This is a genomic window from Lapidilactobacillus wuchangensis, from assembly GCF_003946645.1.
GTDB lineage: Bacteria > Bacillota > Bacilli > Lactobacillales > Lactobacillaceae > Lapidilactobacillus > Lapidilactobacillus wuchangensis.
In genome coordinates this window covers 1-49,863 of sequence record NZ_RHOU01000014.1, presented here as the reverse complement: position 1 = coordinate 49,863, position 49,863 = coordinate 1, and the positions used below count along the sequence as shown (strand labels likewise).

Genomic DNA, 49,863 nt, shown 5'->3' with positions numbered 1-49,863 from the left:
TCACTCATTGAAGTACTTACTGATTCAGAGTCACTCAATGATGTACTTACTGATTCGGAATCACTTAATGATGTACTTGCTGACTCAGAGTCGCTTAATGATGTACTTACTGATTCAGAGTCACTTAATAACGTACTTGTCGACTCAGAATCACTTACTGATGTACTTGTCGATTCAGAATCTGATGTGGATTCGCTTAACGAATCAATGGTTGACGTCGATTGCGACTCACTAGTTGAAGTCGATTCACTCATTGATTCAGAAGTTTCCTGATCAATAACGTGAACATAGACAGTTTTAGAAACCACTTGGTTACTTGTTGGATCAGTTAAAGTGATAACAACTGGATAATCACCAACTTTTGACCAAGTAACATTAAGGGTGCTGATTACTGTGTTGCCAGCAATAGCAAGTGGATTCCCCTTGGCATCAGTTACGCTGTCCACATAATCCGATGGCGATACCAAATAATCATTAATTAAAGTTGTCGCGTCATGTGCGTTGATCTTCGGCAACAAATTCTCATCAGTTGTTTGGGCAATGTTTAAAGTCCCAGTCATGGTCATTAACATTGCAACAGTTGGTACGGCATTAGTATTCCAGAACGTTGAGCTTTGATTACTCTTAAGCTGATCAATTAAGTTCTGAGCACCAGCGGCTGTTAAATGATAAGTATATTTTCCAACCTTGATATCGTCCTGATCAACTGTCAGCCAACTCTTATCAATTTTAACTGTTGTGCCAGTAACACCAGTATTCCAACTTGGCACAAAATTAATGTCGTTTAATTGTTCACTGGCATTTTCACCATTATAAGTACCGTTTTGAGTGCCAAGGCTATTTGCGTAATTAAAATCGGCAACTTGGGCGTAAGTAAATGCCACCGCATTAGTTGTCGCTGCATTAGCAATGACAACCGGATTAGTAGAAGTTACACTCCAGCCAGCCGTTGGTGTTGGTGCTGTTACGGTAGCTTTTTGATTAACTAAGGTATTTACGGTCGTATTATTAGCGGCAGCCATGGTAGTGGTTGTAAAGGCAGTTGCATCCTTAGCAACAGCACTGGTATTCAACGTGATCGTTGCTAAGTTGACTTTATAACCATCAGTGAAGGCACGTCCCCGATAATGAGTATTGTTACCTAAAACCGCATCAGCTACTTCAGAAGAAGCATCAGCCTGATAATTATGACCATTATATGAACCAGCATCTTCAACATTAGGAATCAAGCCATTACTTGATTCATCGTAATGCTTTTTGGCCAAAGCTTTACCATCATTGAAGGCTTGCGAAGCAACTGCTAATTCTTCGGCATAGACTTGTTGATAAACATCTTGGGCAACCGTCGTTAAATAAGCAACGTTGGCTGCGCCATCCGCTGCAGTGGTCCCATTACCAGCAGTACCATTATTCTTGACAAACAGGCCAACATTATCATTGGCAGTCCCACCAGTAGTAACACTATTTATCTGTGCTGTCGTTAATGGATTAGTCGTAGTTGTTAAGTCGCCACTCATTTGATCATGTACTAAGTTATCCGCTAAAATCATAGCTTTATAAGCGGCATTAGTTAAACCGAGAGCCCGCCGAATACCAGCATAATCACTAACAGTATAAGTTGCTTTAGTGGCATGAGAATCAGCACTATTTGTATAAGTGTAGTTAGCTTGCTTGTCAGTAATATCTTTCATATAAGCCGTATAGCCTAAACCGGGATTCGTCTTATAATCAGCTAGGGCAGCCGTAATAGCATTATATTCAGCATTGTACATATCAAGAATAACCTGCTGAGCACCAACGCTATTACGAGTGTAGTTGGTTAATGCGTTAGATGAGTTATAGACATGAGTTGCACCAGTTAACACTTCAGCTGCTTCATCAGAAGTAATCAAATTATTTGCTAATAACTGATTAACAATTTGTGTCACATTAGTCTTTTGAGTGCCACCGAGTGAATCTCTAGCGGCCATCGACATGACGTTACCAATAATCTTCTGAGCCCAAGCATAACCAGCGGCTTGTGATTTGTCAGAAAGGTAATCACCAGAAGTAGCGGCAATATTACCTGGATTTGTATCTGAATAACCCTTAATAGAAGCATAAGGTGAGCTCGCAATCGGCGTGCCACCATATGTATCATCATCAGTACCATAGACATATCCTGTCTCCAGAATACCTTGAATTGCCTTGTTAAAGCCTGTGGACCAATTATCTTCAATGGCTGTTAAGGCGTTATCTTTGATTGCTTTATAAACACTCTGCAAGAAATCAGTCTTCAGCAAAGGCTGTAAACCAACAGCGTTTACTAAATTAGTGATATTCCCGTTTAAGGCAACGGCTTCACTTAATGTCTCAGGCACATAGTCAGTATCATTAATTGCCCCACCAATTGACCGAATATCGCCCAGTGCTTGATGGCCGATACCATTAATTAAGGTTGGTGCAATTAATTTAATATAAAAGTTAACGGCAGTAACTGTTTTAGTAACGCTGTCGTTGGCAATATTATCACTGGCGCCAGTATAACCTAAAACTTTACTAGAATAAGTTGGTGCGCTAAGAATTGAAGCTAACCATTGACTACCAGCAGTTCCTAAAACGTTCCCTGTACTCCAAACATCACCGGCAGTTAACTGAGTAGCATCATAAGTTTGTTGATTGATCAGGTTATTGGCCGTTGCAGGATCTTGGGCCTTGGCTTCAATCTGAGCCAACCAATCATTTAAACCACGAGCAAAGTCGCGAATATAGTCGGCGTAACCTTGGTTATAATCCTTTTGAGAATGGGTAACATCAGACGTAACAATCCCAAAAAGTCCATTTGTTTTGGTCGTTACTTGATACAAGCCATTTGCATCTAAGGCAGTTGTGGTTGTCGTATCAATAAGTGTCGAAGTTTTTCCAGCTTTTGCCAGGGTCCAATTACTGTCTTTCCATAATGGCTGGCCATAATTATCAGTTGCTTGTAGCGAGCTATTGCTGGCATATAAATTCAATAAGTCAGTTAACTTCTGGACATTGGTCGTAATCGTGCTGGTACCAAATAACTTGGTCATCGCGTCTAGGCCATTGACACTAATCAAAGACGTAATGCTATCCAAATCATTCATGGCCGCCGTCTTACCACTTTGGTAATCGCTAGCGTTAGTTGTGTACACACCTGGCGTTGACAATGGATTATCAGCTGCAACACTAGTCGTTTCAGCAACGGCAGCCATTGCAGCAACTCTAGCAGTAGGTTTAGCTGTCTGTTGTTGTGTTGTTAAATCAGCACTAGATGTTGATCCAGACTGACTAGCACTAGTGCTCTCGCTGCTAGCTTGGCTAGTACTCTGCGAAACACTAGTACTAGTTGCAGCACTAGCTGATTCACTTTGACTTTGAACAGCCAAAACGGATGCACTTTCAGATAAGCTTGTTTGTAAACTGGTTGATTCACTAGTTTGCTGTGAATCACTTGTGACTAAGCTATTTGATTGACTAATTGAGTCACTATTACTTACGGAAGTTGATTCACTGGCTGTGCTCACTTGCGAATCGGCTTGGGAAGTTGCGGGTATGGTACCCGTATCTTTGGTGGCCGCAACATCATCTTGTGTAACCTCTTTGGCAGCACCGGTTGTCGAGACAGAAGCCTTTACCGGGGCCGCGCCAATCATACCAATGCCAAATAGCCCACCGAAGGTTGTTATCCCTGCGACGAGCCATTGTTTACCTGCTTTATACATTTTAAAGTGCTTCTTGCTGTTTGCTTCATACAGCTCAGAAGCCCTGCGTTGATTTAAACCTCTCATATAAAAATCACCCCAATGATTTTTATGCATCAATGACATCCCCCCGGATAGTCTTGATGCATTATGCACGATATTATAATAGCACAACAATTTAAAAAAATGTATTAAATATTAAGAAAACAGTTAATAATTAAATATTGTATAAGTATATCGCTAATAGATTGGGTTATTATATACTCGCTAAATCGACTTTTCCTGAAAGAAACTAATAAAAATGTGAGTCTTTTGTTTGCTCTAATTGTGAATTCATCAATTTTAAAAACAAAAAAATAGTAGTTAGGATAACTCCTAACTACTAAAAATTACAATTATGCTATTAAAACAATTAATTTAAGCCAAAAATATTCGTTTTTACTCGATAATTTTCGCTTTATCAAGATTAATGTTTCTTAATGCCAATGAATTGTAAGCATTACGATCCATTTGAACTTCTTGGATGTATTTAATATCATCATTCAAAATTCCTAAAAGATTACCACGCACTTCATCCTGATCATCAAATGGCGGCTCTGATAGTCGCAAAATGTTGTGTGATTTCGTATAACGCAGTGCGGTCATTTCACCACCCATGTAGCAGACAGTCACTTCATCAAAAGGTGTCAATACTTCGGCGACCTGGCGAGCAACAAACTCGCTCAAATTGTCGTAGTGCTGCAGAATTTCCTGGGTTTCTGGATTCTCAATCGTAATGTAATTGATCACGTTATCGAAATAATAGTAACGAATCACCGGCTGACCAGCTAAGTTCAAAAATTGAAATTCTTGTGGCTTGCCTTCGTCGTAGAGCAACTTAGTAAATTGAAAGCCATCAGTTGAATACTCTTCAGCAAAATCGACACTACCATCAGGATTAAGATAATCAATTTCTTTTACCGCGCGATTTGTTTCAGGATACAATTTCATTTCGCCAATCGGTTCACCATAATATTCAAGCGTGATATAACCATCAGCATTAACCATAATATTAGTGCCTGTTGGGACTGGTGCCTGATTAAAATACAAATATTGCCCAGGATGATAAGTGCGCTTAGTAATATGATCGAACAGATTCATTGATTTCTGAATCCCCTCGTGTTGCATAATCCCAGCAAAGTTAGGTGCTGATCCGACTGACAAAAGATTCAGCTTGTCGGCTTGTAGGACCGCTTTTTCTTGTTGCCAAAAATCAGTATTGATATGGACGTTATTAACTAACTCATAATGCATTGATCAATTCACTCCAATCTGCGGCAATCACATGATCATGATAGCGCTGAATCGACTTTTGGGTGTTGGCTTGTAGTACACCATAGTCAGCAGCCAACAACCGCTTTAAGGCAAGATACAATTGTTGCACACTATAATCAGCATCATCACGTTTAAAATCTGCTAAAAAGCCATTTTGACCTTCGTGGATCAATTCTTGTGCACCAAAGCGAGCATTATAGGTCACCACCGGCAGCCCAGCGTTCAACGCTTCAATGTAGGTCAGGCCAAAGCCCTCCGAATAGGAGCCGGAAATAAAGGCATCATATTGCGGATATTCTTGCGTTAAATTAGCCGAATGCCCCTTTAAACTGATATAAGCGCCGGCTTGAGCCTCGCTAATTGTTTGTTTAATACGACTATCTTCACCACCAGCACCATAAATATCAAACTGTAGTTCAACACCATCGTCATCATGTAACTTAGCCAAGGCCTTGACGATGAGGTCGATATGCTTTTCAGCGGCTAAGCGTGAGGCAGTTATGAATTTAACTGGCCGACCAAGTGTCGCCTTTTTAACGATCTTGGGATGATCATCGACGCCGCCAACCGGAATCGTCACAAATTGTTGTTCGTGACCAGGAAAGTCAATCAACATATCCTGCCGTTGCAGTTCAGTTGCCACCACAACGCGATCAACCGACGCTAAATGCGTGAGTAAGTATTCATTGTAATTATTAAATAATGGATGCTGGGGATCACGCCGATTACTTAGTTGATCAGCATGAATCACATCGACCAGCTTCGCATTTGGTAAGCGCCGATTGAAAAGTGCGACTTCCGCATCAATTGAACGATCAATCAGATAAACATTTTTCTCCTGAAAGGCGGCATTAACGCGTTCGAAGAAATAACGCATTAATTGCATCCCATTTGGGAAAAACAAGTGCGCCCCTGCTGCTTGATCATACAAATGAACGTTACGAATAATTTCCTTACGGTGCTGATCATCATAAAAAGTGAATTTCACTTTGAGCTTGCCAGTATTCCGATCATAAATTTCCACATGATTAGTACTGACTAATAACACATTGCTCTGTTGATGTTTATTTTTATGTTTGACCAGATGATCAACAACATGCATGCCGCTATCAGTGTACGTATCACGTTTACGGTGGGTGTTGGTCGAATCAATAACTAGCTTCGTACTTGCCGGGAAGAATTTCTGAACGCCGTGGTGTAAATAATTCTCACCTAGGGTAAAGTACTCCCACATATTAATAACCTGATCATTCTTTAATCCCCAACGATCCATCGGCTTATGTAGATCGCGATTCAAGCGATAAAACAAATAGCGATATGGCATCCCTACCTGTTCCAGAACTTTAGCACGATAAAATTCAGCGTGTTCAACGCCGGAATTCCCCATGCCAATTGTGCCATCAATAAAAAATATCATGTTAATGACCTCCTAAATAATTTTGTATCGTGTCAATTAACCCCAATAATTTCACACGAGTCATGAATAAGACTTAATCAAAAATCCGATAACGGTTTTTATTCCAAAGCGAACGCACTTGATCCCCAACGTTACTACAAATCCCGACTAAAATCATTACCGAGCCAAGTAACGCCGAATAGTTCGCTGCTGGCGGATAATACAGTCCGATAATCAGCGGACCCACACCAATCAAGATGATAATCAAATTACCAACAAATGATAGCAAGTTAAAATGATGAACGATATAGCGCTCAGTTTCTTCACCAGGGTAAACGCCGACGATATAATCGCCACTTTCCTTTAAATCCTTGGCTAATTTCGTTGGCTGGATATTCATATATCCGAACGCATAACTCAGCAACAATAGAATCACACCATACGACAAAACACCTTGAGGCGTATTGCGCGAGAACCAGGTAGTCAGAAAATGCTGCCAAGCAGTCGTTGGTCCCAATGTGGGATTAATAAAGTATTGTGGTAGTTTAAATAAACTCCCTGAAAACATGAACGGCATCCCGCCGGCAGTTAACAATTTAATCGGCAAATATGAATCAGGATGACTGCCTTCAAGCATGGGCCGTTCCACTGGTATTCGTAATTCGGCGGCATTAATAATCACGATGAAAATTAAATAGACCAAGACAATGGCGGCGGCAATCTCTAATGACCGCGTGGTTAGTTTCACGCGAACGGCATCAGTTCCGCCAAACCCATTTTGAAGCGCATTAGGCACGCCACGAACAATTCCGGGAATGATCAAAGCCGTTGTGTTACCAATCCCACGGCTAGCATTTAAATCAGCTAACCAAGTCACGAAAATTGCGCCGGCAACCAGAATCAACAGTACCACCGGGAAAGCAATATTAATGGTGGTCCCCCACAGGTAGAATGGTTTGATCGCATCACGAATGTAATAGACCAATTGGAATGCCTGCACAATCGCCAAAACAATGGTAATTGAATACTTCCAAAAACTTAATTGATGCGGTGTTAAGCGTGAAACCTTCTCATCACCAATCACTTGAACTGCCTGCCAAATGATCATGCTACTCATAAACGGTCCTAATCCCACCGAAAAAAGCGTTGGCATTTGATAATTACTACCAGTCATATTGGCAAATAATTGCATAAAGGTAACATTGCCCAAAGCATCTTGGGCATCGGTCAAATCAATTCCCGGCAAAGGAATCGTCTGCCCTAAAGTGAAGACCGCCAGAATAAATGCTGTCCAACCCAAACCAGTTATTAATTCACGGTAACGATGCACTTAATCCCACCTGCCTTTCAAACTACTTGATCAACTCTATTTGGTTCTCACTACTAATTAACTGGTAGGCGCCTCTGAGTATCTCAACCATAAATCAGTTTATGGGTAAATAACCTCAATCGTGCCATTCTCGTTAAATTGAAACTGCGATAACAACAAATTGCGAACTGCCTGTTGCGCAAATAACTGTTTCATCTTTTCAAATGCAGCACGACCATCTTTTAAGTATTCAAGTAGCGGGTCATGTTGCGCCGTCCCTAAGTTGGCCGCAATCTGTTCTAGTTGCTTCAACATATCAACTTGTTCGATCCAAGCGTTATCAAGCGCCTTAAGCAAACACATCCGCTCAAAATAAATTTGTTGGTCGGCCATTTTGAGCTGAGCACATTGCTGCTGAAAGCGGTCGGTCATCAATTTCTTTAACAGTTGCTGCGTGGTCGCAACCGAAGTCGCCTGCCAATCAGTACTGAGAATATCTGTAACAATCGCTTGGTTATCAATATTATTTAGAATATAGTCTCCCAGCTGCGAACGAGTTACGTCGGCGCCAGTAGCGAAAGCATTCGCCGCTTTGTCAAACACACTATTTAATTCGCGGTCAACTGAAGGGGCAACCATAATCCGTTTCCGGGTGGCATAAATATTATCCCGTTGCACCCGCATTATTTCTGCGTATTGCAGCGTATGAAAGCGGGTTTCGCGATCACCTTTCTCCGCATGATGTTGGGCCTGATTAATCAGACGCTTAAACTTACGCCGGGTGATTGGCAAGTCTTCTGTTGACGCGGACTGACTGTGACGACGAAGTTTACGTCGATATTTCCGTAACCATTTAGGACCATTTTCCAATAATATCGGGTCTTCAACCGAAACAAAAAACACGCTTGCTCCAGGAGAACCTTGGCGGCCAGCACGACCACGTAATTGGTTATCAACCCGAACACTTTTCATTCTTTCCGTGCCTACAACTAATAGGCCACCTAGTTCAGGCACGCCTTTTCCCAGAGAAATGTCCGTTCCGCGACCAGCCATTGAAGTGGCCACTGTCACAGCATTCAACTGACCGGCATCTTTAACAATTAATGCTTCCTTCGCGGCACTATGAGCATTCAACAAGTTATGGGGAATCTGTTCGCGCAATAAAATTCGTGAAAAAAGGTCAGACAAGGAAACTGAGCCGGTTTCAATCAAGATTGGTCGACCTTTATCATGCTCCTGCTTGATTAAAGCAACGGCGCTGTCTAATTTAGCCTCAGTGGTTGTAAATAGCCGGTCAGGTTGATCAATTCGCAATGATGGTTTGTTAGTCGGAATCCGAACCACATCCAAGCGATACGTTTCTTGGAATTCGGCTGCATCAGTCATTGCCGTCCCGGTCATGCCACACAAATGGCTAAACATCCTAAATAAATTTTGGAACGTGATTGAAGCCATCGTTCGCGTTTGACTACTGATTTTAACATGCTCTTTTGCTTCCAGAGCCTGATGTAACCCAGCCTCCAAACGCATCCCTTTTAATTTGCGGCCGTTAGCCAAATCCAGTAATGAAACCCCATCTTCATCGACCATATAATCACGATCACGAATTAAAATCTGATGTGCGCGCAAAGCCAATAACAGATGACGATACAATTGGCGCTGAGGTTTAGTCAGCAAGCCAGTAATACCTAAATAATGTTCAATATCTGTAATCCCCGTGGGCGTGAACCAAACTTTCTTATGATCAGGACTTCTTTCAAAGTCGGTCTCCTCTTCCAATAATTGGACCACTTGATCAGCGAGACCAAACAAATTTGATTGTACTCGCGGTACGCCTGAAATAATTAATGGCATCGAAGCTGAGTCCAGCAACACAGCATCAACTTCATCAATCAAAGCAAAGCGAAAACCTTGTAAGAATTCTTCAGCCGCTGTTCCTGCCAAATTATCCATTAAATAATCGAAGCCCAAAGTCGAGTTGGTTGTGTAAACAATGTCAGCTTGATAAATCTTATGTAAGTCACGATCATCTGAGCTCTCACCATAAGCTGGCACGCCAGATTGCACGTTTAATCCTAGCCACTGATAGACTCGACCCATTTCATGGGCATCACGATCAGCCAAGTATTCATTAGCTGTCACTAGAAAATTACCCGGTCCAGTTAGACCATTTAAATACATGGGCATCGTGGCGGTTAAGGTCTTGCCTTCACCGGTTCGCATTTCGGCAACGTTACCGTCCTGCATGACTAACGCACCTAAGACTTGAACATCAAACGGAAACATCCCTAAAACGCGCTGATCCGCTTCGCGAACCACCGCAAATGCTGCAATTTTAATTGAATTAAGTGATTTCCCGGCCTGTAATTGTTCGCGAAACAACTTGGTCTGCGCTCTTAATTGTTCATCAGACATTGCCCGATATTTTGACGCCAAGGCATTAACAGCTCGAAGCTGACGTAAATATCGCTGGGGCACCCGTGAGCGTGAAAACAACATAGCAGCATCCCCCCAAGGACTCATTTGTTTTCCCCAATGTATTGATTTTCACGTGAAAACATAGCTATAATTATAACATCATGAAAAAAAATAAAAAAGATATGTTGGACCAAGACATTTCTTTTCGACTGCATCAGGAAAAGAAATATGTGACTGATCCTGAAGAAAAGAAAGAGTCGACTGGCAAAGCAACAAATATTATTATTTCAGTGGCAATTGCCGTCGTCGTTCTAATTGGCATTCTTTATCCACTTTTACGAATCCTTTAAACATTTGATCAGTTAAATCGCATCAGACAACTCGGGGGACTTGTTGATTTAACTGGTCTTTTTATTATCGTATCTTAAATTAATGGGGAGCATGATAACTATGAAGAAATGGATCACTGATATTATTCAACCGACAACACGAGACGCCACTCGCCAAGCTAAAGCTGATATTGCTCAGATTGCTAAAAAAATGGGTTATCAGATTAGTAATATTTTCCGCTATAACGATGCCGGTGAAAGCGACCAAGCCTTAAGCTCCCGCATTGACGGTATTACGGCGGCAATTGCACCAGGAGATCTCTTAGTTTACCAATACCCGTCACTTAATAGTGCTCGCTTTGAAACCCGCTTTATTGAATTAATGCATGTGCGCAATGTTAAAGTGATTTGTCTGATCCATGATGTCCTTACTTTGCGCAATCAGCCAGACACGGCCGTTTTTCTTGATGAGATTGCCTACTTTAACAGTTGTGACGTCCTGATTGTTCATAATCAACGAATGGCTGCCAAGCTACAGGAACTTGGGGTCACGACTAAAATGGTTTATCAGCAATTACTGGATTACCTTGATGACAATCATGATGACAGTCGTTACACTATTTCGCCAGCTAACTTTCAACGCGGCGCTGTGATTGCGGGGAATATCTTAAAATCCGACTATTTAAGTCAGTGGCACTATCAAACCCCAATTACTGTCTTTGGTGTCAGTGACGCGGCGACCACTGAAGAATTGCAAGCAAACCCACAAGTTAATTATTTAGGCAGCCGTCCACGTTGGGACTTAATTCAAGAACTACCACAAACATTTGGGTTGGCCTGGGACAGTAACACCCCAGAATTCCGTTATCGCGATTATACTCAGTACAATCATCCCCATAAGGTTTCGATGTATCTCGCCCATGGTTTACCAGTCATCGTTTGGCGGCAAGCCGCCGTGGCTGAGCTGATTGTTCAAAATCATTTAGGCATTGCCATTGATAATTTAGACCAATTGGATCATGTGCTCGCCGCACTCAGTGACCAACAAATCGCCACAATGTTAACGAACGTTAGTCACTTCGGCCAATTACTGCGTGACGGCTGGTTCACGCGTCAAGGGCTGCAAGCTGCCGAACAAGCCCTAATTTTTCCAGCGTTTAAACTTAATTAACCGCTGTCAACAACGTTGGATTTTTCAGTAGCATCCGCTTTTAAATCAATCAAAAATTAACAAGGAGCAATTTATGCCTGCTTATTTAATTCACCTCAACAATACCAGTGAACATGGCTATCCTGCTTGGGATATTGGTGCCGTTGGCAAGTGCCATCATGATCGCGAACTATTTGCCCAACAAATTGGGATTAATTTAATTAAAGGCTTTCGCTATCGCTGGGACGACGAACCTCACGATGTTTTAAGTGCCCGGCTAGATGGTCTACTGGGTGGCTTGAAAAAAGACGATTTGGTTTTCGTTCATTGGCCATTTTCAAGCTTTCAATCTCAGAACTGGTGTCAAATGTTGATTGATCGAATTCATCAATTTGGAGCCAGCCTGATTTTTATCATTGATGATATTGCTAGTTGGCGAGATCTTCCAGCCTTACCAGCGACTTTAACAGCCGCTGAATTAGCCAGCTATCGGCAAACAATGCCTTATACGCTAGAAATACACTTTTTGAGTCAGGCAGATGGCTTGATCGTCCACTCAGAAAATATGGCCACCAGACTGCAACAACAAGCTCAACTAACCAAGACACCACTGACACCTAACATTGCGATTTATGGTCCTAGTGGCTACGCCTGCGAATACTTCCAACCACGCCGCGAATTAGGCCAAGGTTTAGATTATGCTGGTGCTTTTCTGAAGGCCCAGTTTTTAAGTCAATTACCGGCTGATTTCAAAATTAATGCCTATGGTGACGATTCGGACCAACTCAAGTTGCGTGATCACGCCAATGTCACCTTGTATCCCCATGCTGATCCAGAAGCGATTGCCCAAGAACTTAAAGGTTCCTTTGGTTTGGTTTGGGATTCAACTAGTTATCCGCAAGTAACTGGACGATTAGGCGAATACGAGCAGTACAATACCCCGGCGAAATTTCCAATGTATTTAGCAGCCGACGAACCAGTTGTCATCTGGTCCAAATCCCCATTGGCCGCTTTTGTTGAAAAGAATGGTCTGGGCTTGACTATTGATACACTGGATCAGTTGCCCGGAAAAATTGCGGCCTTGAACAACCAGCAATACACAGAAATGCTCAACAACGTCCAACATATCAGTGGCCTAATTCGCAATGGTTATTATTTGAAAAAGGCCTATCTCGATGTTATCGGTATGATCAAGGATCACGCTTACCAGCCACAATAAATATCGAAAAATAATTCTTCCGTCCGCGATCGCAGCCTAATTTAGCAAATCCCAACGGACATGCAATAGCCTAACCAGGTTCCCATAGGACAATTGCGGCCACTTAACGACAACAGGCTGTGACATAAGTCTTTTCTTCAAAAACAAAATGAACATTAGCTGCTGAAACGTGTTCTCAAAAGGCAGCCGGTTCCGCTTAACGACAAAAACAACGAACAATTCGTCTGAGGAATTGTTCGTTGTTTTTCGTGTTTACTCACCGGCTAACCGCCTTTTGTCACACTCTGTTATATTAGTATTAGCTAGCAAGTAACCTTCAGTGCGCTAGCTTAATTATGATCAACGCCCCAAAAATTTATTTTCTGGACAGGTTCACCCATTAATGCATAAAAAATTGATCATCAGTTTAGCGATTCTAATTATTTGCCTAGGTGGCGGTTATTACTGGTACCACCATTTAACTAACGCTGCCCCATCAGATCACGCTACCATCGCCACTGGTCAACTTCGCGACACGACTTTCTCGTTAGTGGCTAGTGCCGAGAATTCGACTACGAATTATCATCGGCAGTACGCTTACATCGAAGATATTGGCGATGGTCGTGGCTACACCGCTGATATTATTGGCTTTACCACCGCGACTGGTGATTTACGGCAAGTGGTGCAACGTTATCAGAAGTTACGCCCAGGTAATTCGTTAACCGTTTTTCTCCCAGCTTTGAAAAAGGTACAGGGATCGGCTAGCCATCGGGGTTTGGGTCGGAAATTTGTAAAGGCTTGGCAACAGGCGGCCCAGGACAAGCGTTTCGTTCAAGCTCAAAATGATATCTTGAATCAACAATACTTGCAGCCCGCTTTAACCGCCGCAAAAACCGACGGGCTCGGACCTTTAGGGCAATACATTTACTACGACGCTTTAGTTGTCCATGGCCCAGGCTCAGACGCCAGTAGTTTCGGTGGGATTCGTCGGCAGGCAAAACAGCACGCCCGCACACCTAGCCAAGGTGGCTCCCAGACAACCTACTTAGAAACTTTCCTGAAGTGTCGGTCCAAAATCATGCGGCAAGAAACCGCCCATCAAGACTTATCCCGAATTAAAACTCAGCAACAATTTATTCGGCAAAAGAAATTCAATCTACAGCGGCCTTTGTCGTGGACAATGTACGGCGACCATTATCACTTAAAATAATCAAGGAGTTTCATTATGAAAACTTATCAAGTTTACCAAGTTGACGCCTTTACAACGACTCGTTTCACTGGTAATCCAGCTGGCGTTGTAACCGCCGCCGATGATTTAACGACTGCGCAAATGCAACAAATTGCCCGGGAACTGAACAATTCAGAGACGGCTTTTATTTGCCAACCTACTGATTCCAAGGCTGACTTACGACTGCGCTTTTTTACACCGACGGTTGAAGTGCCCTTCTGTGGTCATGCGACCATTGCCGCGCAGTATATCAACGCTCGTGAACACCACTTGACCACCCAGACTTTACAGCAACAAACGCAACTGGCTACTTTGCCAGTAATGGTTGACCACGAGTTGGACGACTATCGCATCACCATGACCTTAGGCGCAATCAAAGTTCAACCGCCACTGCCCCAAGCTAACCAAACTGAAATTCTGCTCGCTTTGGGCCTGACTACCGATCAATTAAATCCCGCTTGTCCGATTGCCATCGCCATTGCTGGTGCCGGTAAAGTCATGATTGGTGTTAAAGACCAGACGATTCTCAACCAACTGCAACCTGACCTGACTCAATTACGACAAATCAGCCAGAAAATTGGCGGTTTTGGCTACTATGTATTTACAATCACGCCTGAAACTGAGGTATTAATTCATGGCCGCATGTTTAATCCTGCAGCTGGCATTAACGAAGATCCTGTTACCGGCAATGCTAATGGGCCACTAGGTGCTTACCTCGTTCACTATCAGCTCGCCCCAACACTGGTTAATAATCACGAATTTACTTTTACTGCCAGCCAAGGTGAACAAATGCAGCGCCCAGGTTTTCTCCAAGTTCGCGTCCAACTAACCGCCGGCCAACCAACCCAAGTGCAAGTCACTGGTCAAGCCGTCGTTGCGTTCAAAACCACGATTGAGTTGTAATTAATCATTGCACTCTTCAACACCTAACTATTGACAAGCGGCCTGTCCACCGCCTACTATTAGAAGTAATTGATTGTTAACTACAATCTTATCTCATTCATCGCAATGAACTGCGATAAAAGGAAATTGGACATGTTATTATTTATTCTCATCGTTATCTACGCGCTATTAACCGAAACGGTTATTACTTTGCCATCATTGAAAAAGAACCTGAAAGTTAAGCATCTGAATTACTATATCATTGCTTATTTGGTTCTTGGCGCTATTTTAATTATTAGCACCTTCATTGCGCCACCAATGAAGCAGCACTATTTACCATTTATCGTAATCTTTTTTGTAATTGTTGGTGGTTTTGGCTTCTATCGCTATGAACGTTAGTCCCGCCATTTTAATATTTTAAACGCAAGCTCTGAACACCGTGATCACGTTATTCAGAGTTTTAATTTTGGCCAAATTACCTGTGCATTTAAAACAATCACGCTTTCAGGGCCATAATATCGGCAATTTAAAGTTACGCTGAAGCCACTCAACAGCTAGTACTACCTCCGCTGATATGATATGCTAGGAATATAAAGTTCAGCTAATCACTATATCATTAAGGCGGTGGGTCGATGTCGTCAAAAAAACGCCAAATCCTAGGTGTTAGTCTATTCATTTTCTTCAGTATCTTAGTGCTGGCCCAATTAATTGCTGCAATTCGGCAAACAAGTTCCCTGGAACAAGTCAACTGGTCCTTAGTTGGTCCGTTCATCGGTATGGCCTTGGTTATGCGACTATTTTCTTGGAAACATCCCTGGCAGCAGCATCAATTACTCCAACGACGGATAAGATCAATTGGCATCGTCCTCACCGAAATAATCTTCGTCAGCATTGCCATCACGGCAGTCCTGATGTTCTTGCAATCTTGGTTAACACCAACTTTAACCGACGCTAATTTTTATGAACCGCTCATGTATCATTTACTAGGCGCTTTCATCGTATTAGAAGTACTTTTTGATCCCCGCCTAAAATTTGGGCACCGCTGGTTAAAATAATCACGCCAGTCATCTTAATTGTGCAACTGCTGTTCAAAGCGGTTGCATTATTTTTTTACGCTAAAACTATTAAAATATGCTTTAGTGCTATACTGGTAATACGACAAATTTTAGAGGTGTGTTTTTGGCAAAATTAGCAGCTATTGCAGCATATAAAACGAAATTAGGTTACTCAAACAATACCGACCAAATCTTATTCGTTCAATCTAATGAATGGTCTGGTTGGGGCGCCATCGGTATTAGCGCCGCGGCTTTAGCAAACGCACTTTACTACTTAAGCTTTGAAGATAACGGGCTGCTGTTCATGCAAATTGATTTAACTTATCAATTCAAGGACGTTAACCAATTTATCCCCTACCACGAAATCTCTAGTTTAGTCATGAAAAAAGAGAAATTTCATTTATTAAATTCCAATGGTCATTCACCAATTGCTAATGCGCGCCTTTGCCTTGGTGATGCTGATAACAACATTATGGAATTCTCAGCTCAGAAATTCTTGGGCCTGCCGAATGCTGGTTGGGTGCACACCAATTACAAGCATGTTAAGGCGATGATCGACAACAATGAATTCCCAATTGCTAGTCATTAATCAGCTTAGTAAGTGCTGGACACCTGACAATCAATAAACGACCATCTTAAAATACCACTCAGTTCGCAGAGAATTGAGTGGTATTTTAAGACGCTGAAAAATTTACCAACCGGTTAAACAAGCTGGCCAGTAACTTGCATTAAATCAACTGATATTCCAAGGAAACATATTCTGAGGCGGCCTTGTTTGAGAAATATTCTCCCAAGTTTAGCACCCAAAGATCATCTTTAATTGCTAAGCCTTGTTTTTTTAAATAGGCTTGCATTTGGCTTAAGCCGGTTTCGATGCCGGTTAAATCATTGGTCGTAGTAATCGTCACGTAACTTCCGGCCGGCCGCGTTAAGGTGGTGACCGCCGTTTTTTTGGCGCTGGTTTTGGCCTTAATAATACAGAACACCGCCTCGGCATAACCTTCAGGCTGACAATCTGGTAGCTGGGTCAGAAATCCAGATGGCTGCTTATCAATTAATTTCAGCAAGCCAACTTTTTGATAAAAATCTTGATACAACCGACTAATTTCTTCATCAGTACAATTGACCGACTGCACTGAACGCCAAAAAGTTTGTTGCGGACGAGTGGCAATAATCGGTTGTTGAAGCGCTAAATCTGTGGCGCTCTGTGGTGCTTGGGCTCGTTTGACCAGCAGCTTCTTTAACGTGGTCAGATTTCTAACTTGATCATCAATTTCGGTTAAGGTTTGTTGCAACTGCTGGTCAAGATCGGCCTGCTGATCATGTTGCAGCAACGATTTAATCTCGGCCACACCTAAACCCAACTTGCGCAGGGCCAAAATAAAACTTAATTCATAAAGTTGGTCATAGTCATAATAGCGATAGCCATTTTCAGCGATTTTTTTCGGCTTGAACAAATTTGCTTCGTCATAAAATAATAAAGTTCGACGGGTAGTACCTGCTAGATCAGCAAACTTACGAATAGTTAACATTTTTTTAGCCTCTTCCTTGACCTGTACGTTACGGGACAGTTTACACTATATTTATCAGTTAAACAAACAGATTATTAATTGGAGGTCATTATTTATGAAAGCAGTTGTGATTAATCAACCAGGAGATTCAAGCGTCTTAAACATCGTCGAGCGGCCAATTCCCGTTCCTGATAAAACTCATTCAGTTATGAAGATTCATGCGTTTGGCGTTCACCGTTATGAAGTATTAACTCGTGCTGGTGGTTCACCAGATGTTAAATTCCCCCGCGTCATCGGTGTTGAAGCCGTTGGTGAAGTTTATGCCACTGATCCTGCTTCAGGTTTAAAAGTTGGTCAACGGGTCTTCACCATCAATGGCGGTTTTGGCCGCGCATTTGATGGTAGCGAACAAGAATATGCTTTGTTACCTAACGATCGGTTCTTCAGTGCTGATTATGATGGGGATTGGGTTAAATTTGCTCAATATCCAGAAACTTTCTACACAGCCTTTGGTTCTTTGAAAACTTTGAAGTTGCAAGCTGGTCAAGAATTATTAATCCGTGGCGGTACAACTTCAGTTGGTTTAGCCATGTTGAAATTGGCCAAAGCTGAAGGTTTGAAAGTCACAGCCACCACGCGGAAGCCAGAACGTTTACAACAATTATTAGATTTTGGTGCTGACCACGCTATTTTAGATACCAACAATGAATTACAAACTGATCATAATTATGATGGCATCGTTGATATGGTCGGAACAGTTTCTTTGAGCAATTCATTGCAGCATTTAAACGTTGGTGCCACTTGTTGTATGATGGGACTTTTGGCTGGCGAATGGGTCTTGAAGGAATTCTCACCGTTCGATTTAGTCGACAAGTATTTAACGACTTTTGGTTCCGATGATGTGGATCAAGATTTGGTTGACGAGATGTTCACTTTAATCAACGATCATCAGATTGAAATTCCGATCACCAAAGTTTTTCCATTATCTGAAATTGCGGCTGCTCAAGATTTTGTCATGCAAAATCCAAGCATGGGCGAAGTCATCGTCAGCAACGATTTGTAAGATTTGAATTTCAACTAGTTTTGAGCAGAATGGCGGACAACTCCGTTGCGGCCGGCGGGTTGTGGAACGCTGCCGACATTGATTTGAGCTTATTGCTGACGCAACAATCTCAAATACAAGTCTTCTTCTAACTGCTAAAGCAGCAAGAAGAATTTGGCGGCTGACAACCCGGCGGCCTCCACTGCGTTTTGAGTTAATTTAGCTCACTTTAGGTTTGACTGATATCAAGGCAATACTAGTGAGGCTGACGCCAATCGCCCAGCAACCACCTGTGAAAACTAACGGAATTGATCACCACTAATGGGAAAAACAAATTGCAATAAACTAATGAGCTCGTTTGACAACTTTTCTGGATAAAACCAGAGGCATGTCAAACGAGCTTTTTGATTTGTTATTCAGTTATCGTTGCAATTCAAATCAAGTTGATTAATTTCACTACACTTGCCTTAAGCACTAACAAAGATGACGTGCACCACCTCAACTCCAGACGGAATGGAGGGATCTTGTCGTCAGCCGCCAAATTATTGTTGGTGCTTTAGCACTTACAATAAGACCTGTATTGAAGACTTTTGAAAAAAGGCTTCAATCAGCGTCGGCCGCGTTCCACAACCAGCAAGCTCGCAATGGCGTCAGAACCAATTCTGTTTCAACACCATACTAAGATCTTTTCGGTTTTGATTTTGGATTGCCTCTCATCACTAGCGAAAAAACTAGACTAGCTTAGGAGCAAAAGCATTGTGTAACCAATTGCGATGTTATATCTTGACAGTTAATAACTAGTAATTGATAAGGGGGAACAATCATGACAACAAACTTTCCAAAAATTGCCTTAGGCGCCTGGGCTTGGGGCGATCACGATGATTACTTTGGCAATACAGCTAGCGAGGCTGATTTCAAACCGGTTTATGAAACAGCGCTCAGCAATAATTTGAATTTATGGGATACAGCTTATGCTTACAGTGCTGGCGCTTCCGAATTGATTCTGGGGAATTTGATGAAGGAAACACCGCGCGATCAGCTTTATATTTCAACTAAATTCACCCCACGGATGGCTGACGATCGGCCCAATCCTGTTGAAGACATGTTGATTGGCAGTCTTGAGCGTTTGAAAACCGATTACGTGGATTTGTATTGGATCCACAACGATACTGACGTTGAGAAATGGACGCCAATGTTAATTCCGCTCGTTAAAAGTGGCCGCGTTAAACGCGTAGGTGTGTCTAACCATACCCTTTCGGAAATTAAGCGGGTCCAAGAAATTTTGGCAGCTGTCGACATTAAATTAGCCGCTGTGCAAAATCATTATAGCCTGCTTGATCGTACTTCTGAACAAGCTGGTATTCTGGATTATTGCCAACAAAACGACATTACTTTTTACGCATATATGGTGCTTGAACAAGGGGCGCTAACTGGTAAATATAATGCCGCAAATCCATTCCCAGCTGGCAGCGCCCGGGCCAATAAATATAACGGCAAATTAGCTAGCCTATTCGATATCACTGAAAAATTAGCTGAGATTGGCCACAAACATCGTTTAAGTGCTGCACAAACAGCGATGGCTTGGGCAATGACTAAAGGGACGCGCCCAATCATTGGTGTGACTAAGCCTGAACAAGTCAGTGAAGTGGCCACGGTCGTCGATGAGACGCTGACGCCTGATGAAGTAACGGACCTAGAAGCAATTGCTGACCAAACTGATTTCAACACGGTGCGCGAATGGGAACCGGCCAATATGAGTAAGTAATTTAAAATCATTAACAGTATTAAATAACTCAAAAATAACCTGATTGCCAGTTTCTAACTGGTCAATCAGGTTATTCATTTTCAGGCATTGGCCTGTGCTCACTCATGGCGGGCCATTTTTTAAATTAAACATAATGAACGCCGATGATGCCAATGAACATCAAAACTAAACCTAGCACACGCCAAACTGTTAGTCGTTTGGTGCCTGACTGGAACCAGCCAAATTGATCAATCAAGGCGCTAAATAGTAACTGACCAAATAAAGCAATGATCACTACTTGCCCAGTTCCCAAACGCGGGACTAGCCAAGCACTGGTGGTGACATAAGCGGCCCCTAATAGCCCGCCTAACCAAATCCACCAATAGCTGCCACCAGCCTGAATTGCGCCACGAATTTTAGCAAGCGGCGTCCAAGTCATCACCACGATGATCAACAGCAAGCAAGTGCCAACCACGAAAGAAACTAACGCGGCATGTACCGATGAATTTAAAATTACGCCTAAATGACCATTAATTGCCGTTTGCATGGCTAATAAGGCCCCGGAAATAACCCCGAGACAACGCCATGGCCATAATTTTGTCGTCGTTAGTGCCAGCTCGCCGCGATGAAACAAGCCATTTGTCAGCAACATGCCAATCGTCACTGCGGCGAGGCCGATTATTTTCAACCAAGTTAATTGAATTTGTGGTGAATTAAATAACCCGAAGCGATCAATGATCACCCCAGTAATAATTTCACCAAAAATTGGTAGCACAGCGGTTTGAACGCTGCCTAATTTAGGGAATAATAATAAGTTACTGGTCAAGGCAATCACGCCCAGCAAGCCACCAAGCCAAACCCACCAAGGATAAATCACGATGACTTGTAAGGAAATAAATGGGTTGATCCCAGTTGCGAGGGTCACTATGAATAAGAAGACTGTTCCTAAGGCAAATGAAATGGCCGAGGCTAAATAAGGCGACCTGACAAACGTTCGTAATTTCGCATTGACGGCCGTTTGCATCGCCAAGCCGCAACCGATGAGAATTGGTATTAAAGATAGACCCGACACAATGATCACTCCTAGTCGCTATAAAATGGCGGTTAACTTCTGTATGACTGAGCTTAGCAGGTATAACTTGGTGGTAACAGCATTTAACATTGGCCAGAATTAATTTCTTGCCTAGACAAACTATTTGCCAATTAAATTGACTGCAACCATTTCTAGGACGTACGATGTGGCAGAACTGCGTGTTATAATGAAGGCTGATTAGGGGGAGACCAATGTCAATTTACGAACGATTTGTGGCAAATACGAAATTAAGGCGAATGATTGTCTTATTAACGTTAGTACTGATTCTCTGGCTGTCACGCAGCGTGATGAGTCTGATTCTACTAACTTTTATTTTTTCATTTCTAGTAACCCGCGCGATTAACTTCTTCCGCCGGTTTGGCCAGGTAAAGGCTTGGCTGATTGTCGCGCCGATTTATATTCTGATTGTGGTGGGCTTGCTGTACGTCATCATCCACTACATTCCCAGCATTGCTAAACAAACGGTGCACCTCTATGATCTAGTCGTCAAATTCTATAACAGTAAAGAATACGACAATAGCGCCACCATTCAGTGGGTGCTGAAACTAGTCAACGAAACGAATCTGAAAACACAATTGCAGTCAGGTATCACCACGATTTTGGAATACGCGGGCAGCATTACCGCAATGGGCGTGACTGTTCTGCTTTCACTGATTTTGAGTTTCTTCTTCACTGTTGGCATTGATGAATTAAAAGACTTTGGCAATACCTTCCTCACTTCACCATTTGGTTGGTTCTTCGCTGATTTGAAATTCTTTGCTGACAAATTTATCAATACTTTCGGGGTCGTTATTGAAGCCCAGATTTTTATTGCCATCGTCAATACTGTGATTACCACGATTACGTTGATTTTCCTTAAGATGCCTAACATCCCCGGTCTCTCAGCAATGGTCTTCTTACTGTCAATGATTCCCGTAGCGGGGGCGATTATTTCAGTCGTTCCTTTATCGATCGTGGCTTACACCGTTGATGGCTTCCGCGGGATTGCCACCATTGTGATCATGATTATTGTGATCCATGCGCTGGAAGCTTACGTGCTGAATCCGAAGTTCATGAGCAGCCGCACGAAATTACCGGTCTTCTTCACCTTCGTCGTTTTATTAGTCGGCGAGAAACTGTTCGGCACTTGGGGCTTGATCATCGGTATTCCCGTCTTCACCTTCTTGTTAGATATTATCGGTGTGAAAAAAATTGAGTCGGCACCTAAGCCGCCAGTGTCTGAACAGCAATCTGATAATTGACCAACAATTCCCTTAATTCGTCTGAACAAAAATCTTCATTTAATCAAGCAAAATAAACGCTGATTCACCAACCAAGTAGTGATACAATCGTTGGTCTATCAGCGTTTTTTAGTGCTGTCAAAAATTAAATTTTAAGAAAATCATAAATAAATATTATTAACTGTATTCGCTTTCAATTCATTATATAATCAAGCTGTCAAAAACTTATAAGCTGTCTGTTTGAATTGTTGCTAGGTTCATTGAAATTATTGGGGTAACTTCAATGACTTGATTATTGAGAGGGGAACATCATGAAATCAACTTACTACCAACCAAGGTCAACTAAGACCACTCGCCGTTATTTGCTGTGTTCAAGTGTGCTCGCCGTATTATTAACAGCACCACTAGTTGGCCACAGTCCTGTTCAGGCTGCAACCACGTCGTCTGCCACGAATACCAAGACGACGATGATCGCACCAACTGCTGATCAAGCCGTTACTTTTGCCGACGCCAATTTAGCTAAAGCCGTCCAAAAAAGTTTTGGCAACGCCGATCAGCCGGTTACCATGGCCATGATCAAGAATTATACTGGCAAGACGCTGACGATTACCACTGACAGCAACACGCCAATTACTTCTTTAGCTGGCTTAGAAGCGCTCCAGTATTTGCCGAGCACCACTTTAATTGATGCTTCGTTTTATTTCAGCTTGAGCTTTGGTCAAAACGGACTCACGCCACCTGACTTAACCCCTTTAAGCAATTTAAAATTTAAAAAGTTAAACTTGCTGACGCCTTACATTAGTCGGCTTGATTTAAGTCCGTTAATGAAAATCGACGCGACCAATATTGAATACCTAACTTTAGGGCCCGCCGAATCCGACTATCGCCAGGCTAATTGGTATGGCATGACTAATGCCCAACTAAAGGCGATTGCGCCTTGGCTGATTGCCATTGCTAACAACCATTTTGGCGATAATCATAATGCATCTAACTGGCAACAAATTGTTTTGCGCTATAATTGTTTAACTGATTTTAGCCCCTTAGCGCCGATCACTAATCGCAATAGTAATACGCAAATCCTGGCTTATGGCCAACTTTATTTGAACGACGATCCCGTTACCGCCACTGCTGGCGAACCAGTCACTTTTACCGCTGATGAAACTAAAGGCATTGATGGCGAAACGCTGTACCCCAAGAACCTTTACACGATTGCGGCCGGCAACACTTGGACGCCGGTGACCAGTCACGGTGATGGCTCGTTTACGATCGCTCAGCCCGGGGTGGCGACTATTAATGGCAAGCAATATATTCTTTATCGTCAATTAGGCTACCCGACCGCCGACTATACCGTCAAAAATTACCAAACTGACGGCGTTCCCGGTAATGTTAACCTGGAGCTGCTGACTGATGCCCTGGTTTACCGACGCGTGGTAGCACCGGCCAAAGAAACAACGATCACCGTCAATTATCTCGATGACACAACTGGTCAAACACTTCATCAGGAAGCTTTGGTTGGTAAGTCAGGGACAACCAGTGATTATCAAACCGCAGCGCTGATTCAGCAATATCTTGCTGCTGGTTACGAGTTAGTCAATGATGAATATCCAACGTCTGGTGCAACTTTTAGCGATGAAGATCAAACTTTTAACATTCATCTGAAACATCAACTGCAACCAATCACTGCGACTAAAAATGTGCAACAAACCATTCATTATCAATATCAAGATGGCCGTTTAGCCGCACCAACAGTTCAAGACCAGCTCACTTTTACGCGAACCGGTCAAAAAGATTTAGTCACTCAGACTAGTAGCTGGCAAGATTGGCAGGCAGTGACGGGCACCGAATTCACGGCCAAAATTTCACCACAAATCAAGGGCTACACCGCTGATCAACCAACGGTGGCCGCCGTGCCTAATTTAACCGCCGCCAGTGCTGACGTGACCACTGTGGTAACCTACCATGCTGATGCCGTTAAACCCACCGTGCCTAAGCCAACGCCCGACCCACAACCAGAGCCGGCGCAACCACTGCCCACACCAATTGCAACGCCAAACCACGTAAGCCCCGCAGCCGGCCAACAAGCCAAAATAGCCTTGCCTAAAACTGGCGAACGTACCACTACCCAATCATTAGCCAGTGTGCTAGGTGTGCTAATTTTAGCCACTCTTGGCCTCAGCGCTTTTTGGTGGCAGCGCAAGCGTAAGCAGTAGTTTTTCAGGGCAAATAAGAATTTTCCATAAAAATACCGAACGATTCGTCAAAGAATTGTTCGGTATTTTTGGCGAGAATTTCAGCCACGACTTAAAAAGTCTGCTATCGGTTTTAAGACCGAGTCAAAACTCGACCTTATACCCATTCACTTTTCCGTAAAAGTCATTTAAACTTTAAACTAATGAAACTAATCAAGTTAGATATTGTTGGCGAGTCGCTGCCAAAACCGACCGCAACATCAGCTAGCAACTAGCTTGATATAATACGATAACAAATGAATTGGGCGTGAGATCATGAAGAAAATTATTTTAGGGCTGCTGACTTTAGTCTTAGCAGTAGGTGTTTTTATTGGTGGGCAACGGTATTATCGGCAAACTTATCAAGGCGAACCAGCCTACGCGATCATTACCGAAGTCCCGGCAAAACAGCCGACCAAGAGTGATGATGGCCAAGTTCAAGCCGGACTTTACTCCTATGTTTACGATTTAGACTGGGTGCTCACTAATGGCAACCACCGCAAAGTCAGCTATGAACTTAGCAGTGAAAATCCGCGGCCCTTTGCAGTGGGTAAATATGTGAAGGCTGAGATCAGCGAGAAGCGCGTTATCAAAGGGCCCAGTCAAGTCGACGATACCCAAGTACCTACAGCCGTCAAACAAGCGCTACAATAATCAATGATTAGTGATCCATAGAGATTTTAAAGTGGGGAGGAATTTCATGTTAACTTTACAACCAATTACTGCTGCCGCCTTTCAAAGTTGGCAACAACAAGCCATTAAGGCTTATGCTCAAGACAAAGTCACGGCTGGTACTTGGCCAGCCGCAACGGCCCTAACTCAAGCCCAAGCTGAGTATCAGCGACTTTTGCCAGCTGGCCGCGAAACTACTGACGAATTAATCTGGACGATTTATCATGAGCAACAAGCTGTTGGCACGCTTTGGGTACACTGGGATCAAACGGCTCAGAGTTTCTTTATTTACGACATTATCATCCAACCGGAATTCCAAAATCAAGGTTTCGGCCAAGCCACCTTGCAAGCCTTAAACCAAGTCGCGGCCAAAAAGCAGGTTCAGCGAATTAGCCTGCACGTGTTCGCCAGCAATCAACGAGCCTACTACGTTTATCAAAAAATGGGCTTTGTGCCGACGGATATTTCGATGACCAAATATATCAAGCCAGCATCGGCAGACTAACCGCATTTTGCGAGCTAACTTTTTAACTTTGGTAAATCCTCTGGGGCCACAAAAAATTTGACCGTCCCCGTTTCTAAATCAACCTTCGCTTGAACTGGCACATCTGGTGGAAAAACCTTAGTTGGCGCAGGCACTAGACATAGTCCCTTCGTAAAACTGGTTTGCGTTTTGAAAATTTTCTCCATATTAACATCAGCTTTCTTAAATAACTTGATTCAACTGTAAGCATAGTTGATTCAAGCTATTTTTTGTGCTGCGCAAATGATTATTGCTGGATTTTTTTCAATAAATATTGATGATTTGATTGAAATTGAAGCTGATTTTTTTGCAAATTTCCGCTTGCGAGGATTTTTTTCGACGCGTATCATTGACTATTGATTAAAGTGTAGCCGGAGTGGCAGTGATCTATGTCCACTACTTCTCACAACTTATTCTGTTTAGGCAAACCATTTTTGGCGAGAGACCTCACAGAAACGGAGGTTTTCTCATGGATGAATTATTTGAAAAAGCACCAATTCCTAAAGTTTATATGCAACTAGCCTTGCCAGTAGTGCTGGGGATGGTGGCAGCGATGGTTTACAACTTAGCCGACACTTTCTTCGTGGCCCAAACTGGCAATGCTGATTTGGTTGCCGGGATTGCATTAGGCAGCCCCTTGTTTACGTTTATGTTAGCCATCGGCGATATTTTCGGTTTAGGTGGCAGCGCCGTGATTTCGCGGGTGTTAGGCAAACACGATTACGCCGAAAGTGCGCAAATCAGTAGTTTTTGTTTTTACATTGCGATTGGCTTGAGCCTAATTTTGACCGTTTTATTATTGGTCTTTGAAACGCCGATTCTCCATTTATTAGGTGCTACCAAAGCCACCCAGCCTTATTTAGCCGATTTTTACCGGATTTTAGTTCTGGGCTCAACTTTCATTATTGTTTCGCTGGTTCCTGGCAATATTATTCGAACTGAAGGCTTGGCCAAGCTGTCGATGATTGCCACCCTTAGTGGGACCGTGCTGACCATTATTCTCGATCCCATTTTTCTCTTTGTTTGCCATTGGGGCGCTAGTGGCGTGGCTTTTGCCAACGTGCTCGGCTATGTCGTCAACACGAGCTTACTGGTGATTTTCATGCGGCGAGCGAAGACCCTCTCCCTCGCGCCCAAAGTTGCCCACGTTTCCGGCACAACTTTCCGCGATATTATCGGCGTCGGCATCCCGGCATCGCTAACTAATTTGGCCCAAACTTTCGGAATGATGGTGCTGAATAGTTATTTGGCTGCTTATGGTGCGCAAGCTGTGGCCGCCATGGGGATTGTTCAGAAGATTTATTCAATTGTGATGATGGTCATGATCGGCTTTGCTTTTGGCGCCCAACCTTTAATCGGTTATAATTTCGGTGCTAAAAATTGGCCGCGTCTGAAAGCAATTTTACGTTATGATATGAAAATTGAAGCTGGCTATGCTTTTATTTGCGCCTTGATTTTAATCATTTTCGCACCACAATTGATCAAATTATTTATGGCTCAAAAGGCCATTGTGGCGATGGGCACCTTGATGTTGCGGGCCATGCTATTTACCACACCACTGGTCGGTTTGATTCTGGTGTTCACCACCGTTTTTCAATCCGTTGGTGCCTCAATGAGCGCCTTGGTCATGGCCCTGTCCCGGCAAGCGGTGATTTTTGCGATTGCCATTGTCGTCTTAGCCCAATTATTCGGCATGAACGGCATTATCTGGGCCCAAGCTGTTGCTGACGGTCTGACCTTCGTCATTGGCTGGTTGCTTTATCGCAAAGTGCGCCAGCAGGAAGTCTAGCTTTGAGGAAATTGTAAGAAATCAATCAGTATAATTGAATCGTTGAACAAAAAGCCAGTTGGAAAACCTCACATTAACTACGGAGGATTTGCCAACTGGCTTTCGTATTTGAATCAAGGTGAGTCTTGATTGAATGCAGTGCTATTCAGTAGCATCACTCAGCTCGAGAAACTGTTGTTTTAATTCCTGAACAAAATCTTCATCTAAAGGTTCCTGTTTCTGATAATCCGCACCATGAGCCGGTGAAATTGGTTGATATAACGTCGTCACGTCTGGAATCAAAGGCTGATTGTTGAACGACTTTTTACCACCAATAGGAACTTCACTCTCTATTGTGCCTAACGTTAAGGTCACAACCGTTTTCTTACGGCCAATAAATTGCGATTTATTGATACTAGTTCGTCCCGTGGATTCGCGACCAATTATTTTAACTAATGGATTACGTTTTAGAGCAATAATTGCGACTTCTGCTGCACTTGCAGTTCGTTTATCCATAATGACTAATACTTTTTTGTCCAGCCGTTTGTTAACAGGTACAACTGATTCCTTAAGATCAAGAACACCACCAGTAATCTGATCATTCGTTAGTTTCACCGACCAAGATTTTCCCTGATTATCAATTTCTTGCCAAAGACTGCCATTGGGTATTAACGCGGCTAACCCACCAATCATGTCAATGTCAATCCCACCGATATTATTGGCAAAATTAAGCACAATTACTGGTTGTTCACTGACCTGATCGACTGTTTGCTGTAAATCCTGTTGGTACTTTTTTCTTTTATCCGCATGTATTGAATAGAAAGCCGGCACATTAACAACTTTTATCCCTGATACTTTAGTAATCGTCGGGAATTGAATATTTTCTATTTCCTGAACTGATTTAACTGCATTGGAATGGGGATTGCCGACATATAACATCTGATTGAGTTCACGAACTGTCTTAATTTTGGCACCATAATCAGTTTTTCGAATAAGCTCCTGCCACTGTGCTTTATTCTCGATAATTCCGTGAGCGTCCATTTTTTTGATTGCCTGCGGAGCACCAATGCTGTTTGCCACCTCGGCTTGAGAGTCTGGCGAATGACTTGTTGTCTCGGCCGCCTTACAACCAGTTAAAAGAACCACTGTTAGAACTAGTAACATGACAGATAGAACCTTGCTGAACATGGCTAAAAGCGCTTGACGTTGATTTTGTTCAACCATTACAATTCATCTCCAACTGTGATCAAAACTAATTCACAACTGCTCGGCAATAAAATTTCGAAAAAACAGCTGACCATTAAGCTTCAAACCATGCTGCCAACATTTTAAATAGCTCATCGTTGCTTTCCATTGCTAAATTGGGCTGATTCAAAGAAAGATCGGCAATACTGACTTGATAATCAGGACTAACTGATTGATTATCATATAATTTCCCATCTACCGCTTTGACATATCCCACCGTTAAATTTAACCACCAAGCTTTCTGTTGGTTTTTATCGGGTAGGATTTTGCCTAAATTCAAAGATGTGAACCCAGCAGTGTTTGTCCCGAAGAACTTAACCTGAGGATTGTTTTTTAAAGCTAGGGCAGTTAATTCAGCGGCACTACCAGTTCGACCATTAATCAGAACTGCAATTTTACGTTTAGTAGAAATTTTAGTCGTTTTTAGTTGACTCTTTGCCATCAGTTTCGTACGAGTGGACTTAATACCGCCAGTTAATTGGCCATTGACTAATTTCAAGGGATAACTTTTCTTATTTTTATCAATTTCCCTAAAAATGATGCCATCTGGCACCAAACTACTAACGCCTAAAGTCATTGGCTCAAAAAAGCCACCAGTATTGTTGATCAGATTGATTACCAAATTATTCGAAGATTGATGAATTAAATGGTCAAGTTCAGTCAGATACTCGTTCGCAAACTGATCATCACTATCGAGCACAAATGCACTCGGAACATTAATAATCGTAAAACCGCGCGTAACCTCCGCAGTTGGCAAATTTCTAATACTGGTGCTTGACTGAGCATTTTTATCAATTTCAACAGCACTACTATGCTTATTGATTGCCTGTAAATAAACGTTTAATTGATTAACATCAGTTAAATTCTTGCCATTGTCCGACGTTTTTAATAATTTTTGCCAAGATACTGAATCACGAATTATTTCGTATTTCTCTATTAATTGAATTGCCTGATAACCTTGGGTTTGGGTCGTGCTTTGCCAATTAAAGTGGGCAATCATGCTGACAATGCCCGCAACTACAACAAATAGCCCTACGAAAATCCATTTACGTCGTTTCACCGTTGCACCCCCATTATTCAGTCAATTCAATTAACCTAACTAAGATTAAACCTGTTTATTGTCGGTATCTTTAGTATATCTATGATTGAAAACGATTCTTCAAAAAATCATCAAATGACAAAAACACATCCTAAAATCGCTTGCTAAAACAAAAGAATTATTTAGCAGCTGCTAAATAATTGATCGGGTAATTTTAATTTGAGGTCACATCATACTTTTTAACAACTTAGTTTTGATTATTGGAAAGGTACAGCTATACTCATCTGGAAAATTGATGACGCGCTTGCGAAAGTCAATGTTGATAATCTGGTTAGGATTAATTAAAAACGATTTATGCACTCGTAACAACTCGGGATAATCTCGTTCAAAATCATTAATTCGTCCATAGAACTCAAACATCATTCCCTCACCGTATAGAACTAACTTATGTGGCACAACGGACGTTTCGATAAAATAAATACCACTGATATCGATTTTCATTTTTCGAAAGCCCAGGGTAAATGTTAAATAGCGACAATTTGAACGACGATTAATGGTCATTGTTGCATTCTGTTGTTCCAAAATATGCTCTATCTGAATTTTTTCACTTTTATCATCCTTGATGAGGTAATTTAATGGGGCAATTTGACGCTTCAATGTTTCCAAGGCCAATTCTGGATGAGATGTCAAAAAGACGATTTGTGCAAATTCATTTTGATCTCTTATTTGGCGAGCTAGGTCAATGCCGTTTTCTTTATTTTCAAGATCGATATCCAAGAAAAACAACGAATCGGTTATTTTATTTTTATCTAGGTAGCGTAATATATCCTGCGGGTCTGTCGTTGCCAAAATGAGTTCCAGATCATATTCATTGATCATAATCGCATTTTTAATAATTTGCTGATAATACGTTAAGAACCGTGTTTCATCATCACAAATAAAAACTGGTAAGGCCATCTTCTCACACATCCTTAATTAGCAGCGATGCGACAAACAGCTGCTCAGCTACATATTGAATTAATTCTGTATTCGTTTCATTTTTAATCATTTCATCAACATTGGTAAGACCTAAACCACGCCCTTTTCCTTTACTACTGAAACCAACTTGGTGAATGATTGATAGTGCAGGAATGGTACCATTAAACGAGTTCTCGATTGAAATTTCTAAATTATTTTTATTGCGTATAAATAGTATTCTCAACAATTTATCCTGGGAATTCACAGCTGCCTCAATGGCATTATCAAGTAAAATGCCGACAACTCTAATTAATTTTACTTCTGCTAAATTAATTAAAGTAATCTGATCTAAGCATTCAAATCTAACTTTCAATCCCGACTGTTCAGCTTGAGATAGTTTGGTGATTATTAACGATTTCAAAGGCATCATTTCAAGATTACTTAAATCAGAAAAACGCATCACGCTTTTCCGAGCCATACCTTCTGAATAGCTTAAAATTTGATCCAAGTATTTTTGATTGGCTACAGAAGAACTTGGATCTAATTTAAGTGCTAATAGCAAATTGCGATAATCATGTCGAAACTGACGCATTTCCTGATAATTTCGATCAACTTCTTCTGTATAAGCATTCATGATCTCAATTTGCTGCTGTAGATGCTGAAGTTCTATTCGCTCATGGTTCTTCTTAACCATCATGTAAGTGAAATAAACGCTAAGAATTGTTTGAGCGACCAAAAAGCCAATCATGATAAATATATAGATTCCCAGCACATGCTGAAGTCGCATTATCTCACCAAAAGCATAGGCAAGACCGATAAAAACCGCTATTTGTAGAATATATATTCGCTGTTCATCTTCCGCTATCGTTAGTGATAAAAATTTCTTTTTAACAAAAAATAACAGTCCAGCAAACAGTAATGTGCTTATCAATGAATTGAGCAATACAATAACTGCACCATTAGTAATCAGTGTATTAAAAGTTGGCCGAAGTAATATGATCGTTACAGATGAAGCAAAAATAGTCACAACCAAATAAATTGAAAGGGCAATCAAAAATCCCAGGATATCATTGATCATTAATCCTTTATTTAGACGCCATTTAGCAAAACGAAGTAGCCCAAAAATTCCGGTAATTGCGATACCTGCTAGCAAAAAATCAGTCAACGATAAGAAGGTCAGCGGTATGATTAACAAGCCAAAAATAAGATAAAATTCTCGGCTTCGATTACCAGTACATATGCCAATGGCAATCATCAGTAAAACTAAATTAACAGCTTCAATCCCAAAATGCGCGTAAGCACTCAATTCGACCATAATATTGCACCCCTTGCTCTATAATTCTCATTATAGCAACAATGGCGGTTTTTCTACTGCACGTATTAAAGAAGTTTCTATACAATTAAAGTCTCTTGCCACATAGCCCAAATTCCGAAGTACTTTGATTATTCGCTTCAAAAAGCAATCTTAATTTGTTTGCTTGTCAATTCAAAAACACCAACCCGTCATTCCTACTACAGCATATCGTGCCTAGCGATAGTTTTATTTAAAGCATCCTAAAATAATTGCTTTAGATTCTGAAATGTTGCCCACTATCTGTTGCGGTTGCTATTTGTGTGATTAAGTCTGATAAAACGCGCAGGTACGCTTGCATGCGTCTTTTATCTAATATTATTAAGGACAAGCGCGGCCATTTATTTCAAAAAAATCTTCCAAAGTCATGATAAATCTATCAAAAAATACTAACCGAAAATCCTGGTTAGTATCATAGGCGTTAATTCAAAAAAATGCTATTACTGTGGGTATACCTAAATCAATCAAGTGACATGCCAAAAAATTGCCCCGTAACAAGTTCATAATCACTAGCCTGCAGTTGAGCTTCAGTTGCCAGAGCAGCTTCAATATCACTAACACTTTGTTTCGAGCGAAAGCGCAACCCCTTACCAGTGCCAACTTCCGTCAATTGAGTGAAAGCAGGATTGCCTTTCAGTCCTGTGAGAATAGATGTTAAATCTGTCCGTGGTTGCGAAAAAGTTACAAGATATTCTGGACCGTATTCATTGAAAATACCAAGCTTAGCCATTATTGTAACCTCCAAATTCAATTTTTTTATTATCGAACGTTGTTAATTTATCATCAAGAATCATTGCTAATAAGTTATTTATCGCCTCCTGATATGAGTTGGAAATCACTCTGCTACAAGAAAATTAAGTTAATAAAGACAAGGGTATTCATCAAGCTATGGGCAATTACTGAAGATAAAATATTAGGCGTTTTCCCGTTAACAAAACTAAAAATCAGTCCCACGGAAAAATAAACAAGTAGGTCGCCCCAGCGCATAGATCCGTGCAATAACGCAAACAACACCGTAGAAACCAAAATCCCCCAAAATTTATTGTGGAAATAGCCGACATTCAGTGTGTATCTGAAAATCAGTTCTTCCCATAACGGCCCAGTTAAGCAAACTATCGGCGCAATAATCAGTGGATTAAGACGTAATACTTGGGAACTTCCGCCTTTAAGTCCAGTAAGATAAGCTATCGCCACCTGAATTAGCACCGCTAAGCCCGCGCCAGCAATTCCTAAAATGACGGCGCGCAAATTAATCTGCAAGATCTTCATTTTTAAAATGGTTGCGCAGGAATAGATTAAATAACCCACAACTAGACTAAAATCAATTGTTAAAATTATTTGGTTACTAGTCGCGCCACAAATAACCAAAAATAACGTTGGCAATATGATACCTACGCCAATCTGAAACGCTAACGACTTCGTCTTGTCCTGAAGTTTATCCATTTATTCGACCTCTTATGTAAAGAATGGGCACTATATCAGGTATAACACGCACTCTAATTGATTTAAGTCATTATTTCCGTTGCCGAATAACACTTGAGTTACTTTCAGGCAATAAGATTTAAAAATGTGACCACAGAATTATAGAGACAATGGGTCATCATACTGGTCGTCAAATCAGCAAATCGATGATCCATATAGATCAATCCCAACGAAAAAATAAAAATCGGAATTTGTTGAAGACTACTCCCATGTAAAAGCGCAAAAATAAGCGACGTCAGCATCATGGCTATTTTGAAGCCAAATAGTTTTTCAAGATAAGTTTGCATAATCCCGCGAAAACTAATTTCCTCGCAAATTGGCGCGATAAAACTGACCTGAATAATCATCGGCACTTTCAAAGGCCCTTTTAATAGCTTTAATATCTGGTCATGATCCACATCATCAATTAGGTGGGAACCTCTGAAGACATTTTGAAATATAAACGCAATCACCAGTGAAAATAAACACCATAGTATGGCAACTATCAATCTCTTCTTGAAATGAGTAAACGCAACGATTGGATGATTGCTTAACTTACGAAACCATAAACTTAGGAGCAAGATTGAGGTGATGCTGGTGCCAATCAGTATTAACCAATTATCAAAAAGTTTTGTATTAAATGCGCCAGTGAGTACCGGTAACTGAGCCAGAATAATCAGTGGCAGTAATGCGATTAAGCCAAACAGTAAATAAATGAATTTTTCTTGGTATTTTTTCAACATTCTGTCAACTATCTCCACGCCTGTAAACTGTTCACATATTTGTTATATCACATTATGCAACCATAAGTAAAATCTCTATATCAACGTCGTCTTTCTTGCTATAAACGTCGTTGCATTTACGAAAAATATATTGTTATATTAAGTTAACGAGTTTAATTTAGAGAGCATGGAGAAGCAACAATGGGACCAATGTCTAACTGGTTATATTTCGCCTTAACAATTCCTCTTTATTTAGTTTGGATTACGGCACTTTCCGTTCTTTTTTTCATCAAGTTAAAATTGGCTATATTCTTTTCTGGTCAATTCTGGGTAGTTTGTTATCACTGTTATTCTCAACAATTGGTGAAATACTTTTTGGCATCACATTTGCGCTTTATTTAGCACATTCCCACCATATTTCTGACACTTTTTGGGTATTTCTAATGATGGAATATAACTTGATTATTGTTAACATTGGCGCAATTATACTCGAATTTGGAGAACACTGGCATTCTAGCACCATACTGACAGTCTTTATTTTAACGCGCATAATCGTTATTCTTTGTTCAGCAATACTGATATATTGGATCTTTTTTAAGAGAAGTGACTTAATTCAAAAACTCTATCAATCGTTTAATAGCAATTCAGCTCTCCAGAAAGCGAGTTTATTTTATACTGGATTTATTTGTTTATCGCTTTATCTAGTCGAATTCATTTTTACAATTATTAAATTAAGCCCGGCGACTGAACTATTTATTTTTAGTATCTTTTTGATTTCAATCATTATCAGTGCATTCTCACTCATATTTATTCTAAAAGCGTACAAAAATCAATCTGAACTTAAATGGCTTAAAGAATCCGAAAAAGCCCGACAAGAATATTATAATAATCTTGATGTTCAGCAGGTTCATACTCGACAAATTATCCATGACTATAAGAACGTCCTCGCCACAATTCAACTATCCTTAAATGACTCAGGGCAGCGTGATGACTCGGCAACTAAGAACTTGATTTCAGAAGCACAAACTGTCCTTACTCAACAGCAGCCTGATCAAGGCTCCATGTCAGCAATTGCTTATCCGCCGCTCCAGAATTTACTCTATCTAAAGTGGACAGCAGCTCAGAATCAAGGAATTAATCTGGTGATTCAAACTGAAGGTGAGCAAATTCTTGCCGGGCTGAGCGATGTACTGCCAATCATTCGAATTGTCGGTATTTTACTTGATAACGCGTTAGAGGCCACAATTGCTGATCAGCAAAAAGAATTCGTAACACTTATCTCAGCTGATAATCAGAACAATGTCGAAATCACCATCATCAATCAAGTCACCAATCAATTCCGTCTCGAACACCTTAATCAGAATAGTTATACGACCAAAGGAAAGAGGCATGGGCAAGGTATGACGATTATCAATGACCTAATTACCTCACATCATAATTTGCACCTTCGTAAACATTTAAATAATCTGAATTTAGAGATCTCTCTATATATTGAGGCAAATGATTATGCTTAATGTCTATATCTTGGAGGATGACGAGCGCTACTTAGCATTTCTCAAGCAAAGCGTTAGCAACACCATAATGATTGAAGACATTTCTGTAGCAGGAATTGTCGCCGAAAAAAAGCCGGATGCACTATTAAATGCGATTGAATTAAACACTCTCAACACGGCTATTTTCTTTTTGGATATCGAAATTATTGGCAATAAAAATGATGGTATTACTGTTGCTGACTGGGTCAGATCCAAGTCTCCCTATGCTGAAATCGTCTTTGTAACAAGTCACTCAGAAGCCGCCATGCGAATAATTACGCATCGAATTGCACCACTGGATCTGATTAATAAATCTGCTAGCAATGAAGGCATTCTCACACGCATTCATAGCGATATTGTCACCATGCAGCAGCGCCAAAATAATCGGCAATTACATTCGCAAGCCATCTTTAGCTACACTATTGGTCAGCAAGTTTTCTCAATCCCCCTTACAGAAGTGGAATACATCCAAACCATCCCTGGTCGACCAGGAGAATTAGAAGTACGTTCTATCAACGAATCAGCAACATTCTCTGGGAATCTTAATCAAATTGAGGCGAAATTCCCTTCATTATTCAGATGCCATAAAAGTGTTATTGTCAATCCTAAGCAAATTAAATCCCTGAATACCGGCCAACGACTTGCCTATTTTAAGAGTGGCAGCAAAATTGATGTCAGTTTTCGAAAGCTCTCCAGTTTAAAAAAGATAATGCTATGTAAATAATATTGTTTCTGTTACAAAAAACTAAGCTAGGCTAGAAAACCATTCATAGTCCCTCTCGATAAGATGTTTTCTACAAGCATCGAGCATTCCCTTGTTGCAGGGCTTATTTAATTGCCACTTACAACACACAACTACGGTATAAAAGGCAGCGCGCCATCAACAACGGTCTACTACTCAACAAAAAAATCATCTTTTTTCTAATCAGCACTATCAATTTCAACAAGTCTTGATTAGCTAACAACTGGTTTTTCAATTCAAAAATTCAGTCCTCAATTAGGTTTTACATTATTTTTACATAAGCGATATTGCGTGCTGGTGGAATTAAGCGCAAAATAGAAGAAGTGTTGAATTTTTTTGGAGCGTGTAAGCATGTCCGTAATCAAAACCATTACTAAAGATCGTGTCTTGCAAATCACCACGATCCTAATGGTCATCAGCTTGTTCTTCGCCAGACCGCACTTAGCCGACATTAGTTTTTCAACGCTCTGGTCCATCCTCGGGATGATGACTGTGATCCAAATTTTTCAGTACCTACATATTCTTGATTTTTGCGCTTATCGCCTGACAAGCCGCGCCAATGACACCCGCCAATTAACTTGGATGTTTCTGGCGCTAGCTGTCGTTGCTGGCATGTTTCTAACTAACGACGTCACCGTGCTCACTTTGATTCCCCTTTATTTGAGCATTGCCACTAAATACGACCTGCCCGAAGTTTTGCCCGTCACTTTAATCGGCATGGCAGCCAACTTCGGCAGCGCCTTTACCCCTTTTGGCAATACCCACAATATTTTCATGATGAATCATTACGCGGTGCCCACCTCAGTCTTCTTCTCTTGGTCGATTCCGCTGCTAATTGCCAGCTTGATTCTATTATTCCTACTTAGTCTATTTGTTAAAAAAAAGCCCGTGCCCACGGTACCTGTTTTGGACATCCATATTATGCCGCGGCCCACAATTATCACTTGTTTGGTGGCCGGTTTGATTTTTGCCGGCGTGCTAAACGTGATTCCCGCCTGGGTTGGTGCGGTTGCTGCCATGATGTTAGCTTTCGGCTTGGAACCAAAAATTGTTGGTAATGTCGATTACGCTATTGTTCTGACCTTTACTGGCTTCTTCATTATTATTAGTGCGATTCGTCAAGTTCCCCAAGTTTCCAACTTGATTTCCAGTTTCATGGGCAGCGAACATTCAGTTTATTTAACTAGTTTGGTTTCTAGCCAACTCATTTCCAACGTGCCAACAACTGTTTTAATTGGTAAATTTACGACTTACGCGGCGGCGCTTTTCCTAGGCTCCAATATTGGTGGGCTGGGAACAATGGTCGGGTCGATGTGCAACTTGCTGGTTTACAAAGAGTACACCAACTGGAGCAGCAAATCCGGCAAACATTTCATCCCCGGATTTTTCGGCTTTAATGTGGCTGGTTTGGCTATTTTAGGTGTGGTTGGGATGTTGATTTTAGATTTCGTTTATTAACGCTATTCAGGAGAGTTCCTTGTGAGCTCTTTTTTTATTGCCGTGAAAATGGCGTATAATTGAAGCCATAAACTCTTTTGGAGGTACAACAATGACACCCGAACAATTTTTCGAGCAAGCTAAACAGGCACTACATTTACCAGCAGATACCCCACTGCAAAGCGCTTATCAATTCGGCGCTGATCCTGATACGTTAGCTAACTTGGTGCTAACCGGCACCAAAACAGCCACGACCAGCGCTTATGACTTGTACGAACCTGACGAAGCTTTACCACAAGCTGGTTCCTATGATGTGATTCTCAACAGCAAAGATGAACCAATTTGTGTGACTTTTACAGACAGCGTTGAAATCAAACCATTTCGCGAAGTCGGCGCTGACCACGCTTATCATGAAGGCGAAGGCGATCGAAGTTACGATTACTGGCGGCAAGTTCATGTCGAGTTCTTCATCAAGGAATACGCTGATGAAGCAGGTAAGGTCTTTGATCCCGACACTGCTCAGATGGTGCTGGAACGATTCCATGTGGTTTATCCGGTGAAAGACTAAAGCAAACAAACCCGGTGATAGTGTTAAAACAGGATTGCGTCTGACTGCATTGCGGGCTGCTTGTCGTGGGACGGCGTGGGCATTGATTTAAGCTTTTTCTCCGAAAAATCTTAAATACAAGCCTTATTGTAAGTGCTAAAGCACCAACAATAATTTCACACCTGACGACAAGATCCCTCCATTCCGTCTGGATTTGAGCTAGATTATTTCACTACTGTCAGTGATGAAGGCAACTATAGTGGGATACCTTGGCTAAGTTAGACGTGATTATATCTGAATAGTAAAGTTCAAAACAGCCTGTTTGACATTTTCTGGTTTTCCAGAAAGTTCTGTCAAGCAGGCTGTTCGTTTGCTGAATTTTATTTCTTTAAATACTGGTACATCATTATTTAATCTGATAACGCAAAACCGTCTTCAACTTATCTGGTGCTACACGGCGAGCATCGGACAAATAAATCTCACGATGAATTTTAGAGTGCCGCTGATGATCGGTCGCTGCGACTAACGCATCGATTTTGGCAAAGCTGGTTGGTTCATCATCGTAAGCACCCACATGTAGAATTTGGGCAGCTAACATTTCAGGATACTGCTTGATCTCAACTTGATTGCCTAAAGCTAATTGTTTCTTAGCATTAACTTGGTCAATCGTTGGCTGCAACAAGTCCACGGGCACAAATTCTGGAATTTGAATCATAATGTCATAGCTAAATTCATTTTTATCAAGATGATCTAGTTGCTGCCCTTTTTCGGTGAGTGACCAGACGCCTTCCAAGGGAAAAACAGTGTAATCATCAAACTCGACTGATTGCGTCTGCGCCCATTTTCGATAGGCGCTTTTAATGCCATAGGCCAAGGGATACAACGTCGTAACCCGTTGCTGAAATTCGGGGCCATTAGGATTACCCACGCCATGTAAACTAATAAACCGTTGCGCTGGTACCGTCACAATTCGTGGTTGTTGCTTGGGCAAATACAATTCTTTCGCTTGTTTACGCCACTCGTACTTCATCAAAAGTACCTCCAGAAGTTAATGCATTCATTATAACCCATTACTGATTCGTTATTTTAGTGGGCCATTTTAACCAGAAAATCATCCAATTGCGATCACTGCTAACGACAATTTATTAATCGAGAGATTGGAAAAATAATGATTTCTACAAAAGACACTTTAGACACACGACAAATTTAAATATTGCTCGTGTGTCTAGATTGTACTTTTAAAAAAAGCTTCTTTTAATAATCAAATTCAGTGATTGTCGACCGCTTTGAGAACCTAGCAAAATTGAAATTTAAGGCAAAAAATATCAATTGCGACAAATTATTATGCTGACACTAACAGTTCTTGTGGACTAAAAACACTCTTGCTTAATGAACATTCTAGCTAATGCCTGATACTGTTAAGCAGTCATCTATGCGCATGATTTAATTGCTCAGATCAGGCTGATCTGTTCCACTATAATTGCCTCAACATCCATCTTAGATGACAGTGTGCAAAATCAACTCCAGACGGAATGGAGGGCGTGGTTGTCAGCCGCCAAATTATACTTAGCGATTTATCGCTTAGTATAAGGCTCGCATTTGAGATTGTTGCGCAGCAATAAGCTCAAATCGATGCCGGCAGCGTCCCACAACCAGCAAGCCCGAAATGCAGTCAGACTCAATTCCGTTTTAACCATTTCACTGGATTTTGATGTTTTGAACGTCTGACTGAATGCCACTATTCAATTTCCTTAAAAAACTCATACAGCCGTTCCGTCGTCAACGCTTGTTTCTCAGCACCACTGACATCATAAGTGACTTGCCCGTGATGCAGCACAATTAGCCGATTGCCGTAAGTCAGGGCATCTTCCAAATGATGAGTGATCATCAAACAGGTTAACTTTTCCTCTTGAACACGCTGATTAGTCAATGTCATTAACGCATCACTGGTTTTCGGGTCCAAGGCCGCGGTGTGTTCATCCAGCAGTAACAATTCTGGCCGCTCCAAAGTCGCCATTAAGAAACTCAAAGCTTGGCGCTGACCACCTGACAAATTACCAGTGGCGGTATTTAAGCGCTCGTCCAAGCCATTATGCATCGCCGCCGTCAACTCGCGATAACGTGGCAATTGCCGTTTTAACTGCCGTGGCAACAAGCCGCGATGTTGGCCCCGTTTTTCCGCCAACAACAGATTTTCGGCAACCGTCATTCGTGGTGCCGTTCCTAATTTCGGATCTTGGAAAACGCGACTGAGGAAACGCGTCCGTTTTTCAACGGATTCGCGGCTGATTTCTTGACCGCGTAATTTAATTTGGCCACCATCAATCGCCAAATCGCCACCAATTGCGTTGAACAACGTGGATTTCCCGGCGCCATTAGAACCCAACACCGTAATGAAGTCGCCTTGATTGATCGTCAAATTTAAATGGTTCAGAATTTGTAACTCTTCTGGCGTGTGGCGATTGACTTTCACGACCACATTTTTCAATTGTAATAATGGTTCAGTCATTAGTATCCAACCCCCGTTTCAGCACGTGCTTCAAGTTGAACGACTGTTTGAAAACTGGCAACATCATACATAGCGCCAAAACAATCGCTGATAATAAATTCAAATCGTTGGCATTGAAGCCTAATTTCAAGACGATCAGCAACACGAAGCGATACAAAATACTGCCTAGGGTTACCGCCACTAATCGTTGATTCAAGGTTAAATCGCCGAACGCCACCTCGCCGATGATAATTGAGGCCAAGGCAATCACAATGATGCCGATACCCATGTTCACGTCAGCGTAGCCATTATTCTGAGCGACCAGCGCACCACCAAAAGCAATCAGGCCGTTGGAAATCATTAAGCCCATCATTTTCATGTTGTCGGTATTGATCCCCAGTGAGCGGGCCATCGTCTGGTTATCACCGGTGGCAATAAAGCCTTGACCCAAACTCGTCTGCAGGAAATAAATCACGATGGCGGTAACCACGACCATCACCGCTGTCCCCACGAAAACACTGTCGAAATATTGGGGCAAACTTTGCAGAAAAGTATTTTTAAACAAGGTGGGCTTGCCCATTAAGGACACGTTGGCTCGACCCATGATTCGCAAATTAATTGAATAGCAAGCAGTCATCATCAGAATTCCCGCCAGCAAAATCGGAATGTGGCCCTTGGTGTACAACAAGCCAGTAATTAAACCGGCCAAACTCCCGACAACAAAAGCTAGCAAGGTAGCCGTCAGCGGCGACAAGCCCGCGTTAATGGCAGCAGCACATATTGCAGCGCCTAAAGGAAAAGTGCCTTCCACAGTCATATCAGCGAAATCTAAAATACGAAACGTTAAAAACAGGCCCACGCCAAGAACTGCCCATAACAGACCTTGACCAATTGCTGAAACCATCATATTCATTTGAATACCTCCCCATGTGCCTGAGCTTCTTTTAAAACGGAAGCTGGTAAGGTGATGCCTAATTTTTTAGCAGCGGTTAAATTAACGGTCATTTCGCCAGTTCGCTCGAAATGGATCGGCGTCGTGGCTGGATTCTTGCCTTTCAGAATGGCCGCCGTCATTTTGCCGGTCTCAACACCTAAGCGATATTGGTTGATGCTCAAAGTTGCTAAGCCGCCTGCCTTGACCATCGTGTCCACTGCTGGAAAAACAGGGACCTTCTTAGCGTTAGCCGTGGCCACCAAAGTCTGCATGGCGCTGGCTACCGTATTGTCCGTCGGCACATAAATGGCCTGCACTTCGTTGACCATTTGCTGAGCGACTTGATTTAAGTCGTTAGTGTTAGCGATTGAATAAGCTTTTAAAGTGATCCTGGCCTTTTTACAAATCGTGACAAACTGATGATATTGGGCTGTAGCGGAGTCGTCTGATGAGGTATAAATAATCCCCACCGTTTTCAAATCGGGCATGATTTTACGCATCAAATCTAGTTGCGCCGCTAAAGGTGCCTGGTCCGAAACGCCAGTCACATTGTTGCCGGGCCGTTGATTATCCTTAACCAATTTAGCGCCCTTGGGATCAGTGATGGCGCCTAAAACCACAGGAATTTTGCTGGAAGCATTGGCTAGTGCTTGGGCTGATGGCGTGGCAATGCCAATCATCGCCGCTGCATTTTCGTTAACAAACCGGGCACTCATGGTTTTCAGATTGCTCTGATCATTTTGGGCATTTTGAAAATCAATTTTAACATTCTTGCCCACGTGATAGCCTTCCTCAGCCAAACCGTGAATAATGCCCTTATGAATCGCGTCCAGAGCCGGATGCGATAATAATTGAAGAATGCCCACTGTAGGCACGGCTTGTTGCTGCGCGTGATCTTGCTGGCGCCCATGGACAAAGGCGAATCCCAGAAATAACACTAAAATCCCAATTAACCCATATAATCGTTTCATAAAAATTCCTTCTTTTTCTAAAGATAATTAAATCTGATTTTGGTTTTAAAACAGAATGGCGTTTGACTCCGTTCCGGGCTGCTTGGCGTGGAACGCGGCCGACACTGATTGATGCCAATTAAAAACCAAATTGTCATCAATCCAGATCTTATTGTAAGTGCTAAAGCACTAACAATAATTTGGCGGCTGACGCCAAGATCCCTCCACGTCGTCTGGAGTTGAATTAGCGCATTTCATCATTACTAGATGTTAAGGCAATCGTTGCCGATTAGTCTTGTAGTAACAGATGAATAGTGGTCCACAGTTCGATTAGTTTACAAAGATGGTTGCTGGGCGATTGGCGTCAGCCGTGAAATTATTCTTAGCGGTTTACCGCTTAGAATAAGCCTCGAATTTGAAACATTTTGGTTTGTAATTGGTTCAAATCGACGGCCACAGCGTTCCACGCCCTCTAAATCGCCCAGCAACCACCTCCCTGACTAGGGAGCGACTTGATCAATTTCCAAACCTCTTACCACACCATTGCACTCAAAAAGGGTACCCAGTCCACCTGGATACCCCAAAATAAAAAGGTCCGCCGGCGGAATTTACATCCGCGGCGGACCTGCTAATGCAGAAAGTTAACCGGCACAGATGCGATGAGCACTCTGAAGAGCTCAAGTCGCATCTGAACCAGATGACGACTTGATTACCGGCTTTGCCAACGTCCATTTAAAGTAATCAAAGAATCAGTCATGTGAACTTCCTACCTTCCGTTAATTAATTGTTTTCAGTGTACGGCAGTAAATAATAAACGTCAAGCCCAAATTTTAAAATAATCAGTCCATTGCAATTAAATAAAACCAATTAACAACTCGCCATTTTTGAATTCTTAGTACGATTTTAATCAAAATGAAATTAGTTGAGCAATGTGTTAGACTGTGACTACATGGGAAGTTTAGCGGTGGCTAATCTAACAATTAGGAGTTGATGCGTATGGGAAATCAGCGCAGCATTCACTCTGATGAAAGGACTAGCCTGTGTCTGTTAAAGATACATTGGAACTGATGTTGGCCTTTGGCATGTTTGTCATCGCCCTAATATCAATCAACAATGATCTAAGAAAATAGGCAAAATAAAAAACCGCTGACCACCGGCAAGTTGTGAGCGGTTTAAGAAAACAACAGCCACCGTATTAACGGTTACCATGCGAGGCGACTGCAACCGCGCAGTCGCTTCTTTATGTTGATGATATCACATCAGCTTCAAACTGTGAAGAGCATTGGCTTTTCCTAAAATCTTTTAAGTCGGTCCTAGTTGAAAATGACAGGGACCAGCGATTTTGTTGGTGTGAAACATGGTTTGCGGAAAGCCTTTCCCAATTGGTGAGGTGGAGGCGGCGCAATTTGAGGGGCGTGGAACGCCATGGGCATTGATTTAAGCTTTTGTTACACAAAATCTTAAATACAAGCCTTATTCTAACCGCTAAAGCGGCAAGAATAATTTCATGGCTGACGCCAATTGCGCCGCCACCACCTGATAAAACTAACTAAAATGATCACCACTATTTAGCCGAACCAGATTGTGTTGAGACAAAAACGGTGTGACAATCTCTATTGATGAATAGAGTTGTCACACCGCTTTTTTTGTTACTGTTCAACTATTACCACTGATTTAAATGGGTTAATGAATCCTGCTATCACTGGCTTAAGCACTAATAATTATTAAATGTACCACCTTAATTCCAGACGGAATGGAGGGCGTGGTTGTCAGCCGCCAAATTTGTCTTATTGCTTTAGCAATTAGACAAAGGCTTGTATTTGGGATCGTTGCGCAGCAATAAGCACAAATCAACGCCGGCAGCGTTCCACGACAAGCAGCCCGAAATGCAGTCAGATCCTGTTCTGTTTCAACACCTTCACTAGGTCTTAAGGTTTGGACCCAGCTTCAATCGGCAATAGCTGCCAAGTCTTCCTTGATTATGGCCATAAATTGCTCGCCATATTTGGCCAGTTTATTCTGGCCCACACCTTTGACCGCCAGAAATTCACTGTCAGTTTCGGGACGTTCGGCGGACATTTCATGCAAAGCTTTATCAGAGAAAATAACAAAAGGTGGCACTTGCTGCGCGGTTGCCAATTCCAAGCGCAATGCGCGTAATTTCTGGAACAACTCATCATTTTCCGGTAAGGATTTTTGCGCTTTAACCGCTTGTTTGCGCGCCACTTTAGTTTTGCCACGCAAAACATCGGCCCCAGTTTGGGTTAATTGTAAAACTGGATACTGACCAGCAGTCGCTTTCAGAAAACCAGCGGCAGTTAAGTAATCAATCAACCCACTAACATTTTTCTGAGCACTGCCTCGCATTAGACCATACGTCGACAAGTCCTGCAAATTCAACTGGCGAATCCGTTGCGTATTGGCGCCAGTCAGTACCTGGGCCACAATCGATTTACCAAAGCTACTATGCAAACGGACCACACAAGAAAGCACCTTTTGCGCATCAACAGTAATATCCTGCAATTCCCGCTGGTCCAAACAATTACTGCAGCGACCACATTTTTCATCACTGTGATCACCGAAATATCTTAAAATAAATTGCTGCAAACACATAGGCGTATTGGCATACTGGGTTATTTCTTGAAGTTTTTGGTACTCGGTTTTTTTATAGGCTTCATCCATGTCGGACTGATCAATAAAGAAGTGCTGAATCTGAATATCCTGGGACCGAAACAGCAAAATCGCATCACTGGGCAAACCGTCACGGCCAGCACGACCGGCCTCTTGATAATAAGCTTCCAAACTGCCAGGAATTTGCGCATGAATCACAAAGCGGACGTTGCTTTTATCAATACCCATGCCAAAAGCATTCGTCGCCACCATTACCTGAATGCGATCGTACAAGAAATCTTCCTGCGCATCCCGCCGTGCCTGATCAGACAAACCGCCATGATAGCAATCAACGGTGATTTTATGCTTTTTCAGAAAATTAGTCAGCCGCTCAACTTCCTTACGAGTGCTGGCATAAATAATCCCCGACTGATCGGGATTTAATTTCAAATAATCGAGTAAGAACCGATCCTTATCTTGGTCCCGAATCACTTGAAAAGCTAAATTATCCCGAGCAAAACCAGTTTTCACCTCATGATCCGGGGCAATCCGCAAGCGCTGACAAATATCAGCCGCAACTTGCGTAGTTGCCGTCGCCGTTAAGGCAATAATTGGCGGCTGGCTTGGCAAATCTTCGAGTGCGGCCGCCAGATTTAAATAACTAGGACGGAAATCATGGCCCCATTGCGAAATACAGTGAGCCTCATCAACGGCCACTAAACTAATTTGAAGTCGACCTAACTGTTGGCGAAATGCCGGTGTGTCCAAGCGCTCAGGTGCCAAATACAACAGTTTAACCTGGCCGCTAGCTGCTAACTGCAAGCGTTCCTGAATGGTTGGATAATCAAGGGTGCTATTAATAAACGTTGCTGAAATCCCATTTTCATGCAAAGCATCAACTTGGTCCTTCATTAACGAAATTAATGGCGAAACAACCACTGTCACACCAGGTAACAATAGTGCTGGGATCTGATAACACAGCGATTTCCCACCGCCTGTTGGCATGACTGCCAGCGTATTTTCGCCAGCCATGATCTGATCAATCACTGTCGCCTGCCCTTGGCGAAATGTTTCAAAACCAAATTTATCCTCAAGAATTTTTTGTGCCGCTAGGTTAACCATTTCAACCAACTTTCTACTTTTTGAAACTTAACTGCTCAATGACAATGACGCTTTGGGATTAAACTACTTAACTTTAAATACGCCAATTTAGCCATAAATTTTGCTCAACTCATTTATTATAGCATGCTTGCCAATCGTCCCAAGTGCCGCTTAACGACAAAATAGCGAGCAATTCTGACGAATTGTTCGCTATTGACAATTTTACTGACCTGACCAATTACTTGGCCGAGTCACGATTAATTTTTTTAAATACGGTCAGCAATTGATATTAGGCGCGCTGAAATTTCCGCTTCAGGAAGGCTACGAAAGCACCGCCGATTAGCATGCCTAGGCCTAATAGCGCTAACCAACTCTGGGCGTTCTCACCAGTTTGTGGTAAGGCCACAACTTTTTTAGCACTGGCGTTATTGTTGCCAGTCACTTTAGCAAAATGCGTTTGTGGTAAAGTCGTCTGCTTAACGGTCCGCACAACATCTTGAACTGAGCCTGTTTTGGCCAGCAAAGTTTGATCAGCAGTTCCTTGTTTAGTGGTTGTTACTGGCGTCTTCTCGACCACTGGTGTTGTGGTGCCCTTATCAGGCGTTGTGGTCCCCTTGTCAGGTGTCGTTGGTGTAGTCTGACCTTGGTTCGGATCAGGATTAACGGTTACCGTCGCGGTATCGGAAACAACGTAAGGTTCGTTTTTGTCATAATAATTAGCGGCAACCTGATAAGCATAGGTTACCTTGAAAGTACCGGCCTTGGTGACCCGACCATTTTGGACAATGCCCTCAGGATCAGTGACGGTCGTGGTAACCTGGTCAACAGTCAACGGTTTATCTTGATTATCTAAGGCACTAACGAAATTAGCTGCTTTATTCCAATCGTTGCCAACAGTTAAGGTACTATCTTGAGCAGTCACAATTTTACGCAAAGTAATATAAACTTCCGGTGCCAACTGACGGCCAGTCGAAGCAACAGCGCTAGTACTTGGCGTATTGCCAGTTACGGTTGCACTAGTAGTGGCGCTGTAACTGTGATATGAATACTGGCTCTGGGGCGTGCCATCCTTGTTCAACAGCATTGAATAGCCCTTATCTTTAACTAAGTCAGCAATATTGGTTGCTGGCAAATTAACTGCCACCGTGCCACCAGTATAGTTATAATCACTAGAGCCACCAGCTAAAGTATAGAAATTATGGTAGCTGATTTCACTAGTGGTTGCATCAGGCATTAAATCTTGAATTTCAGCAGGTACTTGATGATACTTAATCCCCAATTGATCAACTAAAACAGCCATGTATTGACCAGTAACACTTGGTAGTGGTGTCGCAAAACGGAAAGCAACATTACCATCGCCAGAAGTTAGGCCAAGTTGATTGGTCACCCCAACCTGCTCAACACCACTGAGATTATACAAGTCTGATTTAACTACTGTTAATGGAATCGTCCAAGTATGGCTACTGTGAGCAGGTAAAGTCCCGTCTAGTCGAAATCGATGTAAATCGGACCACTTAAAATTAGGATAAACACTTAATAAGGTTTGGCCCCATCCGTCTTTAGTGAATGATTTGTAATTCCAATTATTAACGGCATAGCTCACTTGCAGCCCAGTTGGTAAATTACTTTCAAAGTCATCCCGCGTAGCACTATCGGCAACTGTAATTTGACTAGTAGCGCTTGCATTCGCAGCTTCGAAGTCCTTCGGCAGGAGGAAAATAGTGGCATTAACATTCTGAGCCACATCACTAGTATTTTTGATTGTGTAAACAGCATTTAAACTAGTGATATCAGAATTAACAATTGCGCCAGCACCATTATTTAATGAACTTTGTGATTCGGAAGTTCCCTGGGCATTTGTTGCTGACAATTGCGCCGTAGCCACAACTGACTTGCTAATGGCCCTTTCAGTGGTGCCATTTGGATCACCAGTAATTGCCGGAACTGTGGTTGCTGCGTGAGCCTGATTCAGCTGACCACTGGCGACACTTAACGTGATTAGACTAACAGCTAATAAGCCTAAACTCTTTGCTAGGCGTGGAAAATGAAACTGATTTAATTTTTTCATGAAATAGTGCCCCCACTAATTTGTACAGGTGAGTTTACTTGGCAAAGGCCGGTTCAGCAACGTTTGCGAACCGATCTCCTAATTGTCCCCCATGACAATTACACCAACTCAACTGCTTTGAAGCTTCTTTTAGTTATCTTTATTTTAGCACCTTGGTGGGCAATGTAAATACCATAACTAATAATAAATTTGTCTAACAATAAAAAATTATAATATAATACTGAAGTTATAGTGACTGTATAGCCCCACCTTATTCAAAGGAGAGATTGTGCTAAGTATTTCCTTAATTGAAGTGGTGGTTGCTGGGCGATTTTGTGGACTTGGAACGCTGTGGTAATCGACTTGAATCTGAACGAGTTTTAGGCAGAATAGCGAACAACTCCGTTGCGGCCGGCGGGTTGTGGAACGTTGCCGGCGTTGATTTGAGCTTATTGCTGCGCAACAATCTCAAATACAAGCCTTCTTCTAACCGCTAAAGCGGCAAGAAGAATTTGGCGACTGACAACCCGGCGGCCTCCACTACGTTTTGAGCTAGTATGTTCCTCTTTAGATTTAGTCGATATCAAGGCAATACTAGTGAAGTTGGATGCCAATCGCCCAGCAACCACCTGTGGAAACTAACAGAATTGAGCACCACTATTTAGAAAAACAGATTGATGTAAACTAATAGGCCTGTTTGATAAGATCTCTGGATAAAACCAGAGAAATGTTGAACAGGCTTTTTTAATACTGTTCAGTTGTGACAACAATTTGAATCGAGTTGATCTATCCCACTACAATTGTCTTAACCACTAACAAAGCTGAAGTAAACTACCTCAACTCCAGACGGAATGGAGGGCGTGGTTGTCAGCCGCCAAATTTGTCTTGCCGCTTCAGCGGTTAGACAAAGGCT

At 42.0% G+C, this 49,863-nt stretch carries 42 protein-coding genes; 21 read left to right on the top strand and 21 right to left on the bottom strand.

The window, feature by feature from the left end:
- The 5 genes from EKM82_RS09880 to secA2 all read right to left on the bottom strand — a co-directional run.
- On the bottom strand, positions 1-3,824 hold a 3,824-nt coding region (locus EKM82_RS09880), incomplete at its 3' end, for a KxYKxGKxW signal peptide domain-containing protein (RefSeq protein WP_164508229.1).
- A 321-nt stretch (positions 3,825-4,145) separates the two neighbouring features.
- Entirely contained in the window at positions 4,146-5,000 is an 855-nt protein-coding gene (locus tag EKM82_RS09875) for a hypothetical protein (protein WP_125768749.1), read from the bottom strand.
- The gene (locus EKM82_RS09870) at positions 4,990-6,438 is read right to left on the bottom strand and encodes a glycosyltransferase (protein ID WP_125768746.1); all 1,449 of its coding nucleotides are present in this window, start codon (positions 6,436-6,438) and stop codon (positions 4,990-4,992) included. The genes EKM82_RS09875 and EKM82_RS09870 overlap by 11 nt, the downstream gene beginning before the upstream one ends.
- 73 nt (positions 6,439-6,511) lie before the next feature.
- Complete coding sequence (gene secY2 / locus EKM82_RS09865) at positions 6,512-7,747, bottom strand: accessory Sec system protein translocase subunit SecY2 (RefSeq protein ID WP_125768743.1); 1,236 nt, start codon at positions 7,745-7,747, stop codon at positions 6,512-6,514.
- A 99-nt stretch (positions 7,748-7,846) separates the two neighbouring features.
- A complete protein-coding gene (secA2, locus tag EKM82_RS09860) occupies positions 7,847-10,249 on the bottom strand; it encodes an accessory Sec system translocase SecA2 (RefSeq protein ID WP_225419717.1) in 2,403 nt (800 codons plus the stop codon).
- Positions 10,250-10,305: 56 nt separating this feature from the next.
- Here secA2 and asp4 point away from each other — a divergent pair, with 56 nt between their 5' ends.
- The 8 genes from asp4 (at position 10,306) to EKM82_RS09820 (ending at position 16,575) form a co-directional block, all read left to right on the top strand.
- Positions 10,306-10,494, top strand: a complete 189-nt coding sequence (asp4, locus tag EKM82_RS09855; protein WP_125768740.1) for an accessory Sec system protein Asp4 — start codon at positions 10,306-10,308, stop codon at positions 10,492-10,494.
- A gap of 100 nt (positions 10,495-10,594) precedes the next feature.
- The gene (locus EKM82_RS09850) at positions 10,595-11,644 is read left to right on the top strand and encodes a sugar transferase (protein WP_125768737.1); all 1,050 of its coding nucleotides are present in this window, start codon (positions 10,595-10,597) and stop codon (positions 11,642-11,644) included.
- Positions 11,645-11,717: 73 nt separating this feature from the next.
- A complete protein-coding gene (locus EKM82_RS09845; RefSeq protein ID WP_125768734.1) occupies positions 11,718-12,842 on the top strand; it encodes a glycosyltransferase in 1,125 nt (374 codons plus the stop codon).
- A 382-nt stretch (positions 12,843-13,224) separates the two neighbouring features.
- On the top strand, positions 13,225-14,031 hold the full coding sequence (locus tag EKM82_RS09840; RefSeq protein ID WP_125768731.1) for a chitosanase: 807 nt from the start codon (positions 13,225-13,227) through the stop codon (positions 14,029-14,031).
- Positions 14,032-14,046: 15 nt separating this feature from the next.
- Entirely contained in the window at positions 14,047-14,952 is a 906-nt protein-coding gene (locus EKM82_RS09835) for a PhzF family isomerase (protein ID WP_125768728.1), read from the top strand.
- A 132-nt stretch (positions 14,953-15,084) separates the two neighbouring features.
- Positions 15,085-15,330: a hypothetical protein gene (locus tag EKM82_RS09830; RefSeq protein ID WP_125768725.1), complete on the top strand. Its 246-nt coding sequence runs from the start codon at positions 15,085-15,087 to the stop codon at positions 15,328-15,330.
- A gap of 233 nt (positions 15,331-15,563) precedes the next feature.
- Complete coding sequence (locus tag EKM82_RS09825) at positions 15,564-15,986, top strand: hypothetical protein (RefSeq protein WP_125768722.1); 423 nt, start codon at positions 15,564-15,566, stop codon at positions 15,984-15,986.
- Between the two features lie 124 nt (positions 15,987-16,110).
- A complete protein-coding gene (locus EKM82_RS09820; protein ID WP_125768719.1) occupies positions 16,111-16,575 on the top strand; it encodes a hypothetical protein in 465 nt (154 codons plus the stop codon).
- A 139-nt stretch (positions 16,576-16,714) separates the two neighbouring features.
- Here the strand turns inward: EKM82_RS09820 and EKM82_RS09815 are convergent, their stop codons facing one another.
- Complete coding sequence (locus EKM82_RS09815; RefSeq protein WP_125768716.1) at positions 16,715-17,518, bottom strand: MerR family transcriptional regulator; 804 nt, start codon at positions 17,516-17,518, stop codon at positions 16,715-16,717.
- 94 nt (positions 17,519-17,612) lie between these two features.
- Here EKM82_RS09815 and EKM82_RS09810 point away from each other — a divergent pair, with 94 nt between their 5' ends.
- Both EKM82_RS09810 and EKM82_RS09805 read left to right on the top strand, forming a co-directional pair.
- Positions 17,613-18,560, top strand: a complete 948-nt coding sequence (locus EKM82_RS09810; RefSeq protein ID WP_125768713.1) for a zinc-binding dehydrogenase — start codon at positions 17,613-17,615, stop codon at positions 18,558-18,560.
- 802 nt (positions 18,561-19,362) lie between these two features.
- A complete protein-coding gene (locus tag EKM82_RS09805; RefSeq protein WP_125768710.1) occupies positions 19,363-20,304 on the top strand; it encodes an aldo/keto reductase in 942 nt (313 codons plus the stop codon).
- A 124-nt stretch (positions 20,305-20,428) separates the two neighbouring features.
- Here EKM82_RS09805 and EKM82_RS09800 read toward each other — a convergent pair whose 3' ends face one another.
- Positions 20,429-21,355: a DMT family transporter gene (locus tag EKM82_RS09800; protein WP_125768707.1), complete on the bottom strand. Its 927-nt coding sequence runs from the start codon at positions 21,353-21,355 to the stop codon at positions 20,429-20,431.
- Between the two features lie 212 nt (positions 21,356-21,567).
- Between EKM82_RS09800 and EKM82_RS09795 the strand changes: the two genes are divergently transcribed.
- The 4 genes from EKM82_RS09795 to EKM82_RS09780 all read left to right on the top strand — a co-directional run bounded on the left by EKM82_RS09795 (position 21,568) and on the right by EKM82_RS09780 (position 26,001).
- On the top strand, positions 21,568-22,617 hold the full coding sequence (locus tag EKM82_RS09795; RefSeq protein ID WP_125768704.1) for an AI-2E family transporter: 1,050 nt from the start codon (positions 21,568-21,570) through the stop codon (positions 22,615-22,617).
- Positions 22,618-22,907: 290 nt separating this feature from the next.
- Positions 22,908-24,806, top strand: coding sequence for a mucin-binding protein (locus tag EKM82_RS09790; protein ID WP_125768702.1), 1,899 nt, complete (start codon positions 22,908-22,910; stop codon positions 24,804-24,806).
- 294 nt (positions 24,807-25,100) lie between these two features.
- Positions 25,101-25,478 carry a YxeA family protein gene (locus EKM82_RS09785; protein WP_125768699.1) on the top strand — a complete coding sequence of 126 codons (378 nt, stop codon included), beginning with the start codon at positions 25,101-25,103 and terminating at the stop codon, positions 25,476-25,478.
- A gap of 46 nt (positions 25,479-25,524) precedes the next feature.
- Positions 25,525-26,001 carry a GNAT family N-acetyltransferase gene (locus tag EKM82_RS09780; RefSeq protein ID WP_125768696.1) on the top strand — a complete coding sequence of 159 codons (477 nt, stop codon included), beginning with the start codon at positions 25,525-25,527 and terminating at the stop codon, positions 25,999-26,001.
- 14 nt (positions 26,002-26,015) lie between these two features.
- On the opposite strand, the gene EKM82_RS11625 is transcribed toward EKM82_RS09780, so the two are convergent.
- The gene (locus EKM82_RS11625) at positions 26,016-26,186 is read right to left on the bottom strand and encodes a hypothetical protein (RefSeq protein ID WP_164508228.1); all 171 of its coding nucleotides are present in this window, start codon (positions 26,184-26,186) and stop codon (positions 26,016-26,018) included.
- Positions 26,187-26,488: 302 nt separating this feature from the next.
- Between EKM82_RS11625 and EKM82_RS09775 the strand changes: the two genes are divergently transcribed.
- On the top strand, positions 26,489-27,808 hold the full coding sequence (locus EKM82_RS09775) for an MATE family efflux transporter (protein WP_125768693.1): 1,320 nt from the start codon (positions 26,489-26,491) through the stop codon (positions 27,806-27,808).
- 141 nt (positions 27,809-27,949) lie between these two features.
- Here the strand turns inward: EKM82_RS09775 and EKM82_RS09770 are convergent, their stop codons facing one another.
- The 7 genes from EKM82_RS09770 to EKM82_RS09740 all read right to left on the bottom strand — a co-directional run bounded on the left by EKM82_RS09770 (position 27,950) and on the right by EKM82_RS09740 (position 34,583).
- On the bottom strand, positions 27,950-29,011 hold the full coding sequence (locus tag EKM82_RS09770; RefSeq protein WP_125768690.1) for a S41 family peptidase: 1,062 nt from the start codon (positions 29,009-29,011) through the stop codon (positions 27,950-27,952).
- 76 nt (positions 29,012-29,087) lie between these two features.
- Positions 29,088-30,092: a S41 family peptidase gene (locus tag EKM82_RS09765; RefSeq protein ID WP_125768687.1), complete on the bottom strand. Its 1,005-nt coding sequence runs from the start codon at positions 30,090-30,092 to the stop codon at positions 29,088-29,090.
- 204 nt (positions 30,093-30,296) lie between these two features.
- Complete coding sequence (locus EKM82_RS09760; protein ID WP_125768684.1) at positions 30,297-31,028, bottom strand: LytR/AlgR family response regulator transcription factor; 732 nt, start codon at positions 31,026-31,028, stop codon at positions 30,297-30,299.
- Positions 31,029-31,032: 4 nt separating this feature from the next.
- Entirely contained in the window at positions 31,033-32,343 is a 1,311-nt protein-coding gene (locus EKM82_RS09755) for a sensor histidine kinase (RefSeq protein WP_125768682.1), read from the bottom strand.
- A 496-nt stretch (positions 32,344-32,839) separates the two neighbouring features.
- Positions 32,840-33,109, bottom strand: a complete 270-nt coding sequence (locus EKM82_RS09750) for a hypothetical protein (RefSeq protein WP_125768680.1) — start codon at positions 33,107-33,109, stop codon at positions 32,840-32,842.
- 113 nt (positions 33,110-33,222) lie between these two features.
- Positions 33,223-33,822, bottom strand: a complete 600-nt coding sequence (locus EKM82_RS09745; RefSeq protein WP_125768678.1) for a CPBP family intramembrane glutamic endopeptidase — start codon at positions 33,820-33,822, stop codon at positions 33,223-33,225.
- A 104-nt stretch (positions 33,823-33,926) separates the two neighbouring features.
- Positions 33,927-34,583, bottom strand: a complete 657-nt coding sequence (locus tag EKM82_RS09740) for a CPBP family intramembrane glutamic endopeptidase (RefSeq protein ID WP_125768675.1) — start codon at positions 34,581-34,583, stop codon at positions 33,927-33,929.
- A gap of 314 nt (positions 34,584-34,897) precedes the next feature.
- Between EKM82_RS09740 and EKM82_RS09735 the strand changes: the two genes are divergently transcribed.
- The 4 genes from EKM82_RS09735 to EKM82_RS09720 all read left to right on the top strand — a co-directional run bounded on the left by EKM82_RS09735 (position 34,898) and on the right by EKM82_RS09720 (position 38,841).
- Entirely contained in the window at positions 34,898-36,076 is a 1,179-nt protein-coding gene (locus tag EKM82_RS09735; RefSeq protein WP_164508227.1) for a GHKL domain-containing protein, read from the top strand.
- On the top strand, positions 36,069-36,818 hold the full coding sequence (locus EKM82_RS09730) for a LytR/AlgR family response regulator transcription factor (protein ID WP_164508226.1): 750 nt from the start codon (positions 36,069-36,071) through the stop codon (positions 36,816-36,818). Before EKM82_RS09735 ends, EKM82_RS09730 begins: the two co-directional genes overlap by 8 nt.
- A gap of 369 nt (positions 36,819-37,187) precedes the next feature.
- Positions 37,188-38,294: an SLC13 family permease gene (locus EKM82_RS09725; protein ID WP_125768667.1), complete on the top strand. Its 1,107-nt coding sequence runs from the start codon at positions 37,188-37,190 to the stop codon at positions 38,292-38,294.
- 91 nt (positions 38,295-38,385) lie between these two features.
- A complete protein-coding gene (locus EKM82_RS09720; protein WP_125768664.1) occupies positions 38,386-38,841 on the top strand; it encodes an ASCH domain-containing protein in 456 nt (151 codons plus the stop codon).
- 385 nt (positions 38,842-39,226) lie between these two features.
- On the opposite strand, the gene EKM82_RS09715 is transcribed toward EKM82_RS09720, so the two are convergent.
- The 4 genes from EKM82_RS09715 to trpX all read right to left on the bottom strand — a co-directional run bounded on the left by EKM82_RS09715 (position 39,227) and on the right by trpX (position 43,213).
- Positions 39,227-39,850: a GyrI-like domain-containing protein gene (locus EKM82_RS09715; protein WP_125768661.1), complete on the bottom strand. Its 624-nt coding sequence runs from the start codon at positions 39,848-39,850 to the stop codon at positions 39,227-39,229.
- Positions 39,851-40,558: 708 nt separating this feature from the next.
- Positions 40,559-41,329 (bottom strand): ABC transporter ATP-binding protein, encoded by a 771-nt coding sequence (locus EKM82_RS09710; RefSeq protein WP_125768658.1) that lies wholly within the window; start codon positions 41,327-41,329, stop codon positions 40,559-40,561.
- Complete coding sequence (locus tag EKM82_RS09705) at positions 41,322-42,221, bottom strand: ABC transporter permease (RefSeq protein WP_125768655.1); 900 nt, start codon at positions 42,219-42,221, stop codon at positions 41,322-41,324. Before EKM82_RS09705 ends, EKM82_RS09710 begins: the two co-directional genes overlap by 8 nt.
- A complete protein-coding gene (gene trpX, locus EKM82_RS09700) occupies positions 42,218-43,213 on the bottom strand; it encodes a tryptophan ABC transporter substrate-binding protein (RefSeq protein WP_125768652.1) in 996 nt (331 codons plus the stop codon). The genes EKM82_RS09705 and trpX overlap by 4 nt, the downstream gene beginning before the upstream one ends.
- Positions 43,214-44,232: 1,019 nt before the next feature.
- Here trpX and EKM82_RS11985 point away from each other — a divergent pair.
- On the top strand, positions 44,233-44,322 hold the full coding sequence (locus tag EKM82_RS11985) for a putative holin-like toxin (RefSeq protein WP_125768648.1): 90 nt from the start codon (positions 44,233-44,235) through the stop codon (positions 44,320-44,322).
- A gap of 817 nt (positions 44,323-45,139) precedes the next feature.
- Here EKM82_RS11985 and recQ read toward each other — a convergent pair.
- Both recQ and EKM82_RS09685 read right to left on the bottom strand, forming a co-directional pair.
- On the bottom strand, positions 45,140-46,924 hold the full coding sequence (recQ, locus tag EKM82_RS09690) for a DNA helicase RecQ (protein WP_125768645.1): 1,785 nt from the start codon (positions 46,922-46,924) through the stop codon (positions 45,140-45,142).
- Between the two features lie 268 nt (positions 46,925-47,192).
- Positions 47,193-48,971, bottom strand: a complete 1,779-nt coding sequence (locus EKM82_RS09685) for an LPXTG cell wall anchor domain-containing protein (RefSeq protein WP_125768642.1) — start codon at positions 48,969-48,971, stop codon at positions 47,193-47,195.
- A 299-nt stretch (positions 48,972-49,270) separates the two neighbouring features.
- On the opposite strand from EKM82_RS09685, the gene EKM82_RS11620 reads away from it, so the two are divergent.
- Complete coding sequence (locus EKM82_RS11620; RefSeq protein WP_164508225.1) at positions 49,271-49,447, top strand: hypothetical protein; 177 nt, start codon at positions 49,271-49,273, stop codon at positions 49,445-49,447.
- The last annotated feature ends 416 nt before the right edge of the window (positions 49,448-49,863 follow it).

What these genes read in the sequence shown, in the direction of transcription:
- EKM82_RS09875 (WP_125768749.1), bottom strand. Translation starts at nt 5,000, where the DNA reads ATGCATTATGAGTTAGTTAATAACGTCCATATCAATACTGATTTTTGG.
- EKM82_RS09870 (WP_125768746.1), bottom strand. Translation starts at nt 6,438, where the DNA reads ATGATATTTTTTATTGATGGCACAATTGGCATGGGGAATTCCGGCGTT.
- secA2 (WP_225419717.1), bottom strand. Translation starts at nt 10,249, where the DNA reads ATGAGTCCTTGGGGGGATGCTGCTATGTTGTTTTCACGCTCACGGGTG.
- asp4 (WP_125768740.1), top strand. Translation starts at nt 10,306, where the DNA reads ATGAAAAAAAATAAAAAAGATATGTTGGACCAAGACATTTCTTTTCGA.
- EKM82_RS09850 (WP_125768737.1), top strand. Translation starts at nt 10,595, where the DNA reads ATGAAGAAATGGATCACTGATATTATTCAACCGACAACACGAGACGCC.
- EKM82_RS09845 (WP_125768734.1), top strand. Translation starts at nt 11,718, where the DNA reads ATGCCTGCTTATTTAATTCACCTCAACAATACCAGTGAACATGGCTAT.
- EKM82_RS09840 (WP_125768731.1), top strand. Translation starts at nt 13,225, where the DNA reads ATGCATAAAAAATTGATCATCAGTTTAGCGATTCTAATTATTTGCCTA.
- EKM82_RS09835 (WP_125768728.1), top strand. Translation starts at nt 14,047, where the DNA reads ATGAAAACTTATCAAGTTTACCAAGTTGACGCCTTTACAACGACTCGT.
- EKM82_RS09830 (WP_125768725.1), top strand. Translation starts at nt 15,085, where the DNA reads ATGTTATTATTTATTCTCATCGTTATCTACGCGCTATTAACCGAAACG.
- EKM82_RS09825 (WP_125768722.1), top strand. Translation starts at nt 15,564, where the DNA reads ATGTCGTCAAAAAAACGCCAAATCCTAGGTGTTAGTCTATTCATTTTC.
- EKM82_RS09815 (WP_125768716.1), bottom strand. Translation starts at nt 17,518, where the DNA reads ATGTTAACTATTCGTAAGTTTGCTGATCTAGCAGGTACTACCCGTCGA.
- EKM82_RS09810 (WP_125768713.1), top strand. Translation starts at nt 17,613, where the DNA reads ATGAAAGCAGTTGTGATTAATCAACCAGGAGATTCAAGCGTCTTAAAC.
- EKM82_RS09805 (WP_125768710.1), top strand. Translation starts at nt 19,363, where the DNA reads ATGACAACAAACTTTCCAAAAATTGCCTTAGGCGCCTGGGCTTGGGGC.
- EKM82_RS09795 (WP_125768704.1), top strand. Translation starts at nt 21,568, where the DNA reads ATGTCAATTTACGAACGATTTGTGGCAAATACGAAATTAAGGCGAATG.
- EKM82_RS09790 (WP_125768702.1), top strand. Translation starts at nt 22,908, where the DNA reads ATGAAATCAACTTACTACCAACCAAGGTCAACTAAGACCACTCGCCGT.
- EKM82_RS09785 (WP_125768699.1), top strand. Translation starts at nt 25,101, where the DNA reads ATGAAGAAAATTATTTTAGGGCTGCTGACTTTAGTCTTAGCAGTAGGT.
- EKM82_RS09780 (WP_125768696.1), top strand. Translation starts at nt 25,525, where the DNA reads ATGTTAACTTTACAACCAATTACTGCTGCCGCCTTTCAAAGTTGGCAA.
- EKM82_RS11625 (WP_164508228.1), bottom strand. Translation starts at nt 26,186, where the DNA reads ATGGAGAAAATTTTCAAAACGCAAACCAGTTTTACGAAGGGACTATGT.
- EKM82_RS09775 (WP_125768693.1), top strand. Translation starts at nt 26,489, where the DNA reads ATGGATGAATTATTTGAAAAAGCACCAATTCCTAAAGTTTATATGCAA.
- EKM82_RS09770 (WP_125768690.1), bottom strand. Translation starts at nt 29,011, where the DNA reads ATGGTTGAACAAAATCAACGTCAAGCGCTTTTAGCCATGTTCAGCAAG.
- EKM82_RS09760 (WP_125768684.1), bottom strand. Translation starts at nt 31,028, where the DNA reads ATGGCCTTACCAGTTTTTATTTGTGATGATGAAACACGGTTCTTAACG.
- EKM82_RS09755 (WP_125768682.1), bottom strand. Translation starts at nt 32,343, where the DNA reads ATGGTCGAATTGAGTGCTTACGCGCATTTTGGGATTGAAGCTGTTAAT.
- EKM82_RS09750 (WP_125768680.1), bottom strand. Translation starts at nt 33,109, where the DNA reads ATGGCTAAGCTTGGTATTTTCAATGAATACGGTCCAGAATATCTTGTA.
- EKM82_RS09745 (WP_125768678.1), bottom strand. Translation starts at nt 33,822, where the DNA reads ATGGATAAACTTCAGGACAAGACGAAGTCGTTAGCGTTTCAGATTGGC.
- EKM82_RS09740 (WP_125768675.1), bottom strand. Translation starts at nt 34,583, where the DNA reads ATGTTGAAAAAATACCAAGAAAAATTCATTTATTTACTGTTTGGCTTA.
- EKM82_RS09730 (WP_164508226.1), top strand. Translation starts at nt 36,069, where the DNA reads ATGCTTAATGTCTATATCTTGGAGGATGACGAGCGCTACTTAGCATTT.
- EKM82_RS09725 (WP_125768667.1), top strand. Translation starts at nt 37,188, where the DNA reads ATGTCCGTAATCAAAACCATTACTAAAGATCGTGTCTTGCAAATCACC.
- EKM82_RS09720 (WP_125768664.1), top strand. Translation starts at nt 38,386, where the DNA reads ATGACACCCGAACAATTTTTCGAGCAAGCTAAACAGGCACTACATTTA.
- EKM82_RS09715 (WP_125768661.1), bottom strand. Translation starts at nt 39,850, where the DNA reads ATGAAGTACGAGTGGCGTAAACAAGCGAAAGAATTGTATTTGCCCAAG.
- EKM82_RS09710 (WP_125768658.1), bottom strand. Translation starts at nt 41,329, where the DNA reads ATGACTGAACCATTATTACAATTGAAAAATGTGGTCGTGAAAGTCAAT.
- EKM82_RS09705 (WP_125768655.1), bottom strand. Translation starts at nt 42,221, where the DNA reads ATGAATATGATGGTTTCAGCAATTGGTCAAGGTCTGTTATGGGCAGTT.
- trpX (WP_125768652.1), bottom strand. Translation starts at nt 43,213, where the DNA reads ATGAAACGATTATATGGGTTAATTGGGATTTTAGTGTTATTTCTGGGA.
- recQ (WP_125768645.1), bottom strand. Translation starts at nt 46,924, where the DNA reads ATGGTTAACCTAGCGGCACAAAAAATTCTTGAGGATAAATTTGGTTTT.
- EKM82_RS09685 (WP_125768642.1), bottom strand. Translation starts at nt 48,971, where the DNA reads ATGAAAAAATTAAATCAGTTTCATTTTCCACGCCTAGCAAAGAGTTTA.